Origin of the sequence: Bradyrhizobium sp. cir1 (assembly GCF_014198245.1) — a bacterium.
Lineage (GTDB): Bacteria > Pseudomonadota > Alphaproteobacteria > Rhizobiales > Xanthobacteraceae > Bradyrhizobium.
Genome location: NZ_JACIHE010000017.1, coordinates 115,344 through 173,014 on the forward strand (window position 1 = coordinate 115,344; position 57,671 = coordinate 173,014).

Here is a 57,671-nt window from a genome sequence, read left to right on the forward strand (position 1 = left end):
GGCAGGCCGTGACAAAGGCGCACGGAGTCAGGCGTCATCGGCACGGCAATCCGCCGCGGTCGCCGACCACACGTTCGAGCGAGTCGCGCTCCTGCACGCTTGGACAGGACGACAGCCAAACCGCGTTCGTCACATTCTCTCGTCGACGTTGGATCTTGCTTCCGCTTCCGCACGTCCGAGCCTTGGAGCGTCAGCCATGATGGTACAGCGGTGCTGATGGGAATTCGCTTCCGCAGTTCTAGCAGCCCGGGTCGCCCAATTCGGGTGCTCACCGTCTTCTTCACATTTATTGTGTTCGCGACTGACTAGGCCATGTACTCATTAAGCGACTGGCCGCCTGATGTCCGCTCACCCCCAACAGCGGCGGAAAAGCGAACATCTCCGAGGTCGCTGAGGGCCCAAAGCCAGCCGTACCCGTTGGGGCGGCTTCCGCTTGAAGCAGAACGCAGCTTGGGTATTGGGGACCCGCATCAAACTGCTATGGTCGCGCGCATGATGGCTACATCGACCGTTGCCCGCATCGGCTGCGGTACACCATACATGCACGAGCGCCAGAGCCACTCGACAGGACCGAACCGATAGCGGCGCAGCCACCGCGCGCTGAACACCACCTGCGCGACATACACGAAAATGCCGATCGTCAGTGTCGCGGCTACGCCGAGGCGGCCAAATTGGCCTAGACCATAGCCGTAGAAGATCCAGCCGCAGATCACAGATTGCGCCAGATAATTGGTGAACGCCATCCGGCCAAGCGGCGCGGCCCAACCCAGCATCCTCCGCCCGCCCGAGAGGTTCACAGCGGCGATGACTGCGGCCGCATAACCCAGGGCCAACACGACCGCCCCCAGCTGTTCCACCGGAAAATGCGCGCGCCCGAGCGACGGCCCATCGAAGAGCTCTTGTCCTGCTGCCGCGAGACTCAATCCGCCCCCGAGAAGAATGCCAAAGGTTGCGACCACGAACAGCAGGCGCCGGTTCGCCGAAGCCCGACGCACAACCCCGCTGCGCCACGCGAAGGCGCCGACCAGGAACAGCGCGACAGTGCGCGGAAAGACCAAGACGTGCAGCGGAAAAATCACCGGCACCTCGCGGATCCGGAACGCGAGCACGTCGAAAAATCCGCCCGTGCCGTAGGCACGCGTCGCGTCTGCGGCAAGAGCGGCCATCTCGGCTGTACCCGGCAGCGGCACGATCGGCGGTAGCACCAGCATGGTCACGTAGAGCCCCAGGAGCAGCAGGGCTGCACCCGCCATGAGCCACCGCGCGGCGCCGAGGAAGGGCAGCACCACGAAGCCCGCCAGTGCATATTCGACGAGAATGTCGCCGTTCCAGATCAAATAGAGATGCACCAGGCCAATCGCCAGCAACACCACGAGCCTGCGCACGAGCAAGATCATGCGCCGTGCATTGCCGGCAAGCCGCTCGAATTGGATGGCGAGGCCGACGCCGAACAGCAGCGAGAACAGCGCAAGCGCCTTGAAGTCGACGGCGACCGTCAGCACAGCCGCCACCGCCCGGTCGAGCGGCCCCGCCGGCTCCGCGTTCGGCAAGAACGCCGCGAAGAAGGAGACCCGAAATATGGTCACGATGTTCATGGCGAGCACGCCGAACAGGGCCAAGCCCCGCAGCACGTCAATCGAGTCGAGCCGCTCCGACGGGCTCATAGGCTTTGGAGGCGCGTCACTCCCCGGCGGGGTTCGCGAGCCGATGCTTCCGCCGGTCATTGCAGGACTCCCCCATTTCCGATGGAGAGAGTTAGAATGCCTCCTCGTGCTGCGTCAAACTACCTAAATTGGGGGCCGAATCGAACCATGACAAATTGGTCCACTGCCAATGCGAGGAAATAGACATGCCGGCGCGTGGCAATGCGCCATGACAAACTCGCCGCAAACTACCTCGCATTCGTCCAACTTGCATCAATCAGGCTGTGGCTCTCCACGTCCTAGGCTAGTCGTGTTGCGACGTAATGTCCTAGCGGGTCTTCCGCCTACTTCACTCAGGCCTTTGAACAACACACACTTTGCCGCTGTCCTGAGCGGCTGGCGCGAAATTTGAAGCGTGGAGCAGCACACCCTCGACGATCATATGCGCAATAGCGGGCTTGGGTATCCTGTAACATCGCACTTGGTGAATTCGAGCCCGAGATCGATAGGATTATGAAAATTTGCGATCAAACTGGGCTGCGGGAGGTAATCGAGCATTCGCCCGGTGGTTTCCAAACCTAGCCGGGCGAAAATGGCGTAAAGGTGTCTGGTGGCGAGAAGCAGCGCCTTTCGTTAGCACGAGCTCTATATCGGAATCCGGAAATCCTAATCTTGGACGAGCCGACCTCCTCGCTCGACTCGGTTGCCGAAGCCACTGTGCACCGGCTCCTTGAGAATTCGCGTCGGGCCGGCAAGACTATCGTGGTGATCTCTCACCGACTCAGCACCATCTGTGGTGCCGACAAGATCGTCGTCTTAGACAGGGGCCGGACCGTTGCGGAGGGCAGACATACAGATCTGCTGGCTGAAAGCGCTTATGCGCGCTTGTGGCAGACGTAAACCGACCGGCCCTAAAGTTGCAGATGATGGCTTATCGCAAAATTGGGCGGAATCGCGGAGAGCTTATCCTCTCAAACTGACCCTGCTGATCGACGTTCGAAAAGTGTATACCACGGTCGTGTGATGGAGCGAGATCGGCAGCTCAACAACGACCACGCCTGATGACCGACGATGGCAAGCATCGGGAGAGCGTGCGCGAAATCAACCATAAGCCATGTGAAATCTCAAGGTGAACTTCGCCAGCGGCGAGCTGAGATCGTCAGACGACGTGGTCCCATGGCATAAGCGCGTCGATTTCGTTCCAGGGTAAGCCGTTGGCAATACGCTGAAGTATCTGAATATAGGCGAATGGATGGACATTGTCATTTCCGTTGTGCGGCAGCGTTGCGATGGCTGACAAGGTTTGTGGCCGCCGTCGCTGCCCGCGAAGAGCGTTTTTGAATTGTTGTAGCTGATGGGGCGTTCGACGATGTGGAGTCGAGCTCGACGCGGCCTTCGGTGTGAAGCGTTCGAAGATGGCGCGCCGAGAGACGGCATAGCGGATCGCCTCGGCCAGCGTTGATTTCCGGAGATCCGCCGCAATGTCTGCTGCCAGAAGTCGAAGAGGTCCGCGACGACCGCCGTGCAGTTTTTTGCTTACGCCCGGCAACGCGTGCGTCGATGCTTGACCGCGTACGGTCTTCCGAAGAGCAGGTGATTCCGAGGACTGGAGTTCACACATTGCGCCAGCAAATCTGGGATGGCAGCGGTCAGTCGGCAGAGCACATCTCGCCTGTCGCAACTGTGATCGAGGTGATTGGCTATTGGTGCGCACGAGAGATCAGTCTGTCTGGCACGCTTTAGAGAGAATAGGTGACGACTGACATTCGCACTAAGCCGATCTTTCCGCCGCTCCTAAAGGCGAACCTGAGACGATGATTCTGGCTCACAGTTGGCGCGTCTCCCGACACCGAGCGGCAATTTGCGTTGCAGGGTAGTTGCTGCGCCCCCCTTCCGACAGGCTTCCCTTTTGATGTTGATGGAATCCAAATAGCTGTCATGGATCAAGGGGACCGACGGGTATATGAATCATATACATTGATATACGTTGTGCCGGCGCGTCTGGCGTGTGATTGCGGCGTCAAAGACGAAATTCATCCGATCTTCGCGCCAAATGGAAAAAGCACCTGTGTCCTCTATCGAAGTACACCAGCACATTGTTTCACTTCTTCAAAAGCCCAATCCCGTCATCCTGGATATCGGCTGCAATGATGGGACCGATACGCAACAGTTTCTCAACCTCTGCCCGCAAGCTAATCTCTACTGCTTTGAGCCGGACCCCAGAGCGATTGCCCGCTTCAAGAAGAAGCTGGGCCCATCCCTTTCTAAGGTGAAGCTGCTTGAAATCGCGATCAGTGATCGAAACGGGATGATCGACTTCCATCCAAGCAATGCAGATGGTGATGCGAAGGAATGGGACCTCTCCGGCTCAATACGCCGCCCGAAGAATCATCTTACTGAGTATGATTGGGTTCGGTTCGATAGCCCTGTCTCGGTTGAAACGCGGCGGCTGGACGACTGGTGCAGCGAAGCCAATCTGAATACGGTGGATTTCATCTGGATGGATGTCCAGGGAGCTGAAGCCGATGTTATCGCTGGAGGCATGCAGACCTTGAGCAACACGCGCTTCGTCTACACGGAATATAGCGACCGCGAGCTCTACGAAGGGCAGCTGTCCCTGCAAGCCATTCTTGACCTATTGCCATCATTCGAAGTGGAGGCTCACTTTCCCCGCGCAGTGGAGGGTGATGTATTGCTCAAAAATACGCGCTTCTAGTGGCTAATCATATAGGCCGCCTCTTACATCGCTGCAAAACCTGATCAGCGCGCTTACGCCGCCCAAAGCTGCAGAACGGGTGATCATTCGAGCGGATATCGGTGGGCCGGACGGGCGCTCCGGTTTCCGGTTGCCATTGCAGGCCCCGCGCACGACGTCGGCCGTCGGGCGGGGTGGTGGGTTTCTCGCAATCATTTATTTAGCGAGCCGGCACGAGCGACGACTTCGCGGTCAGCAGCCCGAGCCGTTTCAGACGGTTGAATCAACATTGCCAGCCGATGCTCGAAGCGTTGAATCGTCTTGAACCGCTTTTGTATGGGCTGGCCCTCTAGGAAGCCGGTGCACTGCTTCGATCAAATGCGAAAGAACTTGCATCAGTTCTCGTAGTTCCTCAAGATGGGCGGATTTCAGCACGCGCTTGGCGTGAGCTAAAGTATGTGTTCATTCCAGATTAGGTCGCCGTGTGGCGGCCGGCATAACTCCAGCAGCCGATTGTCCGGCAAGGCGTCCGGGACGAAGCGCAGGAGGAGGCGGCGGCCGATCTCGCGCCGGATCGGATCAAGATCGTCATCGCAATCAGGGTTACTTGCCTGCTCATTTGCCGCAGGCGGAGCTGATCATCGAATCTGCGAGGAGGGTTCTGCCCGTGCGGCTGCGGCGCGATGGCGAAGATCGGCGAGGACGTCATTAAACGCCTCGACGTAATCCCGGCGCGATGGCGCGAGGTTTCTCCTAGCCGCGTCGCCCGATCACCCGCAATTCCAGATCGGCCCGATCGGCGTCCGCGTCCAGCACGGCCCGAAACTGCCGCCATTGTAGCGGCCGCCACGGAAGCCGGGGTGGCCGAAATAGTGCCACTCGCCATCCCAACCGTAATACTGAGGAACCGGGTCAATATACCAGTGGCGCCGGTCGGCACGCGAGAGCCGGCGCATCGCGTCCTTCTGTTTGTAGAGCGGAATGCTGTTGCTCAGCGGCTGGCGATAGCCGGGCAGGAAGCCGTAACCTTGCCAGACCGGCTTGGGCCGCTTTTGAATTGGCGCAGCGTTCGCGACGACCGGCAGCAGCGACAGCATGATAGTAGCAGCTAGATACACAAGGCGAGACATGGATCGACAATAGTCGGTCGGTTGCGCGGAGGCCATTCAAATGTGGGTGCAGAGTTCTGCGCAATCTTGCGCAGAAGTCTCTCTTTTTGCTGATCACGCCCTTCTTGATCAGAAAGCATGCATATCCCCGGCTGTCACCCACCTGCGCGACGCCGAAGCTGCAGCGAGAGAAAATCCGGACGGGAGAGCTTGCCGGACTGAAGACACACACCGAGCGCGTGTGTGGGACGGCCGACCGAGCGTTCAATCGCGACCAGCACGGTGCGCTTGCGTCCGGGCACACGGTCGGGATCGTCGAGGGGCATCGTCACGCGCGCGGATCGACGAGATCGTCGAGCGGATAGAGCGTTAGTATGGCGCGGACGGTCCTCTCGATAACTCATGCCCGGCAGCTGAATTCAAGCGCTCCGAGCAGAGCCGCGGCGGGGATGCGGTTGGCCGGGTGGTTGGCGTCGACGGCCACGAGGCCGCCGCCATGGCCATGGAGGCAAGTAGACAGAGCGGCTCGGGCGTTAGGATCGGATCGATCGATTTCAGCATGTGACGAACTATCCTCCCGATCAATCGCTTACTAACCGTTCGCAATCATCAGATATCGCGGGCCAGAACACTCCAAACTGTCGCTCATCAGTGCCAAAAAAAGCCCGGCCTCGTTTCGATGGCCGGGCCGAAGTCAGTCGTCGACAGAGGGAGAGCTGCCGACGGTTCTTGCGGCAAAACGTTCACCGCAAATTCCAATTACGGAAGGATCAATGAAGGCAGAGATCTGGGCGTCGTTTCCTATCTATCAGACGATATTGATGGAATGCGGCTCAACACTGGCTCGCACAAACCTTGAAGGGCGTATTGTCCCTTGTTTGCGTATCGTCAAAGCCATTGTGATTAAATGAGCGGCGCCCAACAGAGACGATCTCGGCTGTTCGTCGCCGACGTGCCGGCCGCCAAGGGCAGCAACCCAGTACTCCCTGGGCTTGGACGAAGTACGTTGTTGTTCGCATGCGAGGACTCGGACCCCGTCCGCCAGACCCCGCAGATGGGGATTGGGCCGTATCGCCCTTTGCTGTACACACATCGACCGCATTGGTATCATCGTCTCACCGATGGCAGCAAACAGCGGGCCGGTCCGATTTGCCGGGCATCCTCGTCAGCGACTTCGCAATGGTACAACGTGACGCCACGTGCGATTCAAGGCCTTTTAGCTCATCCGCATAAAATTCAAGCCGCCGATCTCTCACAGGCAGCTGAGGAAACCGCCAGCGGTCGACGTGCGTGTCGCATTCTATTTTTGAATGGGCCTGTACGCGTGAGCGCTCAAGGCACATTGCACGTCATATTTTGTGTGATGCAAGATAGTTGCGTTCTTCGCGGCGGAGACAGCCTCCTACTGGCGGAGTCGGCCGTGAGCAGTTTTAGGTCGTTGTCCCGATCGCGCTCGTACGGGATCACGAAGGCCTGACTGGCGTTCTCCATCAGATGCCACCGATCCGCGACCTGTATTGCCTGCGGCAGGGCCTTTGCCGCAGCTTCGCTATATCCCCCACCTCGGTCAAGAGTAATGATCGTCGAATGAGCAGCCAGCCAGGCTTGGACGGTCGCGGGCTCACGATCCGGCAGCAGCGTGACGATCTGGCGCCTTTCCAGATTGCAGATGCTGGCGTATCGGTGATTGCGTCGCCAGGCGCAATCGATGCCTATACCCTGAGCGGGTCGGCCGACCGGCGGCTGTGGTGTCGGGGCCACGCCCAGGACCGTGTCTTTGCTCACGGTGGCATCAGCCGCTTTGCGAAGCCTGCTGCTGGCTGACCGCCAAGCGCCAGGCCGAGGTGGTGGACGATAGAGCCCAGCCTCGCCGTGCGTCGCACCGCTGAAGCCTGTACGCATTCGGCGATGCGCTCAGTGAAGATTCGCCCGCACAGGACAGCGTCGCAGCGGAAGCGGCAAGCGATCACCAGGAGCGACCCGAGAGCGGAAGATCGATCGCGCGCCGTCGATAGGAGCTCTGGACGCGTCGGGAAACCGTTCCGCGCGATGGACACAGGCCAAGACTTCCGGACGCTCGGATCACAACAACAGCCTTATCGCGTTCGTAGTGTGCTCTCTCTACACCAAACCCACGCGGCACCAGTGGAGCGCTGGAGTGGCTGCTGCATGACGCTAATTCTCGCCCAATCAAAACGCCAGACATCCCCTAAACTGTATCAAAAGTAAGTCAGAGCCAATATTGCAGACAGAATCACACTCCACCTTGCGCTCGCCTTGGCAGGTGGAGGATCCTTGCTCGCTGCGGGGTGGCGGTGACGGCCCCCTCGAGGTCCACCGCTTTCCGCAAAGAGCACCTCCTGCTTCTTGACGGCACCGAAGGGCATGTGGAGGCTTTCCGGCCACCAAGCGACAAACCTCAAGCGATTCTCCGCGCGTCAGTACTTCGCTACAATGTCGGGGCCGATGCGACTAGGGATGCGTTGTCGCGAATACGACAGTGCGATCGAAAAAGCGCAGGGAATGCGCCTTGCGGCCGCTGGCATAACTCCTGCACCCCCGCCGTGACGCGGCGCCAGCGAAGTCGGATCATTCGTCTTTGCAAGATGGCGCGCGACGTGAGGTGATATGCGATTCAAAATTCCTTGTTGTGTAGCCGGAACAGCCGCGCTCGTTGCAAGCGCCGTCGCTCATTCGGCCGATCTCGGAGTCACAGTAAAGGCGCCGGCCGTAATATGGAGTTGGACCGGCGGATACGTTGGGGGCCACTTCGGCGGAGGCTACGGCCGGACATCGTTCACTGACCCCTATGGCCCTTCGATCTATGGTGACGTGGTCGACACCCCAGTGTTCGTGGCTGGAGGTCAGATCGGCTACAATTGGCAGAGGGAGCGTTGGGTTTTTGGCTTCGAACTAGATGGTAGTGGCGCAATCTCCAACGGTACAAACACCTGTCTTGCCGCCTCCGGCATGATCGTGAGCGCAAACTGCAAAGCAGGTCCAGATGTCTTTGCGACCGGCACCGGTCGGCTGGGTTATATTTTTGGCCCGCAGGGCCGCACGCTGGCCTATCTCAAGTTAGGTGTCGCGTGGCAGCACAATCGCGGCGATATCGTCAATAACCACGAACCTGACGAGGCGCCAAAGAATGCCACACCTTTCGATGACAGTCGTCTCGGTGGCATGGTCGGCGGAGGCATCGAACAAGCGCTCACGCCGGAATGGTCGGTCAAATTCGAGTATGACTATCTGAGGTTTGGCGGACCAAGTCTGGCGACCCCTCCAACCACACAACATCCGCTCCCCTCGGTGGTCCCAGCCAATGTCAGTAGCCTATCCAGCAGCTATCACATCGGTAAGATTGGTCTGAACTACCATTTCGATGCCGGCTCGGGGACGCCGGAATGGTCCGGTCAAGCGCTCTACGCGACAAAGCCGACCGTTAGCGCCCCGCCGATTACTCTGGCGCAAGATTGGTCGGTGGAAAGCGGTACAAGGGTTTGGCTGAGCCGAGGAAGATTTCAATGGGATCACCCCTATGAGCCCTATAACGATCCGAGCAGCCTTGTGTCGAGGCTCACCTATCACAAGCTGGACGGGATTTCTGGTGAGTTATTTGAACGAATCGACAGCCCCTGGGGGATCTTTCTGAAAGGAAATATCGGATTCGGACGTTTCGGCGATGGGAGCATGAACGACGAAGATTGGGCGATTGACCCAGATGGAGTTCCCACAGCTTATTATCTGACTGGGTCTCGCCAGGCAAACGGGCGGTTCACATACTACACGGCCGATGCTGGATACGACTTTTTGCGCGGCAGCACCTACAAGGCCGGCGCGTTTGTGGGCTGGACCTACTACGGCCAGAAATCTGACTCCATAGGCTGCATTCAGTTAGCATTGCCCTACTATCCATGCTCCGGAGGCAGCGAGAACGATAACAGGACGGTGCATAAAAGAACCGTGGGTAGCGAAGACGCGAATTGGAATGCGCTGCGTATCGGCCTCACCGCTGAGACTATGCTACTCGAGCGTTGGCACCTAAGCGCGGAGGTTGCTTACCTCCCTTGGACGGATTTCCACGGGCGCGACAACCACCTTTACCGCGAGACGACGACCTTCATTGATCAGCGCGGGAGCGGTGGTGGTGGTGTGCAGTTAGAAGGCGTTTTGTCCTATTTTGTCACCGACAAGTTCAGCGTCGGCGTGGGTGCCCGATATTGGGCGATGTGGACTTCAAGAGGGAGCGAGGACTTCGGCAGCGGCCGCAATGGATTGGGTACCCTTCATTCAGCTAATGATGCGAAGTATAGCATGGAACGATGGGGCACGTTCCTGCAGGCCTCCTACAAGTTTGACTGAACGTGCTGAGCGTCCAGCCGAGAGGAATCTATATAGAGGGGCCTGCACTTCCTCGTCGGCATTGAGGAAGATGGGGCCGACGCCGTCAGAGGCACATGGAGGCGGCACGCGCAATTCGCGCGTGCCGCTTTCTGCCGGCCTCCAAGCGCATACGGACGCAACCCCGCAGAAGTGGCGTGAACGCTTCGTGAGAGGCTGAAACAATGAGAGCAATCGAGCAATCGCGGGAAATATAGGCGCGTCCGCCAGCGCAATCTGCTTGATGCTCCGCGCTGGTTGAACCTCCTCCGAATGAGTGGACACCTGTAGTAGGCTCGTTGAGCCCGGAGGTGTCAAATGAAACGTCAACGTCGGTCGTTTACCGAAGAGTACAAGCGCCACGCCATCGAGCTGGTGGTGTCGAGCCGTCGCTCGGTCACGTCGGTTGCCAAGGAGCTCGGTCTGCGCGACTCGGTGCTGCGACGCTGGGCGGATAAGCTCCGGCAGGAGCCGGCATCGGCGGAGTGGCGCCCCACCATGCAACCGACGCCGATGTCGGCGGACCAGGCTTCGGAGATCGCCCGGCGGCGCCAGGAGAACGAACGGCTGCGCATGGAGCGCGACATTAAAAAAAGAAGTCGGGCTTGGAAGCTTCGTGAGTTGAACCGCCAGCCGTCGTGCCGAAATGCAAGTGGATCGTGCCCGACATGACAATGATCGAGGCGGGGGCGTAGAGACCTATGAGAGCGCGTTTGCGATGGGGAGGGATGCTCCACGGATATGAAGTGGTGTTTTTGAGAAGCGCCTGACTGCAAGGGTCTCTCTCTCTCTCTCTCTCTCTCTCTCTTGTCCTTTAAAACAAGGCCGGCAGGCGGCTAGGTCCTGTAGCTGCGAACAGCACCATATCGCGCGTCCGGCAATCCGTTGCCGCGGGGTGTACGGAACGTGAAGAACCAGTTCATGGAAATCCCGGCTGTGCTGCACTTCCGAGCAGGAGACGGCCGGCGCTCTGGAGCGTTCCCTCGTTTAAAGCTGCGTGCTGGGCAACCACGAAGCTGTCGCACATGGCGCGCGCCAGATTGCTGGTGGTATAGAGCGACGCACTTCCAGCGAGACCGCTCGCAATGTTGCAGACCTCAGCGCTCTGCCGCGCGGCGTTCGTCGCGGCGAGTCGCATCAGCGTCGCCGTGTTCGGGGTTACGGCACCTTTGAGCGCTTCCTTCCACAGCTCCTCGGTGGCCTCATAGAAGAAGGCACGGGCGGAACGTAGCATGGCTTCGGCTCTGGCCATCTCCAGTTGGACATAGCCGCGCTCTACCATCACGGGCGCTCCAGTGATTGAGGCGCGGGTTCCGGCCATGGCGATCACCTCGTCCAGCGCGGAGCGCGCAATACCGACGCCGACAATCGCATGCGCCTGCGCAGCGAAAGTCACGGACGGATAGCGATAGACCGGCGCGTCGAGCGTCGGCGGACCGCCGCGGATCAAGGTCCATTCCTCCGGCACAATGACATCGTTGACAACGACGTCGTGGCTGCCGGTGCCTTGCAGGCCAATGACGTCCCAATTCGGCCGGATTGTCACCTTCTCGGCCGGCATCACGGCTACACGCGCAAGGCCACCGGTCGGATCGTCTTCCACAGTGATGCCAACGCCTATCAGATCCGCGCCCGGTGAGCCGCTGGCGAATGGCCACACGCCGTTCACGACAAACCCGTCAGTGCTTCGCCTGGCGGGCTGAAGGGGGAAAAGCGCACCTGCCAATACCACGTCAGGTCCGTTCGCGTATACCTCACGAAGCGTGTCGTCCGGCAGAGCAGCGAGGTAGCGAGCCCCATCGCCGAAGCTAGCGACCCAACCGGCGGAGCCGTCGGCTTCGGAAATTTGCTCGATCAGGCGACAAAAATCGGCCGGCGTTCGCTCCTCGCCGCCGAACCGCCTGGCGGCTAAAGCCCGATAGACGCCAACGCGCTTGAAGCCTTCGATGATGTCGTCTGGAATCTTTTGCGCGCGGGCGAACTCGTTTCGACGCGCGCGGATATCGACCAGCAGCGGCGACAGATTATCCCAGGTCGCAGCCGTACCTTCGGTTTCTGCAGTGATCTTCTCTGGTGGAGCGTTCATAAGCTGTCCTCGGTGCCTTGAGCCGATCGACGCCGCGCTTCATTGATTTGGATTGCGCGCGCATGGCGAAGCCGGACGGATTGAAACCCAGTCGGAAGGGATCGTCGAAACTGTCGCAGTTGATTTGGACTGTGATTGCGATTGCAGCGGTTGCCCCCAAAAGGCTGGCTCAAAGAAAGGTCTTGAGGGCTGGGAAGGCTGACCGAGATATCGCTGTCGATGCTGTCTTTGAGGCTGAAACGGCAAAGCAGCCGATATGCGGCGGCGAGATCGATCCGCCTCTGCTGCACTATGTCTCCGACGGTTGTGGGCAGCGCTCGTTTTGTCATGTCGTCTCCAACGGACGATTTGTCACAGTTGGTGCCGGGCCGGCTCGAAGCACGTTGTGAATTCCTGACTTGGCGACCGCGAGGTCGCCCAAGCCTGCGGCTCGTTTACATGTCCCCAGCAATCGATGTGCCATCAATCTTGGTCTGCCGGCCGTGTCTGAATCGAGCGAGACCCCGTGCCGCGCCAGCAGGATGCTCGCGCCTCCCGTGTCTGATCCCAGGCACAAGACGTCATCAACCGAACACGGCAGAAGGAGAACGACTGAAGTGGACCTCGACCGCGAACCAGTCGGGCTCGGCTTGCCTCCTACAGTTTCAGGCCCGCTCCGACCTCCGACAACCTTCTGTTGATGCTGATCCAAGGTACAGGCCCGAGACAGATGCAACGAGGCTGCTTTTGCTACACTGGCGGTCTTCCAAATGGCTGAGCAGGAGAGGCCGTCCGATGCCGACGCGAGTAGAACTTTTCTTTACATCGGTCGGCTGGGCAGTCGTCGTGGTTGTAATTCTGCACTACTTGATCTTCGGACCTGGCTGAGCCTGCTGATCATGAGCAGGGGCCATAGGTGGCTTCCCGGATCGCGGGTGAGAATCTGCCGGAATTTGGTCGCATGCTCCGAAGGCCGAGGAGCTCAGACCCTGCATGCCTCGCACCCGATCTGCCGCTTGAACCACCTCCGTCGGTCTAGCGCATCAACGTCCAGACATGAATACTGTTGCGCTGCGGTATGAGTGTCTCTTGGTGCTGGCCTCGCGTTGCCCACATGAGGACGTAGAATACGAGGAGAATTGAGAGGCCACGCATACCAAGGGTCTTCCCGAAGCTATGACAAATTGTGGAGCGGGTTGTATTCGGTGCATTTGATGGAGCCGATGCGCGAGCGAATTGCGCGGAACTCGACCGAAGCCCTGTATCAGGCGGCAAACGACTGTCCGGCAGCGCGAAGGTGCCAGCGTCAGCTCAGCAAATCGACCCTGCCGGTGTCGAGCCGATACAGACCCCCGACGACCTTCAGTCTGTTCTGCTCAACTGCCGCGTTCAGAATCGGCCCCGTCGATTTGAGTTTGTTGACATTGTCGATTACATTTTGTCGGGTTGCTTCAGCGGACGTGTCACCGGTTTGCTGGCGAGATACTTCTACCGCTGGCGCAAGCGCAGCGACGAGGGATGAAATGTGCCCCGGCGGCGGCTTATTGTCGTGGAGCGACTTGATCGTGGCGTCTATCGCACCGCAATGATCGTGGCCAAGTACCAGGATCAGCGGCGTGTTCAGCACGGCGACCGCATATTCCATACTGGCGAGCGTGTCATCGTTGGCGAAGTTGCCGGCGAGGCGGCAGACAAACAGATCACCAAGTCCGCTGCCGAAGACAAGTTCAGGCGCCACGCGAGAATCGGCGCAGCTCAGAACCGCGGCATATGGATTTTGCCCATCCACCAAAACCGGGCGTTCGCGCTTGAAATCGTCGCGTCGTGATACGCCCTGGACATAGCGATCGTTCCCTTCCATCAGCCGCTGCAGGGCAGCCTCCGGCGAGATCAGGTTATTTGGCTTGGGCGGCGCTTCTGCTTCCTTCGCATCGACAATGTTGTCGCCAAGCCGTATGCAGACCGACGAAATAGCGAACAGCAACAGCGAGCGGCGCGAAGGCGCGATCTTGGTCAGATAGGTCGGAGAATGGCCTGCCTTCATGCATCTCACCTCATCGCGCGGCTTTACGCCACCCGGTGGCTTCGGCTTCCGCTTCGCTGCAGAGCCAGCGTTCACCGGGCTTCTTCGTCATGTCGAGTTGTTCGTAACTGAGTTGCCCGGGCACATGATAAATGCGCTCGCCGTTGCGGTCTACGGTGCCTTTTATCAGACACTCGGACGAGGGCGGGCCCGATAGCAGCGCGGATCCGAGCAGGAGTTCCTGAGCGTCGATCGGAACCGAGCTCGCGCCGATGATGATCGTCCCCTTGTTGCGGCGACGCCAGTCCCAGGGCGCGATGAACGCCCCCGACCACAGCCCCGCATAGGCTTTGCTCGCCACAACCTCATAGATAACGTAGGTATGGGTAGAAGGATCCGACGATAGTGCCCAGCCGGAGCGTACCATCCAGGCGCTCACGTCCTCGCCTTCTATGAAGCAACTGCCGCCTGACCTGCCGTATTCATCACCTCCTGTGGTATGACAATCCCACGTTCGTCCGTTTGAATGCTTGATCAGCTCGTCGCGAGCAGCTATGCCGCAAGCCCATTTCCGACCGTGGGCGTCGAGGCAAATCTGGTCAGTTTCAGGAGCTTCGATGCCTGAGAGCCGAAGCTTGGATTGCTCGATCTCGATCGTATTACCGTCGAGGATGCGCGCAGGGCCGCTGAGCTTCGCCGCGCAGACCGGAGATGTGATGACAGCGAACAATGCGACCATCATTACGCGGTGTTTCATCCCCACAATAACCTCCCGCTCTTGATCCATGTTCACGCACGATCCGGCGCCGCCACATTCGACTGTTTAAACACTATGTACGTTATTCGGCCGGCATCTTTCGACGTTTGCTCTATGAAGGCGTGGCCGTCATTTCCAAGCTACGACCTGACGCCGCGTGAGGTTCAAGCGATTTCTTCCGGTGTGCGTGTCGCGGCATCCTTCGAGGCTCGCCGGTCTCTCTCTCTCGGCGCGCACTGCACCCTCTCGACCTGAGGAGGAGATCCCCATCGCTCAGCCGCGAACTCGTTATGCGGGAGAAAGCCGAGCCCTCTTTCGGAGAGTCAGCCGGGATGATCGTTGATGCCAATTGCATTGAGGGCTTTTCGCACGTCTGCGCTGGACCGGATTGTCATGACCAGGCGGCGCGACTAGCGGGCGCTCTCTCGTAGTGTGCTTCACCGCGATCACATGCGGAGAGTTATCCAGCAAGCCCGGCGTGAGGCGTGCGTTTTGCGCCAGGGAAATTTGGAGCGGCAACCTCCGCGGCTTCGTCGTATACGCACCGGGCGAGGGGTAAGCCGCCCCCGTGTTCGGACGATCGCGAGTGCCATCCTGTGCGAAGCCTCAATCCACAACATGGTTGCCCCCGTCGCGGCACACGGGCAGCTAGCTCTGGTGCGGTTTAGCCGACTCAAGCTACAAATCATTCTCAATGACCTCACTACACAATGGGAATGAAATGGCTGCCCCCCGGGAATTGCCGGTCTCTTCTTACGCGCTATGGCCGACTCAGAGCCGAATTCGCAACCAGAGACGGCGCCAGGGCAGGCTGAGCAGAACTAAAGCAGCGTTTTCCCACGCTTCAAATCCGGATCTATGACGTGCAGACGAATGCGCGCGAGGAAATCTAGCACCGACCCAGTTCGGTCCTCGATGCCTCGCGCACGGCGCCGGGTTCCTCGCCGGGGTCACTCGCAGGTGCCCAGGGGGCGTGCCGGCCCGCTAACGCTGCCCCATTACGGTCTTAACGCGTTTCGTCGCAGCACTCGATCTCGCGTGCCGCCTCGGCGTCGGCACGCTCACGCTCTTGCGGGTGCCAGTCAGTCGCGCGATGCGCGGCGCGCACGCCGGATCGGGCTTGGGCCCGAGGCATCTCCAGGCCCGGTCCCTTGAAGACTGAGCATGGAGAGCTGGTTCCCTCGCGGATTGGTGTCCTCCCACTGCCTCGGGTGCCCCGGAGGCCAAATCTCGCCAACTGGCACGCGCTGCTGAACTCGACTACTCGCAGAAGGAGTCGGAGGTAATCGTGCTGCCCGATTTTTTCCTGACGGGCTGAAAGCTGCGGGAAAAATCTCGAGACTGTTGAGGGCGCAAACACCGACATTTTAGAGCTGATATGTCTTGCAGTTGCTCAGAGGCGTTCGGCGGTAAAAGGAGCTACGGCGCGATCTTGCTCTGCGCGACCATTTTACCGAGGCTTTCGTCCCCTTACTCTTCCCGATCCTTTGGCTCTATGCGAGCGAACCACGAGCCAGGAGGAAAGGCCGCGATACGCTTGGCAAAGGAGGATTGCGGCTTCCAATCTTGCCCTTCGCTCTTCTCGAAAGCGATGACCCCGTTGTGTGTAAAAAAACGGGGTCCTGCGATATCGCAGTTCACTAAAAGTAAAACGCGCCACAGATCACCTTTCTCGGTCGGTTTGTCATTCTGCTTCGGCAAGTAGTCCACTCCAACAGGTTCAACGATAGTGCAGCGGCCCTGCCGCAGAAGATCGCCGAGCCGGCCTTGCGTGGTCGTCACAAAGTTGAAGTTGCTCGGATCATGCAGAAAGCGAAGATTTGCGTCCCTTTCGCCATCCTTGACTTCACTGGCGATCAACGAGAGCGCCAGGGCGCGCCAGCCCAATTCCATCGGCTTTGCATAGGTCGACGCAAGTTGAAACGTTCCGTCGTGCGCGATCTTCCAGGTGATAACGTTCTGTTCGCCTGATGTATCCTCCCGGTGCCTGGTCCACGAAACGAACACATGGTCATCTTGATCAAGTTCAGCGACGCCCCACATTCGAGGGACAAACTGTGCCACCTTCGAGACGTTGGAGATAATTTGTTCTATTGTCTCGCCGTCTTGCGCTCGCCACGTTGACTTGAATCTTTCGATAAGGGGGCTCTCGTTGGCGCGAACACTGTTGCTCGTCGGAGCCAGCCCGGCCAGGCAGATCAGGCATTGACCAAGACAAAACCATAACGCGCGTCTTCCAGAGAGTTTTCTCATAACTGTCGGCCTATCTGGTTTCATCCACACGTCATTCTAAGGCGGGCAACCTTCAACCAGTTATGCGCGAGCGCAAGAAGTTAGCGGCGACGCGACGGGGAGACCGATGGTGTCCCGTGCGAGCAGGCGCTCCCCTCTATGTCACGCGCCGCTAACTTCGCTGCCGGCGACAGCCTCAATTTGCTGTGCTGGACATGCCCAGCAGGAGAAGACTGGGTATGCCGAAGCCTTGCATCCTTCGTGCCAGGTAATGGACTGCAATTCACACCGCTTTTGTGTTCTCTTTGTCGACTTTCCGACTGGCCGATGTCTCGATGTTTCCGTTCAGCGCTATCCAGCGCGGCTTATGCATCCTCGTCACGGGACCGTTTGGTTCGGTATCGTTGTCATCGGAAGCCGGGACTCGCAACAGATGCGTTCGGCTCGAGGCAGCAGTCCCGACTGCGCAAGCCGCATTTGTTCCTGCCACCGATCTGCCATGCGGCCCGCGGGCAGCTGCGATGGTCATTCCGATATGGCCGATTGAGAGCGCCTCTACATCATCTGAACGATAGAGATGCATGGTCATTCGCGTCGCAGATGTCGCAGCTCAGCTTGAGACATAATCTGAGAGGTTGACGGAAGACTTCTCTTGCCGATATTCCAAGCCGTCGAGGTTCTCCGGTTTCCATTTGCCGGAGCTAAGAGGGAAGCCGGTGACAATGCCGGCGCTGCCCCCGCAACTGTGAGCGGCAAGCCGCTGTCCAACGATGTCACTGAAGCCTGCGCGGCTTCGGGAAGGCCGGACAGAAGCGATGACCCGCGAGCCAGGAGACCTGCCCCGACAATATATTCGTCCACGGGCGGGGTGTCCCGGTGGTGCGCCAAGCAGCCGTCGCACCGCGCGACTTCCCCTGCCTGCGTCCGCCATGGCCTTTGCCCCCAACATGGGGTTAACGCTATGTCTCTTCTCTCCCTTCCGGTTGCTACGCTCGGAACCCCACGCATCGGTCCAAGGCGCGAGCTCAAGCTCGCTCTAGAAAGCTACTGGGCCGGAAAAAGCAGCGAACAGCAGTTGCTCGAGGACGCAGCTGGCCTGCGTGCCGCGAACTGGGCTCGACAGAAATCTATCGGCGTCACAGTCATTCCATCGAACGATTTCTCGCTGTATGATCAGGTGCTCGACACAAGTGTCATGGTTGGCGCTATCCCGGAGATCTACGCCTCGAAAGCCGAATCCGTTTCGCTCAAGACGTACTTCGCCATGGCCCGAGGATCACAATGCGACGATCGGGATGCGAATTGCGGTCACGGACCGCGCGGATTTGGCGCACCCGCGCAGGAGATGACCAAGTGGTTCGACACCAACTACCACTACATGGTCCCGGAGTTTCACAGGGGACAGACTTTCAGGCTATGCTCTCGCAAGCCGATCGAGGAGTATGAGGAAGCCAAGGCCCTTGGCTTTCAAACCCGCCCTGTCCTGATCGGGCCGGTCACATTCCTAAAGCTCGGCAAGAGTCCCAATCCTGCGTTCCAGCCACTTTCACTACTGGATGAACTGATACCGGCCTATATCGAGGTTCTGCAGGAATTGGCCAAACGTGGGGCAAATTGGGTTCAGTTCGACGAGCCCTGCCTGGTTCTTGATCTGGATGAGAGGGCGCGGCAATCTTTGCGACATGCCTATGATCGGCTCGCCAAGGAGGTGCCGGCCATCAAGATCTTGGTTGCCAGCTATTTCGGCGACCTCGGGGACAATCTGAACACCGCGTTGAGCCTGCCAGTTGCCGGACTACACCTCGACCTAGTTCGAGCGCCACAGTTGTTGGACCAGATCATCGCTGGCGGCCGAAGTGATCTCGTCATATCGCTCGGTGTCGTCGACGGCCGGAATGTATGGCGGTCGAATTTGTCGTTGCTGCGCCAGCGGCTCGAACCCGCGATTGCGAAGCTCGGCAAGGACCGTGTACAGATTGCCCCATCCTGCTCGCTCCTTCATGTGCCGGTCGATGTTGAACTCGAAACCAGGCTCGCTTCCGACGTCAAGAGCTGGCTTGCTTTCGCGGTCCAGAAGATGCGGGAGCTTGCGATCCTGGCGCGGGCACTCGCAGGCGACCAGAATGTTGCGCCAGCTCTTGCCGAGTCGGAATGTGCCGCGACTGTTCGCCGGAATTCGCCGAAAATCCGTGATGCCAATGTCGCTGTCCGGATGAAAGCGATCGATCAGACCATGCGTCGGCGCGCGAGCCCATTTGCCCGTCGTGCCGAGATCCAAAGCAATCGTTTCGGACTACCGGCTTTTCCTACCACGACCATCGGATCGTTTCCGCAGACCACAGAGGTCCGGAATGCCCGTGCGGCGCATGCGCGAGGCGCGATAAGTGACGAGCAATACGACAGGTTCCTCAAGGAGGAGACTGCGCGCGCCGTACGTTGGCAGGAGGACATCGGTCTCGACGTCCTCGTGCACGGCGAGTTCGAGCGCAATGACATGGTGCAGTACTTCGGCGAGCACCTCGCCGGCTTCGCATTTACCAGGAACGGATGGGTGCAGTCGTACGGCTCGCGCTGCGTCAGGCCACCAATCCTGTTTGGCGATGTAGTGCGGCCGAAGCCTATCACCGTGGACTGGTGGCGCTACGCGCAATCACTAACGAGGAGGCCGATGAAGGCTATGTTGACCGGACCGGTGACGATCTTGAACTGGTCCTTTGTTCGCGATGATATTCCCAGAAGCGAGGTCTGCCGCCAGATTGCGCTCGCGATCCGAGACGAAGTCCGCGATCTCGAGAATGCTGGTGCGACAATGATCCAGATCGACGAAGCCGCACTGCGCGAAGGAATGCCGTTGCGTCGATCGGAGTGGACGGCCTATCTCGACTGGGCCGTGGATTGCTTCAGCATCTGCTCATCGGGCGTCGCCGATGAAACGCAAATTCATACACATATGTGCTACTCGGAGTTCAACGACATCATCGGTGCGATCGCTGCAATGGACGCCGATGTCATCTCGATCGAGACGTCGCGCTCGAAAATGGAACTACTCGACGCGTTCAGGAACTACGAATATCCAAATCAGATCGGGCCGGGCGTGTACGACATCCACTCCCCACGCGTTCCCGAGGCGGGCGAAATGAAGGAACTGATGGCGTTGGCTCGGACCCGGCTTCAGGATTCGCAGCTCTGGGTCAATCCGGACTGCGGCCTGAAGACGCGCAAATGGGAGGAAGTGCGGCCGGCGCTAGCGAACATGGTCGCTGCCGCCCGCCAACTGCGCGCTGCATTCGATCCGCGAGGCGGTTGATCCGGGCTTGGGTCTCTTCTCGACAAAGCGGATCCTCTTGCGGTTATTTGCGCTGGCGATGATCGATGGAGCCTTGGGAATACAAAAAAAGCCCGGCCCTGCTTAGCGGGCCGGGCGAAAGTCTGGGAGGAGCGACGCTGACGCATCGCGCGGACTTCCATCGGCGGAGAGAGGACAACCGCCGGTTCGATCACGGCAAGGACATTCGCCGAAAATCTGAGCTCAGTTGAAGCACAAGCTCAGAATAGCTCAATTATGCCGTGGTATGCGACCGTTAGCCTGAGGTTTATAAAGTTACACCAAGGTTCGTCGCTCAAGAGCACGTCGGCAACGATTACGACGGAGACGAGGGACGGTGATGCCGGGCGGTCACCGCGGGGCACGAGCCGCAAACTCGGTGCGTTTTCCTGCCTGGAAACCTTATGCTCGATCAGCGCGACGATACGAAAAACCCGGCTCAAGGATCTTGCAAGCGTAGACAATGCATGAGCGGTTGCTATTGATTTGAACCCTGCTTAAGGCAGTCCTTGGTCGACCGGTTCCACCCGATACTCGGGTTTCGTCTTGGGCCTCTGTTTGAGAGTCTATGAACGTGCCGGAACCAGGGCTCAGGAAGGCTCGGCCATGCCGTTGGCACCGGAAGCGATCATCGTGCGCAGAAAGCCATTTTGGCGGTGCGGCAGCCTACATGCCCGCGAACCCCCCCATTTTCATTTCGACAGGATGAGCATGAGGTCTAATTCCTGCTGTAAGACGGCGCCGATCAATACGGCCCCTACGTCTCGGCGCCGTGTCACGGGTTGCCGGCCTTGGCGGACGAAAACGCGGCCGAGCTCCGTTCGGCCTCAGCTTCTTGCTCCAATTGCAGAATATGCGCTCTTAGCGCATCGGAAGTGGCTGCCGCTGTCTCGCTGAACAGGGGATCTCCATCATCGATGACGGCGGAAGCGATTTCGGTCCATTCCTGTGCCGAGAAAGCCTTCAGTGCGGCCGGAAAGAAATCTCGTTCTTCCCACATCATGTGGCGCCGCTCGCGTACTATAAAGTCGCCTATGATATCGCCGACGTCTTGCCGAAAGAGTTCACGATCCGCGAGGATGGCGTCAATAGCTCGCGCGAAGTGGTGCAAACGGTCGACCACTTCCTGGTGTTCAAGCGCGAGATCGCCGACGATTGCAGCTGCATCCGGATCGCGAGCCTTGAGCTTGGAAAAAATCAAGTCTTCCTGTGGATGATGGTACAGCTCGGGGTAAACCTCGAAATAGCTGATAATCGCGCGAATGACCTCATAATCGGGACGGATCCCTCTCTCAAAAATCTCCAATTCGCGTTGAAGAGCGGCCAGAAGCAGATCAATGTTGCGATGCTCTCGAAGCAAAAGGTCGATGATCATTCCGGTGCTCCTGGAGGCACAATGTAGGCCGGAAGCGTTTCTGCCACTTGCAAGATCGCCCAAGCCGAATTCGGTGTCCTTCGCTACGCCGCGATTTTTTGCGCTGTTCGACGCAAAAACGCGGCGCGCTTTGAATTTGAGCTGGCGTAAATCAACTTAGCCGAAGTGTTGAGGTTGCCCGCGCAAGACGCTGGTCGGATAACGGCTGGTCTCGGTAAATTTGGTGGGCTGGGCGTGCATGGCGGACCCTATCTTGCGGACATCGATGGGACGCAGATTGGCTGCTCCTGACGAACTCTAAAATTTGGATGTTTTCCCTAGGTAGAAGTCCCTAAGTATTTACCCGTAAGTGCCATGAGCAGGGCGTCTTGAATGGGGGCGCCGTGGTCCCTTGTTTGCTCAAACATGTCAAAACCGGATTGGAAAGCTGCATGCTGGCTTCCTCGGCCGCGTCCATGGAAGCAGTCGGAAGCGCACTGCCGCACCCGTGAAGAGCTCCAGCCAGCCGAAAAGTTGTCGTCCACCGCCACTTTCGGCTTGCCGCAGGAAGTCTTGTTCGGGCGCCTTGGCTCTGATCCCCGTCAGCATCGGTCGGCCGCGGAGGTGACCAGGCAGATATTGACGGCATCCCGATCGATGTACGCTGACCGACGTGGTCGACGCGCTCGATGATCATGCGATACGCTGTCGTAGCCCCCGTTCTCCGGGGTGAAAGACCTGCTGTCCATCGGAGCACAAATGTGGGCCGACGTAATTGATCTGCTTCATGTGCCGTCGTGATTCAAGAAACCAGCAGCGTGTGTTGCATCGGTAGCCGTCATCGAAAACATGACCCGCTCGGTGCGGTGCGCCTGAAAACCGTCCGTCCGTCGTCTGGACTGCGCAGCTTGAATGCATGAATAAGCCATTCGCGCCAATTGCGCTGGTGCTAGAGTCCCGCGGTAATGGCGATCCGCATCAACTCGGACATGCTGCGGACATTGGTCTTGGCCATGAGGTTTGCACGGTAAACCTCGACTGTCCTGGGACTGATGCCGAGATCATGGGCGATCACCTTGTTAATCTTTCCGGCTAATAGTCCCTGCAGGACGTCACGCTCGCGCGACGAGAGGCCCGCGAGGCGGGCTTCCGCCTGGAGTTTTGCTGCGTCATCGGCTGGTTTTGTTGGCCGCGCTTCCAAAGCACTATTGATCGCACGCAATAGCACCTCCTCCACGAACGGCTTCTCGAGGAAGTCGACCGCACCCGCTTTCATCGCTTCGACTGCGAGCGATACGTCGCTATGACCAGTTATTAAGACGACGGGGCAGTTGACGCGATTGGCCTTCACTTTACCGACTAGCTCGAGACCGCTCATACCCGGCATGCGGATGTCCGACACAATGCAATCAACTGGACCGCTCGCGACGTCATTAAGAAACGCGCTCGCCGTCTCATAGGTTGCTACGTAGAAACCGTTAACATCAAGAAGAAACGCGAGCGAGTCCCGCATTGCGGCGTCATCGTCGATCACAAGAATGCGCCGCCCAATCATGCTGTCTCTTCGCTAAGCTCCACAAAGGGCGCGGTGAACTGAAGGATCGCGCCACCCGGATTTTCTTGCGCGACGATATGGCCGCCATGTGACTCGATGATAGTCCGGCAGATTGATAGCCCCACACCCATGCCATGCCTTTTAGTCGTGACAAAGGGCTGGAACAGTCGGTCGGCGACATCAGCGCTGATGCCGGGGTCCTTATGAGCAACTGTAAACCTGTCGACAGCAACTTCGCCGCGCGGGCAGGAAGCCATGGCCTCGATTGCATTGCGTATGAGGTCCAGCGCGACCTTCTGCATCTGGATCTTGTCGACGACAGCACGAGAGGCAGCGCGGCGGCTGCCGCGGCAGTGCCATAGCCTTACCAGATGTGGTCCGACATGCTTCCTGGTAGACCCTCTCATTCGATCGACTCTACATTGTTTCCCACGAGGGCCACCGTAGAAGAACGCGCCTCAGCTCACACCAATCTATTGTGAAAGACGGCCGCCGCCATCTGGCCATATGCGCCAGTGCGTCGGCTGCACGGCTACGTGTTCTCCGGACTTGGCCTTGATCCAGCCGCCGAAGGCCCGGCGGCAAGGAAAGACCACCCGGTGAATGGCATTCCCCTCGATCACGGCAATCTCCAGATCCTGATCAAAGGGCGGCCCCGTTTCGACCCGCTCCCAGGTCAGGTCGCCAGTAGATCTTGGACGGTGTTCATCGCTGCTGGCTGACAAATTCAGGCAACCTTCTGAACTACACAGGAGATGGCTTCGCCGCCGCGCGAGCAGGCTCAGCCCAATATTGCCCAGGCGGCGTGGTCCCGATTGCGCCAGCCGCGGCCGGGGTTTTATCGGCCGTGGCGCCGTTGAACCTATCGTGCCGGGACATGATCGGCTCGCCACCCGAAATATTAGGATTGGCGCTGCGAAACAACTCCGGGGCCTCGGTCGAATCGATCTGGATCAGCTCAGGTCCTCGGCGCTTGGTATTAACCGCTGTTCTGCAGAAGTTGAACTGGACTGCCGCTCCCGCGATCTGGCCGGCGGCGGGACGAATGTCCCCGTGGTCTATCATGTTGAACATCCTTCGTTGGTGGGAAATCTCTTTGTCCCACGGCGTCAACGTGGGGCATTGGGTTTTGATGACGTCAGCCGCGCTCTTGTGAGCGGGGCGGCATCCCCGAGAACCCGAAGACGCCGGAACTCGCTTGACACGATTCGGATGAGCCTAGCAGCGCTCGGCGCCGATCTCGGCGCCGATCATCGCGCCCGTCCGTGGGTCGATGAAGTGGGCGCCTTCGCACGCGGCGCAGGTTATTGCGTGTAGGTCATCGGCACGCGGCTCGGGGACGTCCGGCAGCAGTCCTTGAACTCGGTCGCCGGTATCTGGACATGAAAAGATGATGGGGCGCCAAGTCTTTCTTTCTGCCATGTGTGTGACCTTGGACGGGAGCTCACTTCTATCAGTAGGCAGTCGCCGCAGTATTTGATACAGGTCAAAAAGAGCTGCTGCGCATCCAGAATGGCCGAGCTCGAGCGGCTGCTGCGAGCCCCACACGCCCGCGTTGGCTGGCGACATGTCCCAAGTCGGGCGATCCGCGAGGGCCTCGCGTTGGTCCGCAACACGCCGGTGTGTGGCGGGGTTGATTTGAGGCGCACCGCTCGCGAATGGGCCACGACGGCATTTGTCCTCAATGTTGCGATAGCCGGCAAGCGGATGGTCAATTGATCGCTCGCCTCGCAATATCGGTGGCCTTGCCGGGCAGATCCCAGCCAAAGGCTTTGGCGCTGAAGTCGTGAGCCCTGGGCTATCGAAAGGTTGGCTGCGACAAGCGTGATCATCGGCTGTGCTGTCGCGGCCGCAGGGGCAGTTTGCCTCATCTTGGCCCACGATCACGTGCGCATAGGTCTCGCCATCGATTGCCTCGGCCGCAGGCGCGCCTCAGAAATGGCTCTGCTCGGCGATTGGCGCGACGACCTGGTGTTTGCGGCAATGCCTCGTGAGACCACCAAGTATCGCGTGTAAAGTTAGCGGCCTCTCCTTGCCAGCGGTTGAGTATGGATCGACAGAGATCAATAGCCGGCATCTCGGGCGTGACGGCGCATGCGTCGTCTCTTCAGACGTTCCTCGAGTCATCGGTCGTTCAATTTTGTCAGTCGAGGGCATGAGCAGACCAGAAGGCGTTATCCCTCGGCGCAAAACAGAGAGCGATCCGCCAAGCTGGAAAAGTAGAGGCCGCGTGGTCTGCGCGACAACAGGAGCGCTCGAGTCGCGCTGCCAAAGTTTCGACCTTATCTCGATGGAGGAGCGGACAACCGGTTGGGGATGCCGCTTGAGGCAGATCAAATACTCTTGTGGAGCGAATGGCAGAATGGTGGATAAGCAAACCCACAAGAAGAGGATGCCATGCCTTCATTTAATGTTCGGTTCATCAAGACCGTTTGTGACGATACCGGGCACGAACATCGTGCCTGTCAGGCGACGTTCAAGGTCGATGCCGCCTCGCTGTGCGCTGCTGCACAGCAGGCGGAGAGCGATTTCTGCAAGCAAAAGAGTGTCCGCGATTGGACCGTCTTCGCCGATGTGATAGAGCTCCGAACCCCGCCTGCATTGCCGCCGGCATGGGCTGGTTAGCTTGACTTTGGCGGAGGGAGTCTGCGAATTGGATTGTGGGTCAATCTGTAATCTAAGCGTGATCCCGGACAGGGTCGCGTCGACCGTCGATTCGAGAACAACTGGTGATGCTGGCGTCAAATCGGCGAGCGCCCTATTGTCTCACGACACCTAGCGGACCTCGCTGGAGGGTTTGCCGCCTGCCGCTCAACTGGCTCTGCCGCGCTCCGTAAAGCGTCGTACCGGCAGGGCCATCCGGATCGAAGGATCCGCTCCCACAAATCGGTCTTGTTTGATTCGTGACAAGAACAAGTCTGCCTCTGCCAGCCATGGCTGTCTCAAAGGGTATGCGTGGTTGGCCAATCTGCACACATCAATGCCCTTGCGGTTAAGGCATTTACTCAGCCGGTTGCGCGCGAGCCTGTCCCGGACATCCGAACCAGCCTTGCTTGAGCCCGCAGCACATCGATGCGATCGCACGTGACCTTAATCTGTCCGCGTCTGCCTTTCAAACCATGGCGCAAAGAGCGCGCTCTCCTGAACAGCTCAGCAAGCGCCTCGCGCTTGCCGGGTGTTCCGAGAACGCGCTTGCTGCGGCTATGGAGACGTATTGCGCGATCTGTAGCGGGTGAGCGGCCTATGTCAGACCAAAGACCAAAGTCCTCCGCGCCGCCAACCTCGAGAGGCAAAACCATGCAAGTCCGCTCAAAGACTGCCCGAATGAACAGACCCTGCGCGCTCGATCGTGAGATATCCTCCCGCTGCGCTTTCGTGATTGACTGCGCTCAACAGTTCCTCGCCGAAGAGCTTTGACTCCTGAGCATGCCCACATTCAAAGAAGGCCGACACAGGACAAGCCTCATTGCCGCCTCGAAATCCACGACAGCCCTTATGTCTGTACTCGCTGTTTCTGGCGGCGATGGGAATACGATCCGGCGTTTACCTTCTGCGTGTTGCTCACTTTCGCCGCCAGCCTGCCAGCGCCGCCGTCACGCTCAATCGCCGCTATGAACGGGCGGTAAGTTGGGACGTGAACACGTTCGCGTCCGTCGGCACCATCGCGCCCGCGACGGTCCTCACGTACATTGTAACATCAGCATCCGTGTACGAGTCGATCGCGCGGTCAGGGATACACTCAGAACAAAAGAGAATTGCCACGGCAGACAAATGCTCAATCAAATCCGTCCGAGCGGCAAAAGTCCGTCGCATCACAGATCAGGCCTCTGTCTAAAGGACAATTCAGTTCACCGGCTCGTTATCGATCCGACGGTCGCCTGCAAGGCTTATTGCCTTGAACGACGCCCGGACAAGGGGAATCTGTTAGCGACAATAAGGCGCGCGCGAAGGCTCCTGTATTCTCGGCAATGCGGAGCACGTGAAGGAGAAGCGAGATTGCGCCGTGCACTCTCAAGTGCGGGCGAAATCCGGAGACAACTCGCGTAGTCTTTCAGCGCAACTGTTGCTTCGATGTCACCAAATGTATGAACCGGCAATCTACGCTGGTGTCAACCGAGGGACGACATGTTCGATATTTATGTGAACGGAAGACGCGATCTTTTGGTCGTTCCGCGAGGGTTTGCGATCCCTGCGGGGTTGGCCGGCAGTTGGAAGCGAAAGAAGCGGGCGGTGCGTTCAGTGAGCGATGTTATTCGCCAAGATGTGCAACAGCGCGGTTACCACCGACGTAGTTTGATCTCGAATCGGTCGAAGACGGCAGTCGAGACCTCGTCACACGCGTAGCCAACGCGGCTATCTCCGCTGACCCATTCTTCAAAACACTCTGGGCAGGATGTCGCCGATGCCGTCGAGAACCTTGCTTACCGCGTCGACGGCAGGCGGGTATTCTGCTTCATTCGGCTTATGGCGCAAGGTTTCTTTTGAAAAGCCGCGCACGGCGCTGCGGCTTCCCTCAGGATAAGTATTATGGAGCTTTTCCTCGACTCAATGGCGTGCGCGCGTGAGTTTTCAGCTGTCCATACTGAAGATACTTGCCGGCCAGCCGCACGGACGGGCGAGCATCGAAGTCGTTAAACAGCATTTGGCCCTTTATTACAGCAGCGGCCCAGAGTGGCCGGCGCGTATGAAGCGCATCGCGAGCCGAGCGCCCCAACTCGATATTTTTGGCCAAAGGCTGATCGAGCGAGAGGCCGGGTGCTGGATTATCACGGACGAGGGAAGGAAGACTCTTGAGAGGCTCGAATTGGTAGATGTGGGTACTATGCGGGGTCAGGTTAAGCGGGAGATCGCGCAAGAGCGCGAAGATGAGTAGCCGCCCCTGGTGTCTTCGCAGCTACGAACGAGCGCGCGCAGAAAGCGCTCCCCGGCAAGCGATTGAGCACGCGCAAGGGCGGCGTGACGGCTTGCCGCTCAATCCCTTGCTGATGGCCACGTACGCCGACTAGATTGCGCAAGTTCAGTTTGGATATAAATGCAGTGGCTATTCGTACTGTGAAGTGGTTCAACGCGACCAAGGGATGATATGGCTTCATCCAACCTAAGGAATGGAGGAGCTGATGTCTTCGTGCACTCCGACGCGTTGAGCCGAGCCCGAACGACCGACACGAAGACCTGACCGATCTAGTATTCGCGCACGCCCCAAGGGAGCTCCGGCGTTTAGATAACGAGCGCGCTAATCGTCATAAGGTGACCATAGCAAGAGATCGCCCCGATGTCTCTCAGGGCCTCGATGTTTATCACTCTAGGCTTAATACAAATCACGAACCTCCCCGAGATGCAGCTGTTCAGGTTCATCGCGATTGGCTTGCTCATTCCAGAACATGTTAGTCTACGTGCTTAGCTTCGAATAGAAAGGCGTCGATTGAGCATTCAATTGTAACGAAGCCTCTCTACACAGAGTCTGTACGAAGTTTACAATTCCACAGCTGCACTAGTCCAGACGCCTTGTCTTCCGAAAGCATGACCGAGCTAATAGCTGGCGCGAGTTCCGATGACTGTCCTTTTTTTACGGTCGTCGCTGCGAAAAAACTATGTTACAAGCGCTCTTCTCAGAAGGAGCATTCATCGTGAAAAAAGCAACAAAGAAACGCGTCAAGCGGCGCGAGTGGACGAAGGCAGATATCAAAGAGCTCAAAGTCCATTCGAAGGCTCGGACCCCGGTCATAAAAATAGCAAAAATGACCAGACGCAGCGCCGGCGCGCTGCGCCAGAAGGCCTTAAATCTCGGAATTGGACTCGGACATCAGCGGTAATTTTGAGCAACGCTGGCTAATGGCGCGGTAGGGCGGCTTGCGGGCCGCCCTCTTTGGTCATAGAAACTTTGTCGCAAATTAGCTTTGCCGATCCGCGCTGAGAGAGTTTTTCACGCACGTGCTGGATGGCCTTCAACGTCGCGGAGCGGGCCCCAACGCGTCCTCATCTTTGATCAAGTTTTTTGGAAGGCGCTTTCGACGGCCGCTAGCGATGTATGATCGCGGGTGAAGACATACTCTTAGCCCATAGGCCTGTCTCGAAGATAAAACCCCGAAACGCTCGGTCCCCGGACGCATGCGATGGGGCCAAAACGCCCAGTCCTAGGCGCGTTAGCTTCCGAGAAGCTAACCAGTCTTAAACGAACTCCCATAGGGCCGAATCTAGCATCCGTTCGGCCAGCAGCTTCTTCAGCTTCGGCGAGACAGTCTTGGCCGCGCTGGGCCGAACTCATCGGCTGATCGCTTTAGCCAAATGGAAACAAACTCGCGAATGGGGCATCCTCGAAGCTCATGCCCGGCTAAAGTTTGGGCGTAAGCCGACCTCGCCGAGCCTGTCGGATAGCTCGAGCTCCGAGGCGATATGGCGCGCTCAGCAGCAATTGAAAAAGCGCTCTGTTAGCTTGGTAGATGGCGGCGGAGCGGTTACGTCCTGAACCCGTCATCACCTGCGCGCCGTCGGCGTTGTGAACGGACCACAACCACCTTCGACCGCGCTGCTTCAAGACATATTCGAAGAATGGGAGACTCATGGTTAGCGAGCTCCATTTCTGACAGTCGTGCGTTTGGTCTTCTGAATGCCAGAGCGGGCCCATTCCAGGCGATGCCTCACTGTAGCAGCCTTGGCAACGAACTCGCTTGATCGGTCAATGCCGCTTTCATCAAAAGTGAGCTCATCCTGCGCTGTCTGTCGTGGCGCCAAAGTCGCGAGATGCTTGCGCGTTTTGGCCGTCAGCGACATCTGCAGGATCCGGTCATCGTTTGCGGAGGACTTATGCCGCAGCAACCGTTTTTCTCTAGCAACTTTGAGTGGGTCGTCACGAAGTCGACGTGCATCAATCGTGACACCAGATTGACCGGTACAACCCTTTTTTCTCTGCCCAAATAGGTCACCGCCATCAGGATCGTCCACCGTGGCCCAGTGATGCCCAGCACAATGGCTCTCCCACGTGATCGGCCGGACAATCTCGTTTCCGTCAGTATAGATGCGGCCAAGCGCGCTTGCTGGATCAGCCATCTTAAGCCAGGTTCCGTCCTTTACAACCGTCCTTAGCGCCGATTAGGGGGGCGGCAGTGCTGCAAGAGCAGGTAAATCAAACAGTTGGTATAGTTCGGACGGATGGGCTTGCGAACAACAGGCTGGCCGGAGCTATGGCTCAGTGTCTTGGACCAACGGCAGTATGCACGGCAAAGTTGCGTTAGGATCGATACGCGCTGACAAGATAGCTGCGCGTCGCCAAGTGAGATGTCCGCGATGTGGGCTGCTTCTTTGCCGCGCTCGCCGAGCTGTCCGCTCTTGTATGCCGAATATTCAGCGAGGTGCATGTCGCATTTACGGCTTCAATGCCCCAGCAACGGGCAACTTATGACTACACGTAATAGCCTTCCTGTACCGCGGGCGGTCTTCGGCAAACGTCCGTATAGTTCTTTCCAACCTTCCCATATCCGCAATCGATCTTCGTGTAATTGAGCTGCCGCTTGACGTCGTTTTAACTGTCGAGCAATCGAGGGGGCGATTGCAGTTATCTTTCGGTGATCCCGCCGATCGATCGAACTGAACGGATCTAAACTCATGAGTGCTAGACAAAATTCTTGTCTCGTTTTGATGCTTTGCACGGCAGCGGCTGCCCATGTGATCCCGCGGCTGGCTTTGTTTCGCTCAATCGAGCGAGCGCCGGCAGGGTTTGCGTTTCAGGCACGAGGGTCTGAACGATGAGCGGACGTTTTGGCGGTTCGCCTGCGGTGTGCTTTCTTCTTGGTCTTCCACGATCCGGGACGACACTCCTGGCGCATTTGCTCCAGCACCATCCAGACATTGTGGCTCCGCCTGAACCCTGGTTGATGCTGGCGCTTGAAGCATTTGGCAGGGTGGACCAGCGCCATCCGGCGGGCAGCTCACTGATCAAGGCCGCGACCTCGGAGTTCCTGGGGCGGATAGATCGCACGATCGCCAGCCGCGCTTATGCCGATGCAGCATATGATCAGTATCTGGCGGACGCGGGCAAGCGCATCATCATAGACAAGACACCACGGTATTGGACCGTGCTTGAGTTCCTTGAATCTGTCTATCCAGAAGCGCCACACATCCTTCTGATGCGCAATCCCTATGCCATCGCCGCTTCACTGAAATCGACGTGGGGCATCCCACTGCGGACAGAAAGCCCGCATTCGGTTAGCGTATCCAGTCTCGCCGATCTCATGCTCCGTCTGCCCGACGTCATCATAACTTCACTCGCCGATTTGGTTCTGGGCCTTCCCAAGCTCGCCGCGCACCGCTCTCGCCCGCAGACACAGTTCGTGCAATACGAACTGCTCGTGGCGCATCCGGACGAGGAAATCCGGCGTCTGTTGAAGGGGCTCGGCTGTGACCCAGCGGCCGTCGCATCGGCTGGGATGAGACAAGCAGATTATCTTCGATCCAGCAGCTTTGGGGATCGAAAAATCCTGGAACGAAACGCCGTCGACGAAAGCTCTGTCAAATCATGGCAATCTCAATTGAGCGTCGAAGAGATGCAAACCGTGACTGATTTGGTTGGCGCTGAGCTTTTGCGAGAACTCGGATATGAGCAGGAACTGCTGCGTGCACAGAAAGCCGGAGTGCTGGATAGGGGAGGTGAGGTAACCGAACTCTATCGTCGTATATTCCGAACCTGGTGGGATTTGCGAAGTACCAAGGCCGGAGCATTATCCGGCCCCTCTCACGCTGGAGAGCCGGTCCATACTGCTTGGAACGTTTCGGAGAACCGCGACGCGGCTATCGAGATGTTGCGAGGCGAGGTCGCGCGGCTTGAGCAGATCCTCAATAACTCCTAGGGCGATCTGAATGCTTGCGATCAAAACACGCTGGTTGATTTAGCCAAGATCCTTAACCCGCACGAGCTGATCTCCCGATCAGGTGTGAGGCCGGCGCCGGCCGCACCAGTGGAGGAATAGGATATGCTGCCGCGTCTGCAAGTCTGCTGTCCACCTTGACCTCATGGACGAGCCTGCCGCTTGGCCGGCCGTTTCCGCCGCGGATATTCCACACTCTGGGCTGGAGCCACAGAACGGCGAAGAACAGCGATCCTGCATCGAAAAGAAGATATATGCTGCCGAAACATCTGCGCCGTCTCGAAGCTGAATCGATTGAAATCATGCGTGATGTGGTCGCCGAGTTCAAAAGGCCGGTCATGCTTTACTCGATCGGAAAAGACTCGAGCGTGATGCTGCACATTGCGATCAAGGCGTTCTATCCGGCAAAATTGCCTTTCCCCCTGCTTCACGTCGACACGACCTGGAAGTTCCGTGAGATGATCAGCTTTCGAGACGCGACAGCCAAGCGGCTCGGCCTCGACTTGATTGTCCATATCAACAAGGAGGGCATCGCGCGCGGGATCAATCCGATCGATTCCGGCTCCGCGCTCCATACCCAGGTGATGAAGACAGACGCGCTGAAGCAGGCCCTCGACCTCCACGGATTTGATGCCGCCTTTGGCGGCGCCCGGCGCGATGAGGAAAAGAGTCGCGCAAAAGAACGGATACTCTCCTTCCGTTCGGCCGGACACGTATGGGACCCCCGTAACCAGCGGCCGGAGCTTTGGAGCCTGTTCAACACACGGATACGCCAGGGTGAAACCATGCGCGTCTTTGCGATGTCAAACTGGACCGAACTCGATGTCTGGGAATACATCATGCTCGAGAAGATTCCGGTCGTTCCGCTCTACTTCGCAAAACAAAGACCCACAGTGCGTCGAAATGGTGCGACGATCATGATCGACGACAAGCGATTGCCGCTTAACTGCGGCGAGACGCCGGAAATGCGGATGATCCGCTTTCGCACGCTTGGATGTTATCCTTTGAGCGGGGCTATTGAATCCGATGCGATGGCGATTGAAGACATCGTCGCAGAAATGCAGACTGCGACTGTGTCGGAGCGCCAGGGACGCCTAATTGATGTCGATGAAGCCGCTTCAATGGAGAAGAAGAAGAGGGAAGGCTACTTTTGATGTTTGTAAAGCCGGCAACGGAAGCGGTCGCGGCCAGGACAAAGGATCAGCTGCGATTCATCACGTGTGGCTCGGTGGACGACGGCAAATCGACGCTGATCGGCCGGTTACTGCACGACAGCAAGATGATCTACCACGATCAGCTCACGGTGCTGGAACGCGACAGCATCAAGCACGGTAGCGCCGGAAATGACATCGATTTCGCGTTGCTCATGGACGGGCTCGAGGCCGAACGGGAGCAGGGCATCACGATCGACGTCGCCTACCGCTTCTTCACGACGCCGCGGCGCTCCTTCATGGTGGCCGACACTCCCGGCCACGAGCAGTACACCCGCAATATGGCTACCGGCGCCTCGCATGCCCAGCTCGCCATCATCCTGATCGATGCCCGCAAAGGCGTGATGGTTCAGACTCGCCGCCACTCCTTTATCTGTTCGCTGCTTGGTATTCGTCATGTCGTGCTGGCAGTGAACAAGATCGATCTTGTCGCATACAACAAAGAGTGCTTCGATCGGATCGCCCGTGACTATCTGGCCTTTGCCGCCGGTCTCGGCTTCACCTCGATCGTTCCGATCCCGATCTCGGCCCGCTACGGCGACAACGTTGTGGATCGCTCCGCTCATGCCAACTGGTATGATGGTCCCTGCCTGCTCGAGCATTTGGAGAGCATTGACATCCCGTCCGGCACCGCAGGCCAGGCTTTCCGCTTGCCGGTCCAATGGGTGAACCGCCCAAACCCGGATTTTCGGGGCTATGCCGGGACGGTGGCTTCCGGGAGGATCGCGGCAGGAGACGAGATCGTTGTCGCCGCGTCGGGACGGACCACGCGCATCAAGCGGATCGTGACCCACGATGGCGACCTTGTCGGCGCCGAAGCCGGCGATGCGGTTACCATTACACTGGAAGATGAAATCGATATCGGCCGTGGCGACATTCTGTCGCGGCCGGACGACCGACCGAAGGTCGCCGACCAGTTCGCCGCTTATGTGATATGGATGGACAAGGAGCCGCTCGCTCCAGGACGCAATTACGTCCTGCGGATTGGATCGCAGACGATTATCGGCAGCATTACCGTAATTAGACATCGGATCGACGTCAACACTTGTGAGCATCTGGCCGCCGGGATGCTTTCCCTCAACGAGATCGCCTTCTGCGATGTTGCGACCGCAATGCCCGCAGTATTCGATCCTTACGACCTCAATCGAAAGACCGGATCATTTATCTTCATCGATCGTTACACAAATCGTACGGTCGGGGCCGGCATGATCGCCTTTCCGCTACGGCGGGACAACAATATTGTTAGGCAAGCGCTATCCGTGGACAGGAGGGAGCGCGCCGCGCTCAAGAATCAGAAGCCTTGCGTCATCTGGTTCACTGGCCTGTCTGGCGCGGGAAAGACGACGATTGCCAACCTGGTTGATCAAAAGCTGTGTGGCATGTCGCGGCATACTATGCTGCTGGATGGCGACAACCTCCGGCACGGATTAAACGCGGACCTCGGCTTCTCGGAGACGGACCGCGTGGAGAACATTCGGCGCGTCGGTGAAGTTGCCAAGTTGATGGCGGACAGCGGCTTGATCGTGATCTGCTCCTTCATCTCGCCCTCTAGGGCCGAACGGGACAGGGTGCGCGGCCTGGTTGGCAAGGAAGAGTTCATAGAAGTCTTTGTCGATACGCCGATCGAGGAATGCGCTCGGCGGGACCCAAAAGGCCTGTATTCAAAAGTGAAATCCGGCCAGATCAAGAACTTCACCGGGATCGATTCGTGCTACGAAGCACCAACAACACCGGAGATTCATCTGAGGACCATGGAGCAGACCCTAGAGCATTCAGCGGAAGCGGTAGTGGATGTCTTGATGGCGCGCTCAATTCTTGATGGTTAGATGTCCCTCGCATCGCACCATCGAATATCCTGCTGGCCCGGCCAAAGGTGATTCGGCTCGGGCGGGCCTGCGATCGGACTTTTCGCTCTAAAGGAACAAAATTGTCGCACCCACTCCTCGAGTGCCCGCTTCCAGTTACGTGCTCGAAGTGATGGTCAATTCGAGACCGAGGACGCGAGCAGAGATTGAGCATGGGCGGGAGCGGAGGAGATCAAGAAGCGCCTTCCATGCTCCAGATGAGAATCTAAGACGATAACAAAGGCCAGAGAGGAAGTCCGACTCCCAGTAGGTTGAGTTTCGGAGCGCTTTTTGCTGCGCGTGCGGCCAGCGACGCCGAGCTCCCATTAAGCCAAGCCAGGCAGCGTCGGCCGGCTTAGATCTTTCGCGCAGCAGTATGAGGGTGGGGCCTCGGTTTTCCGAGCGCCGCATCCAGCGAGCGGGCGCTTGCTTCAGTATATTGACCAATCCGAACTTAGCAGTCGACCCCGACTCCCTCCTGTCGCGACCCTGACAGCTTTCGGAAGCTTGCTTCCTTTTGGCCCGCCGCTCGTCGACCGATGCGGCCCGCGTACGCGCCGCGCCTTCGCATCGCAAGACAAAGCAGCCGCGATCCTTAGCCATCTTGCAGAAAGCCGGCGATGGGCGCGGCCGAAAAGGCAAGGGAGTTCATCCATGGCAAGCGACAAGGACGATGTCTTGATGAACCGCTCTGGTCCACCGTCAACCTGTTCGACCGCGCGGTAGACCGCGTCGAACGCGAGCTCGCCATCAACGAGCAGGCGCTGCGGAGGAGTCAACGCGAGCAGGACGGCTCGGAGGTGCGATCCGTCCAACCAGATCGCCTTGCGACCAAGGTACTTGCGCTCATTGAGTGCCGCGACGGGATGGAACTCCGGCTTACCTTGGGCCTCACGTGTTGGACCAACCTCAACCACGGCACCCTCACAATGCCGATGATTGCTCCGTGAGACGCTCTCGCCGCGAAGCGGCGTGCAGAACCGAGAGATGCTGCCAGCCTAGCGATTGCTCGCAGAGAGGGACACGTGCCATCACCTGCAGTCGGCTCGACGTAGTCCCAAGCAGGACGACATGTTCTGCTTCACGGCGACTCGCCGAAAGATGCGAGCGCGTACACTTTCCAGGCACCAGCATCCAGGAGGATCTCGCCTGCACGGCGGAGAAGCTCGGTACCTCCATCTTGTGGGTATGGCGAGGATCGTACGTGAACGGAAGTTTGGGCCATCACTTACCTGCAGGTATCGCGCTTGCAGGCGGAATGCCGACGGTCCTGATGTCGAACTCTTACTCTAGCTCGCTGTGAATCTCCGCTCCCTGCTGCCTACGTCGGCTTGTCGCCGTCAGATGGGAGTACGTCAGGAAAAATTCACGCGAGAAAATCCCGCGAGAGGGTTGAAACGCCCCTAACGTCAAGTTGTACGATCTCGAAATGGACAACGACGGTCATCGGCGTCACAAAGCCTTCAACGAGCGACGGAGTGCGAATGCACCAAGTCTTGAGCCCACGCATCAGACTCCCGCTGCGAACGACGATCATCAAGTGTGCCATGCCTTGATCTGCATCCGGGCGCGATCCGACTGCATCGTTTTCCAACGTCAAGTTTGCCTGAATGGCGCAGGTTCACACGTAAGTCGGTCGGCCAACCTGCCGCTTCGTGACGCAAGAAGGCAGCCGCGCTCAAACCTGCGCATGCGTGACGGCGGGATAAGAGCGCGCGTCGGCGCCAATTGCGTTCGAGGGCGCGGTCGCAGAGCCAATTTCTGGGAGGTTTGAATGGTATCGGTGAGGAGCTTTGCAAAGATCGCTGTGCATCTGCGATGAGATATAGAGGTTTGTCATCCGGGAGGCTTTTCGGGGGCCGACCCGAAATGCGGCCGCGATCTATGGCCTTTGACCGAAGAAGTCGACGCTCGCCACAGGGGCTCCCTGGTGGGGTGGGCATACTCCAGATCCATTGACCAATACAACTTGAGGAGGAATGGTTTGACAAGACAGCGCTCTTTGCTGACGCCTGGTCCATTGTCGTTATCGCTGGCAGTCAGAAGCCAGATGCAGCTTGATCTCGCGTCGCGCGATTGCGAGTTCAAGGAAGTGACCGCCTGCATGAGGCGGCTGATGCTCAGCTTGCTGGGAAACGTTGAAGACTATTCGGTGGTGCCTATTCAGGGAGGCGGCTCTTTTGCAATGGAAGCCGCTCTCTCTTCATTTGTGTCCCGAGCGGACAGGCCGCTCGTTTGCATAAACGGCATCTATGGCGAGCGCATTTTACAGATTTTGCGGCTGTGGGGCGTCGAAGCACTGAGGCTTGTCAAGCGAGCGACCGATCCTTTGGATCCTCAAGAAATTGGCGAGCATCTGAGCCGAAATCCTGGCGTTACGCACCTATGTTTCGTGCATTGTGAGACGACAACCGGAATCGTCAATCCGCTGGACGCGATCGTGGAGGAGGCGAGGCGACGTGGCGTAAAGACCATCATCGATGGGATGAGTTCTTTCGGCGCCCTTAATATTGATCTGAGCCAGCGTGGACCTGACGTCCTGGTCACCTCGAGCAACAAGTGCATAGAGGGGCCGCCGGGAGTAGCGTTTGTCATCGCGTCTCGCGAGCTGCTGGAGAATGCGGTTCAAGAACCGAGGTCGTTTGTGCTCGACGTGAGAGATCAATGGCTCTCGCTCGAGCGCACGGGTGAGTGGCGATCGACCCCTCCCACACACATCGTTCAGGCAACGACAAAGGCCCTGGAGATTCTACACGAGGAGGGCATTGATGCCAGGCGCTGCAGGTATGAGAAGGTCAGGGACGATCTCGTCAAAGAACTCGAAGGTGTGGTGTCTCCCCTGCTGTCCACGGAGTTGCAGTCGCCGGTCTGCGTCGCGTTCAGTGCGCCATCCGGAATCGTGGACCAAGCAGGATTCGATGAGCTGTATCGCCACTTGGCGGCCCACAACCTTTACGTCTACTCGAAGCTGCATCTTGCGACGCGGAGCTTCCGCGTCGGTTGTATTGGGGAAATCCAATCCAGCTGGATCGAGCAGTTAGGCTGCGCTTTTCGTACATATTTCCGGTCCGGTCAGGCTCGGTCAGCGGCGCCGATGTCGGCCCAAGAGTCATGCGGGGCTCGCGTAACGATGCCGGCGCGAGCGGCTGGGGACCGGCAGCTGCCGTTTTCGGCCGAGACTGCTGTTCTGCATGCGGGCTATCGACGTGACGTAGCAACGAAAGCCGTCGCAGTGCCGATTTACCAGAATACGGCTTATGAACTCGATGGCGATCTAAACCACATTGCCGACGTCTACAACGTCAAGGCCGATGGGTTCACCTACACAAGGATCATCAATCCAACGACGCGCGCGCTGGAAAGGCGCTACGCCGCCGTCGATATGGGAAGGGACGCGCTCGCCGTTGCGTCAGGTCAAGCAGCGACGTTCCTTGCTATCGTCAACCTGTCAAGTGGCGAAGTGGGGGACAATGTCGTCGCCTCTCCGTATCTATATGGCAATACCTGGAACCTGCTCCACAACACCTTAAAGCGTCTTGGGATCAGCGTGAGGGCGGCCGATCCTCAAAGGCCAGAGACGTTTGAACGTGCCATTGATGATCGCACGATATGCCTGTTCGGAGAGGTGATTTCGAATCCGTGTCTGATTCCGCTCCCCGTCAAACAGCTGGCCGAGATCGGCCGAAAGTACGGCGTGCCTTTGGTCGTGGACAATACGACGACGCCACTGGTATGCCGGCCGTCAGATCTCGGCGCTGCCATTACGACGTACTCCGCAACGAAATATATATGCGGACATGGCACGACGCTCGGTGGACTGATCGTTGACAACGGCGGGTTTAGCTACCGGGGAGCCTCTCGCTTTCCCTTGTTCAACCGTCCCGACGATGCGCATGGCGGAATTGTTTGGCATAACGCGGTGCGCGATGTCGACGATCTAGGAAAGAGCGAGTTTCTTCTGAAGGCTCGCATGACCTGGTTGCGCGATACCGGCGCGGCCATCGCTCCGTTTGCGAGCTTTCAACTGATCCAAGGGCTTGAAACGCTGCCACTTCGCATGAAGCAGCACTGCGCGAATGCCAGGATCGTGGCCGACGTTCTCAAGGAGCATCCAAAAGTACGCCGTGTCTTCTACCCGGGGCTCTTTGAAGGCGCCGATCGGGAAATCGTCGAACAGACACTCAGTGCTGCATACGGCCACGGGGCGATGGTCATGTTCGAAGTGGAGGACGAACAAGCCGGGCGCAAGTTCATCCAGAACGTCGACTTGATGTATCACGTTTCGAATGTAGGCGATGCCCGCACGCTCGTGACCCATCCTGTCTCGACGACCCACACCACCGTCCCGCGGGAAAAGCGCGAAGCTGCCGGCATATTTGGCGGCTCGATCCGGCTTTGCGTCGGCATCGAAGATGTCAACGATATCCTGCGCGATCTGGACAAGGCGCTTTCCGCAATCTGACAACCTGCAAGGCGATCAGGAGGAGGTTCTCATGAATCAGGCAGACGCTTGGAAATTGAGGTCATCACGCTATGAGGCCGTTCAATTCAGCCGAGAAATCAATAGGCAGCTCTCCGAGCTGAGGCCCGACAACATAACGGGAGCGGCATATATTGCCAAAGATTACGCTGTCATCACAGCGTGCACGCTCGCGACTGTGTCGGTCTCATGGTGGCTCTACCCGCTGGCGGTCCTCCTGATTGGTGCCTATCAGCGCGGATTGACAACCATCGCTCATGATGCGGCTCACCGCACGCTCGCGAAGAACACGACCTGGAACTACGTCCTGGGCATTCTGTTCGCTTCCTATCCCTTGTTCCAGCGCCACTGGGCCTACCGGATCTCGCACGTCTATTTGCATCATCCCTATCTCGGAGACCCGGACAAGGATCCCGACCTGAAGTTCTTCCTGGCCAGCGGTGTTTACGACGTGCAGCCTCCGGAGCGGTACGCTTTCAACATGATCTGGAAGCCGATCTTCGGCGGCGCGACAGTAGCGTATCTGAAGTATCTTTGGACCAATCGATTTTCGATCACAGATGCCGAGGATCAGAGCCGCTCAGGCATACTTATCGACAAGTATGGCTTCTATCTCTTCTGGATCAGCATCCTGGCCGGGTCATATGCTGTTGGGCTGCTCCATATCATCGTCCTGTTTTGGATCGTGCCCTATCTCACCACGTTTCAGGTCCTCGGCTGGTTTATCGAGCTAGCCGAGCACTCACCTATGTGCGAAACCGAGACGCAGAACGTCTATCTCACCAGGAATCGGAAAGGAAATTTCCTCGAGCGGGCCATCCTTGGGCAGAATCTGGATGAGTACCATCTTGAGCATCACCTTTCGCCGGGTATCCCATTTTGGCTGTTGCGCAAAGCTCAGAAAATCCGAATGCAGGATCCGAACTATGCGAAGGTTGCCGCGACCTGGGGCGGACTCTTTGGCAAGGGACCTCAAGGTCAACCTAGCGTCATAGGTCAGTTAAAAGAGCGAAATCGACGCTTGTATGAGCAGGCCGTTGCCGAGATTCGCGCGCGAGGGCAGGTCGCGTGACGTTGCTAGGGCCAGAGAGCACCCGAGCCGTGGTCGGCGTCACTTCGAACCGTCTTCTGATCGATGGTGTGCATCGCGACTGGTTGCGGCTTAAGTACTTGCAGGCACTTCATCGTCATGCGGGAGTGGCTTGCGTCATATTGCCGACGGTGGACGCCGAAGATGCGAGAGAGGAGGTCGCCCCGGCGATCATGCGCCGGCTCGACGGCTTGGTGTTGACAGGTGATGAATCGAACATCGACCCCGCCGTCCTGAGAGCGCCTGCGTCCTTGGCGGAGGATGACCGGCAAGACGTTGAGGTTGGGTTCCTTGACCGTCCGCGGGACAGGCTCTCTGCCGCAACTATAGAGAGCGCCATCGCGCTCGGAATGCCAATTCTGGGCATCTGCCGTGGGCTTCAGGAACTCAACGTCTATTTCGGCGGCACGCTCCGCTCATCGCTTGCGGAGTGGAGGCCGGAAAGTGGCGCGATGCATGCCGAGAAGCCAGATCGTTCAAGAGACCGTCAGTACGACGCCGCGCACAGCGTCAGCATATGTTCCGATGGCGCGCTCTTTCCAATCGCGCGGACGATCGAAGCGCAAGTCAACTCGCTGCACAATCAAGGCATCGAGGCGCTTGCGCCGGCGCTGAGGCGGGAGGCGTGGGCGCCTGATGGTTTGGTCGAGGCGGCTTCGGTCATTGGCGCCCCGACCCTGCAAATCGGTGTGCAATGGCACCCCGAATGGCACGTCTCAAGCGATCTCCTCAGCAAGCAACTGTTCAAGGCATTTGGAGAGGCGTGTGTTGGATACTACCGAACGAAGAAGAACTAGAGGCGGATTGTGACATTTCGAACCAAACGTGGTCCGTGCACGTCGAAAGGACAGTTTCTCGGAGCCGACGCACGCGTCCGGTCCTGCGAGGGCGGTGCGCCGCCTCGCGGGCACAGGAAGACTGGACGATTGGTGAATCGCTTCGCTCTGGGAGTGTTCTTTGTGGCGCTTTACGTCGTCGTGAGCGCGGCAGGCGAGGTTTATGCGGCGTCGTATTTTCAGCAAGCGGATGTGTTCGTCGCGCTCCTGCTGTCCTTCGCTGCGGTTTGTCTGATGTTCAATCTCCTGGCTCGCCACCGGGGAGGCGGGGCAACGGTGACGAAATGGTCGCTCCTGGTCTTTGTCGCGCTCAATGTCGTGACAGCAATCAGCTGGATCGGCTTATTTATCGGACTGAAATACGCAGAACCCGCGATCGTCGTCGCCTTCATGGTGGCGCTGGGACCCACCGCAACAGCGTGGTTGGACGCACTGATCAGGCGCCAGGGTGCCCCTCCAGCATCCGATATTGTCGTGAGCGTTACGATCGCAACGATCGGAACTTACATGATTTGGATCTCGGCCAGCGGCAATGCAGGCGTGGAGTGGGGGGCTCGATCGTCCTTTGGCATCGTCTTGGCAATCGTGGCCGGCCTATCGCTGGCCCTTACAAATATACTTGTCAAACTGCTCTTCGACCGTGGGTTTTCTGGCCGACAAGTCCTGGCGCATCGCTTTTATGGAACAATTCTCTTGCTGCTGGGAGTGGTCGATCATTCATCTATCTTGCCTGAGATCTCGCAGCATTGGTTTGCGATCGCGGCAATTGGGCTGTCGACGATCCTTATTCCTTTGCTCTTGATCCAGCAGGGCATTCGGCACGTAGAGCCGTTCACCGTCAACACGGTCCTGTCCACCGCCCCTATCATCACCTTCCTGTTCCAGTACTTCGATTCTCGTATCGTACCTTCGTCACATACGTTCATTGGAAATGTTTTCATTACGGCTGTTGCTGTCGGCAACATCTACTTGCAGTATCGGAGATCCGCATGAAAGAACGGAATTGTGTAATCGTAGACGCATACTCTACCGGACGATACCTACCGGAAGAGTTCAAGCGCTATGGAATTGGAACGGTGCATGTGATGTCGGCTGCACAGATTCCGCCCATATTCCAATCGCATTTCAATGCGGATCTGTATGGTGAAGTCATTCGCCCTAGAGAGCGCATGGGGTATGACGACATCGTTGAATATCATCTTCAGGCTCTCCATGGCCGAGAATTGGAGTTCGTTATCGCGGGCTGCGAGACCGGAGTTGAACTCGCCGATTCTTTGTCGGAGCGGCTGGGCTTACCATCAAATGGGACCGCGCTATCCGCTGCTCGGCGTGACAAAGCGCGATTGTCTTGCGCGCTCACCTCTGCAGGCGTGCGATCGATCAGGCAAGTCGTGTCCGACAGTCCTGTAGAGATCGCGAGCTGGAAGCGCGAAGCGAAGTTCGATCAGATCGTGATCAAGCCTCTGAACAGTACGGGTACCGAAGATGTATTCTTCTGCTCGACAGATGCTGATATTCAGCGGGCTCTTAGCGCAATTGTCGGGAAGACGAACCGTGTCGGAGCGTTGAATCGTTTTGCCCTTGGGCAAGAAAAAATAAACGGCCAGCAATATACCGTAAATGCTATCTCGATCGACGGGGAAGCCTTCGTTACGGAGGGCTGGACCTATGACACGGTTCCTATTGAGAGGGCATCGTCGGTCTGCTCACTTGAGAGATTGTTGGATGGCAGCGAACCAATCGTTCAGGAACTGTCCGACTACTTGGTGCGTGCGTTGCAAGCACTACAGATCGTCGACGGACCGGCTCATGCTGAGATCATCGTCGATCATCGGGGACCGGTCCTGGTGGACTTCGGAGCGAGGCTTCAAGGGACCATGTCGGCAAAAGCACGAACGATGGCGTTGGGGCACAACCATATGACCCTGACGGCCTGGCGCTACGCAGATCCCAAGGGCTTTGGCGAATATATGAGGCTGCGCGGGCCCTACAAGCGGCAGGCTCACGCACTTTGCGTCTCGCTGATCTCAGATATGGGCGGTGTCGTTGCCGGTTATCCGGGACTCGAAGCAATCCGCAAGCTCCCGAGCTTCGCGGATGCCATTGCATTCGTTCCGATTGGTCAAGAGCTAGTTCCCACGATCGACTTGGCGTCAACACCAGGCATCGTTTATCTCGTGAATAGCGACTTGACTGAGCTTGAGAGTGACTATCGCAAGTTGCGAGCAATGCGGATGGACCAGGTGTTCGAGTTAGTGATGCAGGACCGCGACTAATGCCAACTGATCCCAGGTTGACCGGAGCGAATCCACCCCGCGTGGCGATGGTCGGCGCAAGCGACTTCGATGGCGTTCTGCGAGGCAAACACGTCTTGGGTGAAAATCTCTCCGATGGAGATAAAGTTATCAAGTTCTCTGAAGCGGTGCTGGCGTGGGATTGTACGGACCGGGTCATTCCGGCCAGTTTCACGCAAAAGCCGCTATCAGCGTTCGGAGATGCTGACCTGCGTATTCTGTCAGGCACCGGCCGTTCGGTGTCTCATCTCGGCGATCTATATCTCTACCTCGCGGAGTTCGCGGGTGCACATGAGAACATCTGCCCGCGCGGTGTTCTGCGTAAGGTTCTGCGAAGGGCTGCTGAACACGGATACGACTGCACTGCCGGGTTCGAGTTTGAATTCATGCTGTTTAAGGAGAACGCAGACACGATTGAAGAAAAGCCGTTCGGCGAATGGGCTCCTTTAACTCGCGGCCCGTTCGGCTACTCGATTGCGCGCTCTGTCGCGCAACATGAGCTGTTCGATGAGATCTTGGCGCTTTGTGACAAGGCTAGAATACCTCTCAGCGGACTGCACTTTGAAACGGGACCTGGCGTGGTCGAAGCGTCACTTCGCCATTGTGATGCGCTGGAAGCTGCCGATCGAGCAATCATATTCAAGTCGATGATAAAGGCCTGGGCGCAAACGCGAGGCATGATGGCTACATTTATGGCCAAGGTTTCCGAGGAATGGCCCGGCCAGTCCGGGCATATTCACATCTCGATGTCCTCGGATAGTCAGAATGCGTTTTACGACAGTGATGCGTTCGGCAACGTCTCGAAGCTTATGAGGCAATTCATCGCCGGACAACTAGAATACATGAATGAGTTCTGTGTGCTCGCTGCGCCGAACTTCAACAGCTACAAGAGATTGGTACCTGGCTGCTGGGCACCAATCTGTCCAAGCTGGGGAGTTGACAACCGCTCCTGCGCGGTTCGCGCCATTCCGGGAGAGCCATCTGCCCATCGCCTGGAGTATAGGCTGCCTGGCGCAGACCTGAACCCATATCTCGCGCTCGCATGTGCGATTGGTTCAGGAATATTGGGTGTCGAGACAGGTCCGGCACTACCGGCTTCGATCGTCGGTGATGCAAGCGCGGAAATGTGTCGTCCGTCCGCGAGACTGCCTCAAAGCCTATCAGAGGCAACTTCTCGGTTTGCAGAGTCTGCAGCGGCAAGTGATGTCTTCGGAGAAAGGTTTGTTGAAGCGTTTTCTTGCTCGCGCCGTTGGGAGTGGGAAGCCGTTCAACATCGGGTCACCGACTTTGAACGTCGGAGATACTTCGAGATCATTTAGCTTGAGCTCTTCGACAGTTCTGAACTTCATTCCTCTGGCCGGTGCCGGCCGCACTATTGCGGCTGCCGGTTCCGCTGATGTTGGACTTCATACAGAGCAAATGTGCGTTAATCGTTAAGTGAGGACCTCGGGAACGCTGAGGAGGTCTGCTGTTATCTGCTCTGTGGCAGCAACCGCGATTGCTCCGTTGGGATGCTAGGTTATGTCTAACGTCCGGTCCTTCTCGTGAGCTTTACATCGGCAAGCAGATGGTGGAGCTCAAGATGCGCCCGGTTGGTAGCTATCCCTCGCAAGCGGTCGAGCAGGTGCCGTGGTGCGCGCGCTTGCCTGGGTTGTTCCCACAGCGCCAAGACAAGCGCTGCGGTCCGTCAGCCAGAAACTCACTCCGGCTGAAGTGAGCGAGCTGAAGTCCGCCGCCTCTTCATTGCCGAGTTGGCTTGCGAGACCGGTAAGCGGACTGTAAGCGTAGCTCTGCGGCCCTTTCGATGATTGACGCTTGACATCTATTTGAGCCGCGTGCCGCGCCGCCGCGGCTTCCAAATTTTGGACAATGTGTTGACGGCGGCCTCGAGCATCTTGCCGGTCGACGACGTTGGGAACTGTGCAGGCCCCAAAGGCGCATACTTTCATGTTCGAGTTGAGTAGGGTCGCCGCTGGCATCGAGGTATTCGGCATAGCCGGGCGCACCGCCGACGTCCTCGAGCAGGAGGGAAGTCCCTCTATCGTCGCGGTGTCGAACCATTTTTCGAGTTTGATCACTTAGTCTCAGCTGTCACCGAAGTCATAGAGATAATGGATCGTCTTCGCGCCGGTCTCCTGAACGATATTGGCGAGCCGCGTCTGGCGATGCATCAATGGGCCGAGGGCCAAAATCTCCATCGGGATCAGGGATACCCCGACGTCCTTCGCCGGCCAGGAACTCGAAGAGATGGTTGGTCGTCCAGCCAAACGCCGCCAGCGTCAGATGCAGTCGATCAAGGCGCAGCGTGAGCGGCACGAAGGCATCGCGTCACCTCCGGTTTCACATCCTTGAGGGTCACCTTGATCCGGATCGCGGTCGTGTTCAGGCTCATGCCGCCAGCCTCGGATCATGTGCATGCATCGTGTAGATCGACGCCCAAGCTGTCCAAGGCTGCCAGGAGATGCAGTCCATTGATTGGAAACCACCTTGACAGCGCTTCCGATACGTCAGGCGATGAGTTCAGCATTGAAGATTGAAGCGGTGGGAGCCATTTTCTTTGGGTAGCGCTTTCGAAAATCGCAGCGTTGATTGCCTCAAAGCAGTTGGAAAGGCCGGCGGGGACCTGACAACGCTCTTGCCGATGTTTCTGCTGATACCCTTCGGCGGTATCCTTCTCGTCTTCGGATATGCACCTGGGATACAAGCATCTCGAGAATATCTGCATAATCATCTCGATATCGGTGGGAGCAATTTTGGTGGTGGAACCGATTCTCACGCTTCTGCTGTTTCGAGACGGGCCAACGGTAGGTTCGCCGATATCGGATTGGCGCTCGGTGTGTTTGGCACGCTCACTGCGCTATTTATGAGCGCATTCTAAGTGCGTTTAACTGGGCAGCATCCTCGGCGAGGTGTCCTATTCTGAAAAGGACTTGCGCAACGTAGGATCTGCTCACTCCAACGCGAGAAGAAGAGGTTGTTTTGACGGAACGTTCCACATCGAGCCAGATCTACGCATTGTTGGATCCGAAACTCTTTGGTCGAACAATAGCATCTCCTCCCGGTTAGTAAGAGCTTTGCTGCTGCCGAAAGTCTGAGAATCGACATCCTGCGGTTCGCCATGCTCGACGGCTTTCGGTATTCGGGAGTGACTTTGGCAGGGGTATTCTGGCAGCGCCCATTTCCATACTGGTCACGGCGAGGCAACGGGATGCGGACAGGCGCTACAATCGACTATCCCGCACCTTATGGGTCATCCCCTATTGCTGCCTCAGCACCACTACAGCTTCCGTGAAATTGGAACTCGGACGGCGGGGTTGTGCATCAGCAAAGCATCCTTCGTCAGCCAACCGTCAGCCAGACGGCCTATCCAGGGGCGCTGCGCATTGTTGACCGTATGGGAGATGGAACATGACGGGCATTGGCCGACCTGGCGAACCGCACGTTGGGGCTGCAGGAGTCGACAGCACGTCGGGATCGAGCAGTGCGCATTCGGAGCCAAATTTTGTCCCTGCGGAAGGCCACCGAGTTTTCAACTCCGTCGTGGAGCGGATGCGCTTAGCGCCTGAAGATACGCTCGCGAGCCTGCCCTCAGGTTCGGGTGTGGCAGTCCCCATCTCCTCAAGCGGTGAGGGGATCAACGCAGCGAAACAAAATATGGACGGCCTGCTTGAGGAACTTGATGCTTGCCACAGTGCTGCCATGGGCGCTCAGACCTCGTCTGAGGCGCAAGAGCTGATCGATCAGGTTGTCAAAGCAAGCGCAGCAGTTCTGGACTACTACGCGAGCCTGTCTCCAGATGTGGCCCGCAGCATTCTGTCCGACGATCAGGCTTGCCGAGTTCGTGACCGGGCTCTGGATGCGGGGAACGAATGCAACGCGCTGGCCGCACCGACTATCTACGCCTTGGAGCAGAGTAGGGAGAATGCGGGAAAGATACTCGAGCGGATGCGCCAATCCAATGCTCCGCCCGACCAACTGATCCGAGTGGCTTCCAGTGCGGCGAAACACTATTTGGCTTGCACGGAGTGGTGGGAAAAGAAGGCATTGCGCTCTGAACGGATGCAGTTCGTCTGCGCAGCCACTGCCAACTTGCCAAGTGCAACGGCCGAAATGCGACAGGCCGAACAGGCGACACTACGGCTGCATACCGGCTGGGCATTGAATACGAGGTGCGTGCATCTGCAATCGCAAATCCTTCTCGCGCGGGTCATGATTGAGTCGCACGCGAGCACGCTCGACCCGGCCGTCAGGCAAATCCTCTTGGGTGAGAACGGTCGGGCACGTCTACTCGGAACCTTCATGGGCGATGTTGTTCCGGCATTCCTCTCAACGGGCGACGCTGTTCTGAACAGGAAAGGACAAGCCCTCGACGCAGACCACTGCGCCGTTCTGGAAGGGGTCATGGAGCGGCTATCGGAATTTGCGTCGGCGTTGCCCAACATGGTTGCCGAGCTAAGGAATAAGGGAGCAGGTCCCGAGCTTCCGTTGGATCTGTTGGATCAGATCGTGGAAGGATCGTGGGTCACTGCCCATGAGGTCATGCGCCTGCTAGCAGTGCAGCCGAAGACACCAGCCATCATTGCACCGCCAACGGAGGCTGGCCTTGCGTTACCGGCCGACGCTGCCGGCAACGACCCGGCGGCCGAAGGCAGTCCAGCGCGAAGGAAAGGGAAGGGCAAGCGCAGGCAGGCCGGAGGTGCGGGGAGTTCGGCAGCCGGGCAGCCCGAGCCGCAGCTCGCTAGGCCCGACGCCGACACGACGCGAACCACCAAGGTTATTGTGCTCTCGGATCTGGGCACGAAGAAACTCGCGAGCGCGGAGGAAGCGCATACGAGGATGTCATCGTCGGCGAGGGAACACTTGGCGATATGGCAGGCTCCGCCATCGAAGGAGACAGTGAAGCGCCTGCTCGCGCGATTGGACGAACTCTTGCAATTCGATCTGCGCAGTGAGCAAAGAGCCATTTCGCAAGCGCGCCACATGAAGCCCGAAGATGCCGACCACGTCGTGGACACCGTGGTTGAGCGGCTGCAGAGCCAATCTGCGGAGATTGAGGCCTGTGTAGCCGCGCTGGACGAACCTCGCCGACGCGGCCTACTCACGCCTATGCAAGTGCCCGAAGTGCACGACAAAATAGTCCGCCTCAAGGCGATGTTGTCGGAGGTTCAGGGGCAGGCACATGCTTTGAAGGCGCGAAAGGCTTCGATCGAGATCGATTGCATGAAGACCTACGCGTTTCCCTCGCAGAAGTACCTCGAGCGGTTGCAGGCGGCCGAGGAGTTTGCTCCCTTGGAGTCACCGCGCGCGTTGAAGGGTGAGCCAGGAACGCTGTTCGAGATCAAGCTGCAGCCTACGCCACTGCGCAATGGTACGGTGAATCCGATGTGGGTGCACATCCATACGAAGCGGCCGGTCTATGCGTGGCAGTTAACGACATTGGATGACGCCGAGTTCGCCGCTTGCCACGTGAAATCCAACGAACAGCGCGGCTACAATCGCCTCTGGCAGAACGCTCGAGCTGCAACGGGTCACGAAGACGTCGTGATCCATCGCGGCAAGCTCACGCCTGCGTTCTGCAAGTCCTTGTTAGGTTCCGCTTTTAGCGGCTATCCAGGGTATCCTGTTGCCGGAACGGAGCGCGCGGCGCGCAGGTGACTCAATACGAGACTAGCTAAGCGACTCGATAGAGCGCCGCTTGTGGTACGGCATCGGTCTTCTTCGCATCCGGATCCTGTGGCCGAATGAACCGCACCTTGGGGCTCCGCAGGCTCCAACTCCTGAGTTAAGAAGCCGGATTGAGCTGTGTTGGAGAGGCGAGCGTTCGCCATTAGCAACTCCAGGAAGAGGCCCAAGAGTTCTCTGAGCCAGGCGAGGATGCGGCGGAAGATACTATGGGGCGACCGGCAAAGGCGTGAGAGTATTAAGGCTGGTCATGAGCAATGGAGCACCCCATGCAAAAGGCAAACGATCTCGGCCGGTCTTCCACGGTCCTGGAACAAGATAGCACGCTGATCGCAGTCATTGAGATGAGCCTCTCAAGCTGGCTCGTCGCTGGAATCGTTCCCGGGTTGGATCGTCATCCGTTGAAGAAGCTTGGCGCCGACGAAGACGCGCTGATCCTGTTGCTACACCGCTGGCGCGAGGAGGCGACGAAGTGTGGGCACGCGATCACACGCATAGCGGTCGCCTTTGAGGCGGGGCGCGATGGTTTTTGGCTGGCTCGCTGGCTGCGAGCGCGTGGCGTTGAGGCCTTCGTTATCCACGCAACAAGCGTCGCCGTCCCCCGCGAGCACCGGCGGGCTAAAACCGATCGTCTCGACACCGAGCATTTGAAGCGCGCTCTTCTCGGTTGGCTACGCGGAGAGCCGAACCATTGCCAAATGGCGGCAATCCCAAGTCTCGATGAAGAGGACGCCCGACGTCCGAACCGCGAGCGTGAGAACCTTGTCAGCCAGCAGACCAGCATTGTCAATCGAATGAAGGCATGTCTCGCTCGCCTGGGTATTCGCAAGTTTAAGCCGACGCTGCGTCATGCGTCAAAGCAGCTCGAGACGCTGCGCACGCCGGAAGGGGTACTTCTGCCGCCCAACACTGTCGCCGAGATGCGCCGGGACATGGTCCGCCTTCGCCTCGTCAGGGAGCAGATCAGGGAGATCGAGGCGGCTCGATTACAGCGTTTGCAGGTTTCCGAGAGCGGTGCGAACGCGATGGTCAAATTGCTGGCGCGGATTATTGGCGTTGGAGTCGAAACAGCGGACATGCTCGTGCATGAGATCCTCTCTCGGCAATTGAGAGATCGCAGAGCGGTCGCGCGTTACGCGGGCCTCACGGGCGCTCCCGATGAGAGCGGCAAGCGAAGACGGGAGAAAGGCCTTGCACGCGCTGGCAATGCTCGGGTACGGCGTGGGATGATCCAACTGGCCTGGCGTTTTCTCCTCTTCCAAAAGGACAGCGCATTAGCCCAATGGTTCCGCACTCGCGCGGCCGACGCGCGCGGCGGTACGCGCAAGACCATGATCGTGGCGCTGGCGCGCAAATTGCTCATTGCGTTCTGGCGCCTGACGACGACAGGCGAAATACCTGTCGGGATCAAGTTACGCCCGGTAGCATGAACGCGAGACAAGACACCTCGATTGGGGCTTGGCGAAGCAATCGCTGAACCCTGATACTCCGAGGTGGCGGTGACCCGCGCCACAACTTGGTCCATATGACCTCGCGGAAGAATGGGCCCGCTGCCCGAGCTTCGCTTGAGATGCGCATTGCTGCATCATGGTCGAAGATTGCGTTCGACCGCATACAAGTATGCGGCGCGATGGCCGCCGGATATTGCAAGCTCCCTCGGAATGTCTCTCAATCGCCATGCCATGGAGAGTTTGTGGTTACGCCCTGCCGCCCGACCATGCTCAGGCCCACCAAGGGGATGGGCCCCCCCTCTCCGCCGCCGTCGCTCGCCAGCGCTGCGCTTTGGGGCAAGCGAGCGACGGCGGCTCCGAGGGGATGGCTTCGTCGGGACCCCAACGATCAATTTGCTGAACTTGACGTCACACGACTGCCCCACCCAAAGGAAAAGAATTGCCTAAGAGCTCTTGACAGGAAACACCCCATACAAGTTGTGGCCGACGGCTGAGAGGACGACGTTGGCGGCGTCGCCGGCGCGGCCTAGAGGTAGCAGCGGCCGAGGTCGCCTTCGGCCTTCATGTGCCCGATGATGGGCTCGATGGCAGAGCGACGGCGCAGCTCGAGCTTGATGACACCGAAGACGCCGCGCTTCTGGCCGGAGATGAAGCGCGACGGGGATTTTGCGCATTGTGGCCGCGGTACCCCTTGTCGACATAGGCCCGCTCGATCGGACAGCCGGTGAGCGTCTCGGTGGCTCGATGACGTCCCGCAGGGGGGGGCCCATCATACGGATTGTCGGGCATTGCGCTCGCGTGCAGCACGAACAGGCCGCCGGGAGCGCGGCGATTGTTGGTGACGACGGAAGCATTCACGCCGAACTCGTAAGGCGCGGCGGCCTTGGCTTTGCCGATGCACTCCACCTCCGGAGCATGGAAGGAATAAAGCTTCCAGCCGCGCTGGCGCTGCTGCTGCGAACGAATCTGCGCGGCCCGGCCGAGTGGAAGGGCGAAGGCCTCCTCCAGTGCCGCTGGCCCTCGATGTTGCGGCGAATGTCGCGAATGATCCGGCCGAGCCTGCTACGCAGGATGCGCAACTATCGCTGATGCCGCCTGAACTGTTTGGCGTGAGGCCGGGGGCATGGATGCCGTCGGGCGTGGCACGAAGTCATTTTGGTGCCGGTCACGTGCCGCCAACATGATCGTAAAAGCCGCGAGGAGGATTAGGAGAACCCGCATGCAACAAGCATTACTCGAGACGATATATCGCAATTATGAAACGGCTCACATCCCGTGCCTTGGAGGAGGGGAGCTCTTACGGGGCATCCCACCCACACAGCCTATTGGCCAGCAAACACCTCACAAATTTTGATACTCGTTCGTTCTCGCCGGTAGCCGCCGAACAGCGGGACGATCGCGCGCAAAAAATGCATTTTCCCCTGCAGACCGCAGGAATAGTGCAGCGAATTTGAGTAGTAATCCGTTGATTGGCTATTCAACGCGAAAGGCAGCCGCCCCCTCGTGCTGCTTCCGGGCGCCATGAAGGACGGCTCATGCGCAATCATGACATTGTGTCCGGCAGCCTGTTGGCGCTGACCGCCGCGGGCCTTGCGCTGCTTTGCTCTAGCCTGCTCGCATTTGCGTTCATTTAGATCCCGCTGTCGACCTTTGTGGCGCTGGGATCCCTGCGAGACCTCACGCAAGACGGTACGCAGCCGGACAGGGGCGCTGGGATGGTTTTCCGGCGGTTGCAGATGATCTGCTCAGGCATCCGTAGGGATCCGCTTCCTCGAATCGCCTCGTTTTCGCATGTAGTGCCCGTCTTTCTGAGCGGCCGACCTGATCTCCTGGCCGGGCTTCGTGCAGTTGCCCATAACAACGTAAGTCCCCCTCCATCGAACGATATAGTTAGCCTTATGGTTGCGCTCGCATCAGGCGTTTTTGCTTGGATTGCGCAGCATTTTTGCGCCAGATCAATCTTCGGCGCGACAACTATCGATCCTCGAACAATCAGGCACAGGAGCGCTGGAACCTAGCAAATCCCCGACGCGCACAGCCTTCGGTGAGGCGGCCCCTCAAGAGCAAGCAGATATGAATGTGCTTCACGGGTAATCCCCTCTACCGGCCCTCATTATTTACCTCACTACCTGCAGCGCAATGCGGAGCTCGTAAAAACCCTGGTGCGATCAAGCCCCGGCTTTGGGGACAACATTGCTGAAAACGATGCAGCGGGGTTGCGGCCCGCGGCAGCTCTTGACCATCTTCTGCGATCGCGGCAACGAGAACACCCAAAGCAGATCGAGAGGATGAGAGCGGGGTGTGGCTGTGACGGATCAATCCCAAGCATCGGAGTTGCCGCCGGTCCTGCAGAGACCGTCGAAAGGCTTTCGGTGGATCTTTGCTCTTCTAGCCGTATTGCTCGTTCTTTGCGCCGGAGGAGCCTATTTTTTGACGAATATCGAAACGTTCGCCGAGGCGCTGCCGGCGCGTGAAGTCGTGCCTCCCACGCTTGGCTTGTCGCCTGAGGATAGAGACGTCCTTTTAGGGATCCAATCAGGGCAGCAGAAGACAGCCGCTGAAATTGCCGAGCTCAATCGCAACGTCGATGCGCAGCAAGCCGAGCTAAAGCGGATCTCGGATCAGATCGCAGCCCTGACCCAGAGAATCGAGGAGCTGCAGAATCCGGCGCTTGTTGCTTCTCCTCCTGCTGCTTCTCCTCCTGCTGCTTCTCCTCCTGCTGCTTCCCCGCCGCCCGTGCGCACCACATCCAAGCCGGCCAAGAGAGACGTCCGGCCCTCGAAACCGCAAGGTCCGGTTTCTGTCGGAGGCGCGCAGCTGACTGCGGAGCCGAGCACGGAACAGCGCTAATTACCACAAAAGGCCTGCCATATGAAGCTGCGCCTTCCGACCACGCCGGAAACCAACGGTCCACCCTCTTGATCGGCAGGCCGAGCCTCTCATTGCTCCGCGTGGTTTCGGAAATCCTCTGTGAGTCGCAAGAAGTTCGTAAGCAGGACATGCCCCTGTGAGGTAAGTATCGACTCGGGATGGAACTGGACCCCATAGGTGGGATAATAGCCGTGCGTGAGGGCCATGATCTCGCCTTCCTCCGAACGCGCTGTCACTATGAGGTTCTGCGCACATGACTGATCAAGCTCGACGATAAGAGAATGGTAGCGTCCGACGTCAAGCGGGGTTGGTAGCCCCTCGAATAACCCTCGGCCGTCATGCGCAACGTATGAGCGCCGACCGTGCATGGGCCGATGCGCACGCGCCACCCGTCCTCCGAAAACGCTCGCAATACACTGATGTCCAAGGCAGATGCCGAGAATTGGTACGCGTCCTGAAAGTTCGCGAACCACTGCTGTCGATATTCCTGCCTCAGTTGGGGTGCAGGGGCCGGGCGATATGACCACCGCGCGCGGCTTGAGACCAACGAGCTCGCCGATGCTGATAGCGTCGTTTCGGATCACTTCCGTTGCTTCGCTGAGCTTGTGGAAATAGCGGGCAATGTTGAACACGAAGGAATCGTAATTATCGATGATGACAATCAAAATGCACCAGCTGGTTCAGAACCAAATGCATCAAAAATTCGCTCTGCCTTGGCGAGCGTTTCCTCGTATTCGGCCTCGGGCTCCGACAGGGCCGTTATACCGCCGCCCGCATGAAACAGTGCCAAGTCGCCATCGATTGTGACAGTGCGGATCGCAATATTTGTGTCCATGTGCCCGTTGAAGCCGATGAAGCCGATCGCCCCGCAATAGACCTCTCGCGCTACGCGTTCGATTTCTGTAATAATTTGCATCGACCGCAGCTTTGGTGCTCCCGTAATGGAGCCGCCGGGAAAGCAAGCACGGAGCAGGCTAACGGCGTCTTCGTCTCCGGCAAGTTTCCCCGTAACGATCGACACGAGATGGTGCACCGAGGCATAGGACTCGAGATTGCACAGGGCCGGAACCTCGACCGAATGCGCAGTGCAAACGCGTGACAGATCGTTACGCAAAAGGTCGACAATCATCGTGTTCTCGGCATGATCCTTCTCGGAAGTGAGGAGAACAGCCGCACGGCGGTGGTCTTCCTTGGAATCAGGCGAACGCGAGATCGTGCCCTTGATCGGTCGTGTCTCGACTTGTCGCCCCTCAAGCTTCAGGAATCGTTCCGGCGAGCTTGATGCGATGGTCAACTTTCCCCATCGCAGCAGGGCCGCAAAAGGCGCCGGATTCAATGATCGTAGCTGGCAATAGAAGGCGAGCGGATCAAACGAGGTCGACAGGCGGGCACTGAAACGCTGCGCAATATTCGTCTGGAACACGTCACCCGCGAGGATCAAGTCGATCACGCGTTGTACCGCCGCAATGTAGCCCTCGCGGCTGAAGTTCGAGCGCCATGCGCCCGCTTTGCTGGGACAACCCTTCTGTGGCGCCTTTGGACCGGCAAGCAATGCTGCAAACTCGTCGCCTCGACGACGCGCTCGTTCGCTCCGTCGCACGCGATCCTGCTCCGGCCATCCGGTCGAGACGATCCAGCATTTGTTATCCCGGTGGTCGAAGCTGATGACCACGTCATAGAAATGCAGGATGGACTGGGGCAAACCCAGACCGGCAATTGCCGGCGCCGACAATCGCTCCAATGTCCTGTTCATGTCGTAGGCAAAGTAGCCGGCCGCTCCTCCCTGGAACGGCGGGAGATCGGGGCGATTCTCTTGCGGGTACTTCGCGAGTAGCATGCGAAGGACCTTCCATGGATCGGCCTCGAGAGTCAGTCCATTCCAACTGGCTTGGCCGTTCGCGACCCTGTAGGTGCTGAACGGGTCGCACGTTAGATATGAGTAGCGCCCAAGCAGCTCGTGCCTTGCTGCGCTATCGAGAAACGTGAGATGCGATCGATGCCCAAGACGTCGCATCGCTGTGACAGGTTCAACCCAATGCAACTGGCGAACGTACATCTGACTATCGGTCACCGGCGGCTGACGTCGTAAAAGTGCCGTACCATTTGTTGCCCGCCCGATGAGAATGCCGCTCGTCTGCGATGGCCCGAAACTTGAGGTCCATTGCCAAGTTAACCCGGCGCTGGACTTTTTGCTGCGGCAGCACCTGGATCATCCTGCCGCGGAGGCGAAAGGGGTATCTATTGATACATTGTAGTCGGCCGCGAACCGCAGCTCGCGGAGCGGTCGGACCCGTTTAATCGATTCCTGGTAGAGATCGTGCGCTTTGTACGCTGCGAGCTCCGCCTCGCTGTCGAACTCACCATAGACCACGATGTCGATATCGTTGCCGAGTAGATCGGTCTTGCGGTTGCGGGCAACCTCAAGCCGGCGCGCATGTGGTATCGTGGTGAGAAGCGCAAGACCTTCGATGATCTGGTCGATATGCGCCTCGTCCTTGGCGCTGAAGAAGACGATGTGACGAATCATGGCCGTCCGTGGAAATGTCGCTAGCGGGATGGCATAACTATCTGGGAATAGAGCCCGTTGCAATGAGGCTCGTCGCTTGCCGCATGATCGTCGCTTGCGATCGTCGGCTATCCGCAATGAAGCTTGCCAGATTTGCTCAGGACGCCGGAAGCGCAAGGCGCTCAACGGATTGAATGTGCCGCGTAAGCAGGTTACAGGCTTGATCGATGTTGCGCGTTCGCAAGGCTTGCAGAATCAGGCGGTGATCTTGATTGGAGCGCGGTCGCCAGCCCACCGACCGCGCCATCGCGAACACCACTCGAGAATTGGCAAGCTGCAGTCCATCGAGGCTCGCGAGCAGACGCGGCATTCCGCACGGCGCGACCAAGGCTTGGTGAAAGGCGCGGTTGGCTATCTCAAACTCCTCGATCGTCCTTGCATTGTCTCCTTCGATCAAGGCGAGCTCGATCCGAGCCAAATGAGCTGTTGTGAGCCTTGGCCCCGAATGGCGCAATGCCACCACTTCGAGTGCGGCGCGCATTTCGGCGATTTCCTTCACTGAACGGGTATCGAGCGGGGCAACCCGAACACCGCGGCGCGGCACAGCGACAACAAGATGTTGTGCCTGCAACTGCCGAAAGGCCTCGCGCACGGGGACGTGGCTGGAATTGAATTCTCGAGCAACGTGATCCTGACGGAGTGGCGCGCCTGGCGCTAAGGCGCCGCTGATAATGCGCTCAGCGATTGAGCCCGCGATGCGCGCCACCGTCGTAACGTTGTCAGCAGTGATCATAGATTATCTACCGTAATAACCGATGCATTTGCGAGGCAGCTCGATTAGCATCTCTTCGAGAGCAATGACCATAGATAATTCACTAGATTATCTACAATTGGGCGGGGTTGGGTTATGGATGCTGCGGCGCAAGTCCAGCGGAAGGGAGCAAGCAACGGGGCGCAGGTTCGTAACAATTGGAACGTCGAAGAGGCTAAGGCGCTCTACGACCTTCCTTTTGCCGACCTGATGCTTCAGGCGCAGCGCGCTCATCGCTGGAACTTCGATCCAAACCACGTCGAAACCGCGAGCCTGCTCAGCATCAAGACCGGCGGCTGTCCAGAAAACTGCGGCTACTGCTCGCAAAGCGCGCATTACGAGACCGGTCTGAAAGCCACCCGCCTGATGCGTTGCGCAGATGTGATTGCGACCGCGCAGCGCGCAAAGGATGCCGGCGCCACGCGCTTCTGCATGGCCGCCGCCTGGCGTACGCCAAAAGATCGCGATCTTGATTCCGTCTGCGACATGGTCAACGCGGTCAAAGGACTCGGCATGGAAACGTGCGTCACGCTCGGCATGCTGACGCCGAAGCAGGCCGCGCGCCTCGCCGAGGCCGGCCTTGACTTCTACAATCA

General features: G+C 58.4%; 43 protein-coding genes, 4 pseudogenes and 1 riboswitch (1 of these 48 only partly in view). Of the genes and pseudogenes, 26 read left to right on the forward strand and 21 right to left on the reverse strand.

Features of this window, described 5'->3' with window-relative positions:
• Positions 1–470: 470 nt before the first annotated feature.
• Positions 471–1,724 (reverse strand): DUF418 domain-containing protein, encoded by a 1,254-nt coding sequence (locus GGD63_RS28400; protein ID WP_183246773.1) that lies wholly within the window; start codon positions 1,722–1,724, stop codon positions 471–473.
• Positions 1,725–1,850: 126 nt separating this feature from the next.
• Here GGD63_RS28400 and GGD63_RS28405 point away from each other — a divergent pair.
• Positions 1,851–1,946 (forward strand): annotated as a pseudogene (locus GGD63_RS28405) (IS5/IS1182 family transposase); the annotation flags it as partial.
• 168 nt (positions 1,947–2,114) lie between these two features.
• Positions 2,115–2,543, forward strand: a pseudogene (locus GGD63_RS28410) (ATP-binding cassette domain-containing protein); the annotation flags it as partial.
• Between the two features lie 259 nt (positions 2,544–2,802).
• Here the strand turns inward: GGD63_RS28410 and GGD63_RS28415 are convergent.
• Positions 2,803–3,208: pseudogene (locus tag GGD63_RS28415) on the reverse strand (transposase); the annotation flags it as partial.
• Between the two features lie 503 nt (positions 3,209–3,711).
• Between GGD63_RS28415 and GGD63_RS28420 the strand changes: the two are divergent.
• Positions 3,712–4,359, forward strand: a complete 648-nt coding sequence (locus GGD63_RS28420; RefSeq protein WP_183246873.1) for an FkbM family methyltransferase — start codon at positions 3,712–3,714, stop codon at positions 4,357–4,359.
• A 749-nt stretch (positions 4,360–5,108) separates the two neighbouring features.
• Here the strand turns inward: GGD63_RS28420 and GGD63_RS28425 are convergent.
• From GGD63_RS28425 to GGD63_RS28435, 3 genes are all read right to left on the reverse strand, one after another.
• Positions 5,109–5,468 carry a hypothetical protein gene (locus GGD63_RS28425; protein WP_183246777.1) on the reverse strand — a complete coding sequence of 120 codons (360 nt, stop codon included), beginning with the start codon at positions 5,466–5,468 and terminating at the stop codon, positions 5,109–5,111.
• A 134-nt stretch (positions 5,469–5,602) separates the two neighbouring features.
• Positions 5,603–5,779, reverse strand: coding sequence for a hypothetical protein (locus GGD63_RS40280; RefSeq protein WP_246785678.1), 177 nt, complete (start codon positions 5,777–5,779; stop codon positions 5,603–5,605).
• Positions 5,780–6,779: 1,000 nt separating this feature from the next.
• The gene (locus tag GGD63_RS28435; protein ID WP_312013437.1) at positions 6,780–7,118 is read right to left on the reverse strand and encodes a transposase; all 339 of its coding nucleotides are present in this window, start codon (positions 7,116–7,118) and stop codon (positions 6,780–6,782) included.
• Here GGD63_RS28435 and GGD63_RS40285 point away from each other — a divergent pair.
• The 3 genes from GGD63_RS40285 to GGD63_RS28445 all read left to right on the forward strand — a co-directional run bounded on the left by GGD63_RS40285 (position 7,035) and on the right by GGD63_RS28445 (position 10,499).
• Positions 7,035–7,271, forward strand: a complete 237-nt coding sequence (locus GGD63_RS40285; protein ID WP_246785699.1) for a hypothetical protein — start codon at positions 7,035–7,037, stop codon at positions 7,269–7,271. The two genes, GGD63_RS28435 and GGD63_RS40285, sit on opposite strands and share 84 nt — an antisense overlap.
• Before the next feature lie 816 nt (positions 7,272–8,087).
• Entirely contained in the window at positions 8,088–9,809 is a 1,722-nt protein-coding gene (locus tag GGD63_RS28440) for an outer membrane beta-barrel protein (protein ID WP_409334101.1), read from the forward strand.
• Between the two features lie 336 nt (positions 9,810–10,145).
• Positions 10,146–10,499: a transposase gene (locus GGD63_RS28445; protein WP_183246783.1), complete on the forward strand. Its 354-nt coding sequence runs from the start codon at positions 10,146–10,148 to the stop codon at positions 10,497–10,499.
• 247 nt (positions 10,500–10,746) lie between these two features.
• Here the strand turns inward: GGD63_RS28445 and GGD63_RS28450 are convergent, their stop codons facing one another.
• Positions 10,747–11,913 carry an acyl-CoA dehydrogenase family protein gene (locus tag GGD63_RS28450; protein WP_183246785.1) on the reverse strand — a complete coding sequence of 389 codons (1,167 nt, stop codon included), beginning with the start codon at positions 11,911–11,913 and terminating at the stop codon, positions 10,747–10,749.
• A gap of 62 nt (positions 11,914–11,975) precedes the next feature.
• Between GGD63_RS28450 and GGD63_RS28455 the strand changes: the two genes are divergently transcribed.
• Entirely contained in the window at positions 11,976–12,302 is a 327-nt protein-coding gene (locus tag GGD63_RS28455) for a hypothetical protein (RefSeq protein ID WP_183246786.1), read from the forward strand.
• An 896-nt stretch (positions 12,303–13,198) separates the two neighbouring features.
• On the opposite strand, the gene GGD63_RS28460 is transcribed toward GGD63_RS28455, so the two are convergent.
• The 3 genes from GGD63_RS28460 to GGD63_RS28470 form a co-directional block, all read right to left on the reverse strand.
• Entirely contained in the window at positions 13,199–13,936 is a 738-nt protein-coding gene (locus tag GGD63_RS28460; protein WP_183246788.1) for a carbonic anhydrase, read from the reverse strand.
• Positions 13,937–13,946: 10 nt separating this feature from the next.
• Positions 13,947–14,702 carry a thermonuclease family protein gene (locus GGD63_RS28465; RefSeq protein ID WP_246785695.1) on the reverse strand — a complete coding sequence of 252 codons (756 nt, stop codon included), beginning with the start codon at positions 14,700–14,702 and terminating at the stop codon, positions 13,947–13,949.
• Between the two features lie 1,440 nt (positions 14,703–16,142).
• Entirely contained in the window at positions 16,143–16,925 is a 783-nt protein-coding gene (locus GGD63_RS28470) for a nodulate formation efficiency C protein (RefSeq protein ID WP_246785679.1), read from the reverse strand.
• 636 nt (positions 16,926–17,561) lie between these two features.
• A riboswitch (cobalamin riboswitch) is annotated at positions 17,562–17,763 on the forward strand.
• Positions 17,764–17,865: 102 nt separating this feature from the next.
• On the opposite strand from GGD63_RS28470, the gene metE reads away from it, so the two are divergent.
• Entirely contained in the window at positions 17,866–20,211 is a 2,346-nt protein-coding gene (metE, locus tag GGD63_RS28475) for a 5-methyltetrahydropteroyltriglutamate--homocysteine S-methyltransferase (RefSeq protein ID WP_183246792.1), read from the forward strand.
• 793 nt (positions 20,212–21,004) lie between these two features.
• Here the strand turns inward: metE and GGD63_RS28480 are convergent.
• The 4 genes from GGD63_RS28480 to GGD63_RS28495 form a co-directional block, all read right to left on the reverse strand.
• Positions 21,005–21,604, reverse strand: coding sequence for a hemerythrin domain-containing protein (locus tag GGD63_RS28480; RefSeq protein WP_183246794.1), 600 nt, complete (start codon positions 21,602–21,604; stop codon positions 21,005–21,007).
• 928 nt (positions 21,605–22,532) lie between these two features.
• Entirely contained in the window at positions 22,533–23,138 is a 606-nt protein-coding gene (gene fixJ, locus GGD63_RS28485) for a response regulator FixJ (RefSeq protein WP_183246796.1), read from the reverse strand.
• A complete protein-coding gene (locus tag GGD63_RS28490; RefSeq protein WP_246785680.1) occupies positions 23,135–23,440 on the reverse strand; it encodes an ATP-binding protein in 306 nt (101 codons plus the stop codon). Before GGD63_RS28490 ends, fixJ begins: the two co-directional genes overlap by 4 nt.
• A 171-nt stretch (positions 23,441–23,611) precedes the next feature.
• Entirely contained in the window at positions 23,612–23,863 is a 252-nt protein-coding gene (locus GGD63_RS28495; protein ID WP_246785681.1) for a hypothetical protein, read from the reverse strand.
• A gap of 1,672 nt (positions 23,864–25,535) precedes the next feature.
• Here GGD63_RS28495 and GGD63_RS28505 point away from each other — a divergent pair.
• Complete coding sequence (locus GGD63_RS28505) at positions 25,536–25,763, forward strand: hypothetical protein (protein WP_183246802.1); 228 nt, start codon at positions 25,536–25,538, stop codon at positions 25,761–25,763.
• A 1,749-nt stretch (positions 25,764–27,512) separates the two neighbouring features.
• Here the strand turns inward: GGD63_RS28505 and GGD63_RS40645 are convergent.
• Positions 27,513–27,635, reverse strand: a complete 123-nt coding sequence (locus GGD63_RS40645; protein WP_283811994.1) for a hypothetical protein — start codon at positions 27,633–27,635, stop codon at positions 27,513–27,515.
• Between the two features lie 64 nt (positions 27,636–27,699).
• Here GGD63_RS40645 and GGD63_RS28510 point away from each other — a divergent pair, with 64 nt between their 5' ends.
• Both GGD63_RS28510 and GGD63_RS28515 read left to right on the forward strand, forming a co-directional pair.
• Complete coding sequence (locus GGD63_RS28510) at positions 27,700–28,011, forward strand: hypothetical protein (protein ID WP_183246804.1); 312 nt, start codon at positions 27,700–27,702, stop codon at positions 28,009–28,011.
• A gap of 754 nt (positions 28,012–28,765) precedes the next feature.
• Positions 28,766–28,951 carry a hypothetical protein gene (locus tag GGD63_RS28515; protein ID WP_183246806.1) on the forward strand — a complete coding sequence of 62 codons (186 nt, stop codon included), beginning with the start codon at positions 28,766–28,768 and terminating at the stop codon, positions 28,949–28,951.
• 751 nt (positions 28,952–29,702) lie between these two features.
• On the opposite strand, the gene GGD63_RS28520 is transcribed toward GGD63_RS28515, so the two are convergent.
• The gene (locus GGD63_RS28520; RefSeq protein ID WP_183246808.1) at positions 29,703–30,185 is read right to left on the reverse strand and encodes a hypothetical protein; all 483 of its coding nucleotides are present in this window, start codon (positions 30,183–30,185) and stop codon (positions 29,703–29,705) included.
• Positions 30,186–30,880: 695 nt separating this feature from the next.
• On the opposite strand from GGD63_RS28520, the gene GGD63_RS28525 reads away from it, so the two are divergent.
• From GGD63_RS28525 to GGD63_RS28570, 10 genes are all read left to right on the forward strand, one after another.
• Complete coding sequence (locus GGD63_RS28525) at positions 30,881–31,981, forward strand: sulfotransferase (RefSeq protein WP_183246810.1); 1,101 nt, start codon at positions 30,881–30,883, stop codon at positions 31,979–31,981.
• Between the two features lie 215 nt (positions 31,982–32,196).
• The gene (gene cysD, locus GGD63_RS28530) at positions 32,197–33,153 is read left to right on the forward strand and encodes a sulfate adenylyltransferase subunit CysD (protein WP_283811996.1); all 957 of its coding nucleotides are present in this window, start codon (positions 32,197–32,199) and stop codon (positions 33,151–33,153) included.
• Positions 33,153–35,036: a sulfate adenylyltransferase subunit CysN gene (gene cysN / locus GGD63_RS28535; protein ID WP_183246814.1), complete on the forward strand. Its 1,884-nt coding sequence runs from the start codon at positions 33,153–33,155 to the stop codon at positions 35,034–35,036. Before cysD ends, cysN begins: the two co-directional genes overlap by 1 nt.
• Positions 35,037–35,674: 638 nt before the next feature.
• Positions 35,675–36,004: a hypothetical protein gene (locus GGD63_RS28540; protein ID WP_183246816.1), complete on the forward strand. Its 330-nt coding sequence runs from the start codon at positions 35,675–35,677 to the stop codon at positions 36,002–36,004.
• 1,100 nt (positions 36,005–37,104) lie between these two features.
• Complete coding sequence (locus GGD63_RS28545; protein ID WP_246785682.1) at positions 37,105–39,516, forward strand: 2-aminoethylphosphonate--pyruvate transaminase; 2,412 nt, start codon at positions 37,105–37,107, stop codon at positions 39,514–39,516.
• 31 nt (positions 39,517–39,547) lie between these two features.
• A complete protein-coding gene (gene rtxC / locus GGD63_RS28550) occupies positions 39,548–40,606 on the forward strand; it encodes a dhydrorhizobitoxine desaturase (RefSeq protein ID WP_183246820.1) in 1,059 nt (352 codons plus the stop codon).
• Positions 40,607–40,635: 29 nt separating this feature from the next.
• Positions 40,636–41,421 (forward strand): gamma-glutamyl-gamma-aminobutyrate hydrolase family protein, encoded by a 786-nt coding sequence (locus tag GGD63_RS28555; RefSeq protein ID WP_312013434.1) that lies wholly within the window; start codon positions 40,636–40,638, stop codon positions 41,419–41,421.
• A gap of 162 nt (positions 41,422–41,583) precedes the next feature.
• The gene (locus GGD63_RS28560; RefSeq protein ID WP_312013435.1) at positions 41,584–42,453 is read left to right on the forward strand and encodes a DMT family transporter; all 870 of its coding nucleotides are present in this window, start codon (positions 41,584–41,586) and stop codon (positions 42,451–42,453) included.
• Entirely contained in the window at positions 42,450–43,736 is a 1,287-nt protein-coding gene (locus GGD63_RS28565; protein ID WP_183246826.1) for an ATP-grasp domain-containing protein, read from the forward strand. The genes GGD63_RS28560 and GGD63_RS28565 overlap by 4 nt, the downstream gene beginning before the upstream one ends.
• Positions 43,736–45,073, forward strand: a complete 1,338-nt coding sequence (locus tag GGD63_RS28570) for a glutamine synthetase (protein WP_183246828.1) — start codon at positions 43,736–43,738, stop codon at positions 45,071–45,073. Before GGD63_RS28565 ends, GGD63_RS28570 begins: the two co-directional genes overlap by 1 nt.
• Positions 45,074–45,838: 765 nt before the next feature.
• Here GGD63_RS28570 and GGD63_RS40290 read toward each other — a convergent pair.
• Positions 45,839–46,021, reverse strand: a complete 183-nt coding sequence (locus tag GGD63_RS40290; protein WP_246785683.1) for a plasmid pRiA4b ORF-3 family protein — start codon at positions 46,019–46,021, stop codon at positions 45,839–45,841.
• A 290-nt stretch (positions 46,022–46,311) separates the two neighbouring features.
• Between GGD63_RS40290 and GGD63_RS28580 the strand changes: the two genes are divergently transcribed.
• From GGD63_RS28580 to GGD63_RS28590, 3 genes are all read left to right on the forward strand, one after another.
• Entirely contained in the window at positions 46,312–46,632 is a 321-nt protein-coding gene (locus GGD63_RS28580) for a hypothetical protein (RefSeq protein ID WP_246785684.1), read from the forward strand.
• Between the two features lie 530 nt (positions 46,633–47,162).
• Positions 47,163–49,409, forward strand: coding sequence for a hypothetical protein (locus GGD63_RS28585; RefSeq protein ID WP_183246830.1), 2,247 nt, complete (start codon positions 47,163–47,165; stop codon positions 49,407–49,409).
• A gap of 296 nt (positions 49,410–49,705) precedes the next feature.
• Positions 49,706–50,866, forward strand: coding sequence for an IS110 family transposase (locus tag GGD63_RS28590; RefSeq protein WP_183246832.1), 1,161 nt, complete (start codon positions 49,706–49,708; stop codon positions 50,864–50,866).
• 497 nt (positions 50,867–51,363) lie between these two features.
• Here GGD63_RS28590 and GGD63_RS28595 read toward each other — a convergent pair.
• Positions 51,364–51,999, reverse strand: a pseudogene (locus GGD63_RS28595) (IS5/IS1182 family transposase); the annotation flags it as partial.
• A gap of 1,318 nt (positions 52,000–53,317) precedes the next feature.
• Between GGD63_RS28595 and GGD63_RS28600 the strand changes: the two are divergent.
• A complete protein-coding gene (locus tag GGD63_RS28600; RefSeq protein ID WP_246785685.1) occupies positions 53,318–53,737 on the forward strand; it encodes a hypothetical protein in 420 nt (139 codons plus the stop codon).
• 89 nt (positions 53,738–53,826) lie between these two features.
• Here GGD63_RS28600 and GGD63_RS28605 read toward each other — a convergent pair whose 3' ends face one another.
• From GGD63_RS28605 to GGD63_RS28620, 4 genes are all read right to left on the reverse strand, one after another.
• Positions 53,827–54,423, reverse strand: coding sequence for an aminodeoxychorismate/anthranilate synthase component II (locus tag GGD63_RS28605; RefSeq protein ID WP_183246835.1), 597 nt, complete (start codon positions 54,421–54,423; stop codon positions 53,827–53,829).
• Positions 54,420–55,814, reverse strand: coding sequence for an aminodeoxychorismate synthase component I (pabB, locus tag GGD63_RS28610; RefSeq protein ID WP_183246837.1), 1,395 nt, complete (start codon positions 55,812–55,814; stop codon positions 54,420–54,422). Before pabB ends, GGD63_RS28605 begins: the two co-directional genes overlap by 4 nt.
• 153 nt (positions 55,815–55,967) lie before the next feature.
• Positions 55,968–56,285 (reverse strand): Dabb family protein, encoded by a 318-nt coding sequence (locus GGD63_RS28615; protein ID WP_183246839.1) that lies wholly within the window; start codon positions 56,283–56,285, stop codon positions 55,968–55,970.
• A gap of 136 nt (positions 56,286–56,421) precedes the next feature.
• Entirely contained in the window at positions 56,422–57,057 is a 636-nt protein-coding gene (locus GGD63_RS28620) for a GntR family transcriptional regulator (protein WP_183246840.1), read from the reverse strand.
• 114 nt (positions 57,058–57,171) lie between these two features.
• Between GGD63_RS28620 and bioB the strand changes: the two genes are divergently transcribed.
• On the forward strand, positions 57,172–57,671 hold the start of the coding sequence (gene bioB / locus GGD63_RS28625; protein ID WP_246785686.1) for a biotin synthase BioB. The gene runs 556 nt beyond the window's last position; 500 of the gene's 1,056 nt are visible here — the first part of the coding sequence; it begins with the start codon at positions 57,172–57,174; the stop codon falls past the right edge of the window.

Bases quoted from the DNA above. Each gene is read 5' to 3' on its own strand.
- GGD63_RS28400 (WP_183246773.1), bottom strand. From the start codon at position 1,724: ATGACCGGCGGAAGCATCGGCTCGCGAACCCCGCCGGGGAGTGACGCG.
- GGD63_RS28425 (WP_183246777.1), bottom strand. From the start codon at position 5,468: ATGTCTCGCCTTGTGTATCTAGCTGCTACTATCATGCTGTCGCTGCTG.
- GGD63_RS40285 (WP_246785699.1), top strand. From the start codon at position 7,035: ATGAGCAGCCAGCCAGGCTTGGACGGTCGCGGGCTCACGATCCGGCAG.
- GGD63_RS28445 (WP_183246783.1), top strand. From the start codon at position 10,146: ATGAAACGTCAACGTCGGTCGTTTACCGAAGAGTACAAGCGCCACGCC.
- GGD63_RS28450 (WP_183246785.1), bottom strand. From the start codon at position 11,913: ATGAACGCTCCACCAGAGAAGATCACTGCAGAAACCGAAGGTACGGCT.
- GGD63_RS28455 (WP_183246786.1), top strand. From the start codon at position 11,976: ATGGCGAAGCCGGACGGATTGAAACCCAGTCGGAAGGGATCGTCGAAA.
- GGD63_RS28460 (WP_183246788.1), bottom strand. From the start codon at position 13,936: ATGAAGGCAGGCCATTCTCCGACCTATCTGACCAAGATCGCGCCTTCG.
- GGD63_RS28465 (WP_246785695.1), bottom strand. From the start codon at position 14,702: ATGGATCAAGAGCGGGAGGTTATTGTGGGGATGAAACACCGCGTAATG.
- GGD63_RS28470 (WP_246785679.1), bottom strand. From the start codon at position 16,925: ATGAGAAAACTCTCTGGAAGACGCGCGTTATGGTTTTGTCTTGGTCAA.
- metE (WP_183246792.1), top strand. From the start codon at position 17,866: ATGTCTCTTCTCTCCCTTCCGGTTGCTACGCTCGGAACCCCACGCATC.
- GGD63_RS28480 (WP_183246794.1), bottom strand. From the start codon at position 21,604: ATGATCATCGACCTTTTGCTTCGAGAGCATCGCAACATTGATCTGCTT.
- fixJ (WP_183246796.1), bottom strand. From the start codon at position 23,138: ATGATTGGGCGGCGCATTCTTGTGATCGACGATGACGCCGCAATGCGG.
- GGD63_RS28490 (WP_246785680.1), bottom strand. From the start codon at position 23,440: ATGCAGAAGGTCGCGCTGGACCTCATACGCAATGCAATCGAGGCCATG.
- GGD63_RS28505 (WP_183246802.1), top strand. From the start codon at position 25,536: ATGCCTTCATTTAATGTTCGGTTCATCAAGACCGTTTGTGACGATACC.
- GGD63_RS28520 (WP_183246808.1), bottom strand. From the start codon at position 30,185: ATGGCTGATCCAGCAAGCGCGCTTGGCCGCATCTATACTGACGGAAAC.
- GGD63_RS28525 (WP_183246810.1), top strand. From the start codon at position 30,881: ATGAGCGGACGTTTTGGCGGTTCGCCTGCGGTGTGCTTTCTTCTTGGT.
- cysN (WP_183246814.1), top strand. From the start codon at position 33,153: ATGTTTGTAAAGCCGGCAACGGAAGCGGTCGCGGCCAGGACAAAGGAT.
- GGD63_RS28540 (WP_183246816.1), top strand. From the start codon at position 35,675: ATGGGCGCGGCCGAAAAGGCAAGGGAGTTCATCCATGGCAAGCGACAA.
- GGD63_RS28545 (WP_246785682.1), top strand. From the start codon at position 37,105: ATGCAGCTTGATCTCGCGTCGCGCGATTGCGAGTTCAAGGAAGTGACC.
- rtxC (WP_183246820.1), top strand. From the start codon at position 39,548: ATGAATCAGGCAGACGCTTGGAAATTGAGGTCATCACGCTATGAGGCC.
- GGD63_RS28565 (WP_183246826.1), top strand. From the start codon at position 42,450: ATGAAAGAACGGAATTGTGTAATCGTAGACGCATACTCTACCGGACGA.
- GGD63_RS28570 (WP_183246828.1), top strand. From the start codon at position 43,736: ATGCCAACTGATCCCAGGTTGACCGGAGCGAATCCACCCCGCGTGGCG.
- GGD63_RS28585 (WP_183246830.1), top strand. From the start codon at position 47,163: ATGACGGGCATTGGCCGACCTGGCGAACCGCACGTTGGGGCTGCAGGA.
- GGD63_RS28590 (WP_183246832.1), top strand. From the start codon at position 49,706: ATGCAAAAGGCAAACGATCTCGGCCGGTCTTCCACGGTCCTGGAACAA.
- pabB (WP_183246837.1), bottom strand. From the start codon at position 55,814: ATGTACGTTCGCCAGTTGCATTGGGTTGAACCTGTCACAGCGATGCGA.
- GGD63_RS28615 (WP_183246839.1), bottom strand. From the start codon at position 56,285: ATGATTCGTCACATCGTCTTCTTCAGCGCCAAGGACGAGGCGCATATC.
- GGD63_RS28620 (WP_183246840.1), bottom strand. From the start codon at position 57,057: ATGATCACTGCTGACAACGTTACGACGGTGGCGCGCATCGCGGGCTCA.